Annotated in this window: 48 protein-coding genes and 1 tRNA gene (1 of these 49 running past the window's edge); 8 read left to right on the top strand and 41 right to left on the bottom strand. The window is 45.2% G+C overall.

Annotation, left to right across the window (positions count from 1 at the left end; genetic code table 11):
* The 6 genes from MKY66_RS08945 to MKY66_RS08920 form a co-directional block, all read right to left on the bottom strand.
* Nucleotides 1-552, bottom strand: a complete 552-nt coding sequence (locus MKY66_RS08945) for a hypothetical protein (RefSeq protein ID WP_076209197.1) — start codon at nt 550-552, stop codon at nt 1-3.
* A 177-nt stretch (nt 553-729) separates the two neighbouring features.
* Nucleotides 730-996, bottom strand: coding sequence for an aspartyl-phosphate phosphatase Spo0E family protein (locus MKY66_RS08940; RefSeq protein ID WP_017689627.1), 267 nt, complete (start codon nt 994-996; stop codon nt 730-732).
* A gap of 145 nt (nt 997-1,141) precedes the next feature.
* Nucleotides 1,142-2,350, bottom strand: a complete 1,209-nt coding sequence (locus MKY66_RS08935) for an aminotransferase class I/II-fold pyridoxal phosphate-dependent enzyme (RefSeq protein ID WP_076209198.1) — start codon at nt 2,348-2,350, stop codon at nt 1,142-1,144.
* Between the two features lie 13 nt (nt 2,351-2,363).
* A complete protein-coding gene (locus MKY66_RS08930; RefSeq protein ID WP_024628343.1) occupies nt 2,364-2,864 on the bottom strand; it encodes an Lrp/AsnC family transcriptional regulator in 501 nt (166 codons plus the stop codon).
* A 160-nt stretch (nt 2,865-3,024) separates the two neighbouring features.
* Nucleotides 3,025-3,420 (bottom strand): spore coat protein, encoded by a 396-nt coding sequence (locus MKY66_RS08925; RefSeq protein WP_076209199.1) that lies wholly within the window; start codon nt 3,418-3,420, stop codon nt 3,025-3,027.
* A gap of 45 nt (nt 3,421-3,465) precedes the next feature.
* Nucleotides 3,466-3,699, bottom strand: coding sequence for a hypothetical protein (locus tag MKY66_RS08920; RefSeq protein ID WP_047842262.1), 234 nt, complete (start codon nt 3,697-3,699; stop codon nt 3,466-3,468).
* 97 nt (nt 3,700-3,796) lie between these two features.
* Between MKY66_RS08920 and MKY66_RS08915 the strand changes: the two genes are divergently transcribed.
* On the top strand, nt 3,797-5,017 hold the full coding sequence (locus tag MKY66_RS08915; RefSeq protein ID WP_076209200.1) for an FAD-dependent oxidoreductase: 1,221 nt from the start codon (nt 3,797-3,799) through the stop codon (nt 5,015-5,017).
* 94 nt (nt 5,018-5,111) lie between these two features.
* Here MKY66_RS08915 and MKY66_RS08910 read toward each other — a convergent pair whose 3' ends face one another.
* The 4 genes from MKY66_RS08910 to MKY66_RS08895 form a co-directional block, all read right to left on the bottom strand.
* Complete coding sequence (locus MKY66_RS08910) at nt 5,112-6,326, bottom strand: MFS transporter (RefSeq protein ID WP_076209201.1); 1,215 nt, start codon at nt 6,324-6,326, stop codon at nt 5,112-5,114.
* A 130-nt stretch (nt 6,327-6,456) separates the two neighbouring features.
* Nucleotides 6,457-7,023, bottom strand: coding sequence for a hypothetical protein (locus MKY66_RS08905; protein ID WP_076209202.1), 567 nt, complete (start codon nt 7,021-7,023; stop codon nt 6,457-6,459).
* Between the two features lie 120 nt (nt 7,024-7,143).
* Complete coding sequence (locus tag MKY66_RS08900) at nt 7,144-7,584, bottom strand: DUF350 domain-containing protein (RefSeq protein ID WP_083656925.1); 441 nt, start codon at nt 7,582-7,584, stop codon at nt 7,144-7,146.
* A 50-nt stretch (nt 7,585-7,634) separates the two neighbouring features.
* Nucleotides 7,635-10,001 (bottom strand): endonuclease MutS2, encoded by a 2,367-nt coding sequence (locus MKY66_RS08895; protein WP_076209204.1) that lies wholly within the window; start codon nt 9,999-10,001, stop codon nt 7,635-7,637.
* 187 nt (nt 10,002-10,188) lie between these two features.
* Between MKY66_RS08895 and MKY66_RS08890 the strand changes: the two genes are divergently transcribed.
* Nucleotides 10,189-10,548: a phage holin family protein gene (locus MKY66_RS08890; protein ID WP_036610114.1), complete on the top strand. Its 360-nt coding sequence runs from the start codon at nt 10,189-10,191 to the stop codon at nt 10,546-10,548.
* 220 nt (nt 10,549-10,768) lie between these two features.
* On the top strand, nt 10,769-11,155 hold the full coding sequence (locus MKY66_RS08885) for a cytochrome C oxidase subunit II (protein WP_076209205.1): 387 nt from the start codon (nt 10,769-10,771) through the stop codon (nt 11,153-11,155).
* Nucleotides 11,156-11,259: 104 nt separating this feature from the next.
* Here the strand turns inward: MKY66_RS08885 and zapA are convergent, their stop codons facing one another.
* From zapA to leuB, 14 genes are all read right to left on the bottom strand, one after another.
* Nucleotides 11,260-13,968, bottom strand: a complete 2,709-nt coding sequence (gene zapA, locus MKY66_RS08880) for a cell division protein ZapA (protein WP_076209206.1) — start codon at nt 13,966-13,968, stop codon at nt 11,260-11,262.
* A gap of 138 nt (nt 13,969-14,106) precedes the next feature.
* Nucleotides 14,107-16,560: a phenylalanine--tRNA ligase subunit beta gene (pheT, locus tag MKY66_RS08875; RefSeq protein ID WP_076209207.1), complete on the bottom strand. Its 2,454-nt coding sequence runs from the start codon at nt 16,558-16,560 to the stop codon at nt 14,107-14,109.
* Between the two features lie 82 nt (nt 16,561-16,642).
* The gene (gene pheS / locus MKY66_RS08870) at nt 16,643-17,677 is read right to left on the bottom strand and encodes a phenylalanine--tRNA ligase subunit alpha (RefSeq protein ID WP_047842255.1); all 1,035 of its coding nucleotides are present in this window, start codon (nt 17,675-17,677) and stop codon (nt 16,643-16,645) included.
* A gap of 410 nt (nt 17,678-18,087) precedes the next feature.
* Nucleotides 18,088-19,980: an ABC-F type ribosomal protection protein gene (abc-f, locus tag MKY66_RS08865; protein ID WP_076209208.1), complete on the bottom strand. Its 1,893-nt coding sequence runs from the start codon at nt 19,978-19,980 to the stop codon at nt 18,088-18,090.
* A 518-nt stretch (nt 19,981-20,498) separates the two neighbouring features.
* A tRNA-Gly gene (locus tag MKY66_RS08860) sits at nt 20,499-20,569 on the bottom strand.
* 156 nt (nt 20,570-20,725) lie between these two features.
* The gene (locus tag MKY66_RS08855) at nt 20,726-22,852 is read right to left on the bottom strand and encodes an EAL domain-containing protein (RefSeq protein ID WP_076209209.1); all 2,127 of its coding nucleotides are present in this window, start codon (nt 22,850-22,852) and stop codon (nt 20,726-20,728) included.
* Nucleotides 22,853-23,139: 287 nt separating this feature from the next.
* Nucleotides 23,140-24,096, bottom strand: a complete 957-nt coding sequence (locus MKY66_RS08850) for an aldolase catalytic domain-containing protein (protein ID WP_047842252.1) — start codon at nt 24,094-24,096, stop codon at nt 23,140-23,142.
* A gap of 83 nt (nt 24,097-24,179) precedes the next feature.
* Entirely contained in the window at nt 24,180-25,493 is a 1,314-nt protein-coding gene (locus MKY66_RS08845) for a hypothetical protein (RefSeq protein ID WP_076209210.1), read from the bottom strand.
* Nucleotides 25,490-26,605 carry a DUF58 domain-containing protein gene (locus MKY66_RS08840; RefSeq protein WP_076209211.1) on the bottom strand — a complete coding sequence of 372 codons (1,116 nt, stop codon included), beginning with the start codon at nt 26,603-26,605 and terminating at the stop codon, nt 25,490-25,492. The genes MKY66_RS08845 and MKY66_RS08840 overlap by 4 nt, the downstream gene beginning before the upstream one ends.
* Nucleotides 26,606-26,609: 4 nt before the next feature.
* The gene (locus MKY66_RS08835; protein WP_253506974.1) at nt 26,610-27,551 is read right to left on the bottom strand and encodes a MoxR family ATPase; all 942 of its coding nucleotides are present in this window, start codon (nt 27,549-27,551) and stop codon (nt 26,610-26,612) included.
* Between the two features lie 145 nt (nt 27,552-27,696).
* Nucleotides 27,697-28,803, bottom strand: coding sequence for a PAS domain-containing sensor histidine kinase (locus MKY66_RS08830; RefSeq protein ID WP_076209212.1), 1,107 nt, complete (start codon nt 28,801-28,803; stop codon nt 27,697-27,699).
* 448 nt (nt 28,804-29,251) lie between these two features.
* Nucleotides 29,252-29,668, bottom strand: a complete 417-nt coding sequence (locus MKY66_RS08825) for a hypothetical protein (RefSeq protein ID WP_017689649.1) — start codon at nt 29,666-29,668, stop codon at nt 29,252-29,254.
* Nucleotides 29,669-30,023: 355 nt separating this feature from the next.
* The gene (locus tag MKY66_RS08820; RefSeq protein WP_036610146.1) at nt 30,024-30,563 is read right to left on the bottom strand and encodes a peroxiredoxin; all 540 of its coding nucleotides are present in this window, start codon (nt 30,561-30,563) and stop codon (nt 30,024-30,026) included.
* 277 nt (nt 30,564-30,840) lie between these two features.
* Nucleotides 30,841-31,926, bottom strand: coding sequence for a 3-isopropylmalate dehydrogenase (gene leuB / locus MKY66_RS08815; protein ID WP_076209213.1), 1,086 nt, complete (start codon nt 31,924-31,926; stop codon nt 30,841-30,843).
* A 233-nt stretch (nt 31,927-32,159) separates the two neighbouring features.
* On the opposite strand from leuB, the gene MKY66_RS08810 reads away from it, so the two are divergent.
* Nucleotides 32,160-33,140, top strand: a complete 981-nt coding sequence (locus MKY66_RS08810) for an aldo/keto reductase (protein WP_076209214.1) — start codon at nt 32,160-32,162, stop codon at nt 33,138-33,140.
* A gap of 260 nt (nt 33,141-33,400) precedes the next feature.
* On the opposite strand, the gene MKY66_RS08805 is transcribed toward MKY66_RS08810, so the two are convergent.
* The 4 genes from MKY66_RS08805 to ilvB all read right to left on the bottom strand — a co-directional run bounded on the left by MKY66_RS08805 (nt 33,401) and on the right by ilvB (nt 38,567).
* Nucleotides 33,401-34,942, bottom strand: coding sequence for a 2-isopropylmalate synthase (locus MKY66_RS08805; RefSeq protein WP_076209215.1), 1,542 nt, complete (start codon nt 34,940-34,942; stop codon nt 33,401-33,403).
* Nucleotides 34,943-35,082: 140 nt separating this feature from the next.
* Nucleotides 35,083-36,075: a ketol-acid reductoisomerase gene (gene ilvC / locus MKY66_RS08800; RefSeq protein ID WP_036669754.1), complete on the bottom strand. Its 993-nt coding sequence runs from the start codon at nt 36,073-36,075 to the stop codon at nt 35,083-35,085.
* 261 nt (nt 36,076-36,336) lie between these two features.
* Complete coding sequence (ilvN, locus tag MKY66_RS08795; protein WP_024628317.1) at nt 36,337-36,819, bottom strand: acetolactate synthase small subunit; 483 nt, start codon at nt 36,817-36,819, stop codon at nt 36,337-36,339.
* Complete coding sequence (gene ilvB / locus MKY66_RS08790) at nt 36,816-38,567, bottom strand: biosynthetic-type acetolactate synthase large subunit (RefSeq protein ID WP_036610160.1); 1,752 nt, start codon at nt 38,565-38,567, stop codon at nt 36,816-36,818. Before ilvB ends, ilvN begins: the two co-directional genes overlap by 4 nt.
* Nucleotides 38,568-39,168: 601 nt before the next feature.
* On the opposite strand from ilvB, the gene MKY66_RS08785 reads away from it, so the two are divergent.
* Nucleotides 39,169-39,615, top strand: a complete 447-nt coding sequence (locus MKY66_RS08785; protein WP_143760261.1) for a GNAT family N-acetyltransferase — start codon at nt 39,169-39,171, stop codon at nt 39,613-39,615.
* Between the two features lie 6 nt (nt 39,616-39,621).
* On the opposite strand, the gene MKY66_RS08780 is transcribed toward MKY66_RS08785, so the two are convergent.
* The 10 genes from MKY66_RS08780 to MKY66_RS08735 form a co-directional block, all read right to left on the bottom strand.
* Entirely contained in the window at nt 39,622-40,011 is a 390-nt protein-coding gene (locus MKY66_RS08780; RefSeq protein WP_047842246.1) for a hypothetical protein, read from the bottom strand.
* Between the two features lie 265 nt (nt 40,012-40,276).
* On the bottom strand, nt 40,277-40,948 hold the full coding sequence (locus MKY66_RS08775) for a hypothetical protein (protein WP_076209216.1): 672 nt from the start codon (nt 40,946-40,948) through the stop codon (nt 40,277-40,279).
* Between the two features lie 294 nt (nt 40,949-41,242).
* On the bottom strand, nt 41,243-42,205 hold the full coding sequence (locus MKY66_RS08770) for an ABC transporter permease (protein ID WP_076209217.1): 963 nt from the start codon (nt 42,203-42,205) through the stop codon (nt 41,243-41,245).
* Nucleotides 42,206-43,285 carry an ABC transporter permease gene (locus MKY66_RS08765; protein ID WP_076209218.1) on the bottom strand — a complete coding sequence of 360 codons (1,080 nt, stop codon included), beginning with the start codon at nt 43,283-43,285 and terminating at the stop codon, nt 42,206-42,208. It abuts the gene before it with no gap.
* Nucleotides 43,278-44,816: an ABC transporter ATP-binding protein gene (locus MKY66_RS08760; protein ID WP_076209219.1), complete on the bottom strand. Its 1,539-nt coding sequence runs from the start codon at nt 44,814-44,816 to the stop codon at nt 43,278-43,280. Before MKY66_RS08760 ends, MKY66_RS08765 begins: the two co-directional genes overlap by 8 nt.
* A 298-nt stretch (nt 44,817-45,114) precedes the next feature.
* Nucleotides 45,115-46,155: a BMP family ABC transporter substrate-binding protein gene (locus tag MKY66_RS08755; RefSeq protein WP_076209220.1), complete on the bottom strand. Its 1,041-nt coding sequence runs from the start codon at nt 46,153-46,155 to the stop codon at nt 45,115-45,117.
* A gap of 579 nt (nt 46,156-46,734) precedes the next feature.
* A complete protein-coding gene (gene rplT / locus MKY66_RS08750; protein ID WP_017689664.1) occupies nt 46,735-47,094 on the bottom strand; it encodes a 50S ribosomal protein L20 in 360 nt (119 codons plus the stop codon).
* Between the two features lie 88 nt (nt 47,095-47,182).
* Nucleotides 47,183-47,386, bottom strand: a complete 204-nt coding sequence (gene rpmI / locus MKY66_RS08745; protein ID WP_017689665.1) for a 50S ribosomal protein L35 — start codon at nt 47,384-47,386, stop codon at nt 47,183-47,185.
* Nucleotides 47,387-47,410: 24 nt separating this feature from the next.
* The gene (gene infC, locus MKY66_RS08740; protein WP_017689666.1) at nt 47,411-47,905 is read right to left on the bottom strand and encodes a translation initiation factor IF-3; all 495 of its coding nucleotides are present in this window, start codon (nt 47,903-47,905) and stop codon (nt 47,411-47,413) included.
* Nucleotides 47,906-48,240: 335 nt separating this feature from the next.
* Entirely contained in the window at nt 48,241-49,479 is a 1,239-nt protein-coding gene (locus tag MKY66_RS08735; protein WP_076209221.1) for a glycosyltransferase family 2 protein, read from the bottom strand.
* 710 nt (nt 49,480-50,189) lie between these two features.
* Between MKY66_RS08735 and MKY66_RS08730 the strand changes: the two genes are divergently transcribed.
* Both MKY66_RS08730 and MKY66_RS08725 read left to right on the top strand, forming a co-directional pair.
* Nucleotides 50,190-50,717 carry a phosphatase PAP2 family protein gene (locus tag MKY66_RS08730; protein ID WP_076209222.1) on the top strand — a complete coding sequence of 176 codons (528 nt, stop codon included), beginning with the start codon at nt 50,190-50,192 and terminating at the stop codon, nt 50,715-50,717.
* Nucleotides 50,718-50,767: 50 nt separating this feature from the next.
* On the top strand, nt 50,768-51,919 hold the full coding sequence (locus MKY66_RS08725) for a glycosyltransferase (RefSeq protein WP_076209223.1): 1,152 nt from the start codon (nt 50,768-50,770) through the stop codon (nt 51,917-51,919).
* Between the two features lie 140 nt (nt 51,920-52,059).
* On the opposite strand, the gene MKY66_RS08720 is transcribed toward MKY66_RS08725, so the two are convergent.
* From MKY66_RS08720 to MKY66_RS08710, 3 genes are all read right to left on the bottom strand, one after another.
* A complete protein-coding gene (locus MKY66_RS08720) occupies nt 52,060-53,607 on the bottom strand; it encodes an extracellular solute-binding protein (RefSeq protein WP_143760262.1) in 1,548 nt (515 codons plus the stop codon).
* 106 nt (nt 53,608-53,713) lie between these two features.
* Nucleotides 53,714-54,643, bottom strand: coding sequence for a carbohydrate ABC transporter permease (locus MKY66_RS08715; RefSeq protein WP_083656926.1), 930 nt, complete (start codon nt 54,641-54,643; stop codon nt 53,714-53,716).
* A 30-nt stretch (nt 54,644-54,673) separates the two neighbouring features.
* Nucleotides 54,674-55,579: an ABC transporter permease subunit gene (locus MKY66_RS08710; RefSeq protein ID WP_017689672.1), complete on the bottom strand. Its 906-nt coding sequence runs from the start codon at nt 55,577-55,579 to the stop codon at nt 54,674-54,676.
* A 408-nt stretch (nt 55,580-55,987) separates the two neighbouring features.
* Here MKY66_RS08710 and MKY66_RS08705 point away from each other — a divergent pair, with 408 nt between their 5' ends.
* Nucleotides 55,988-57,671, top strand: the 5' portion of a protein-coding gene (locus MKY66_RS08705) for a helix-turn-helix domain-containing protein (protein ID WP_076209225.1). 569 nt of this gene lie beyond the right edge of the window; only the first 1,684 of its 2,253 coding nucleotides appear in the window; its start codon is at nt 55,988-55,990; its stop codon lies beyond the right edge, outside the window.

The following is a 57,671-nucleotide window of genomic DNA, read 5'->3' as shown; positions in this document are numbered from 1 at the left end:
TTACTCTGTCAGCGCCTTCAGCACTTTTTTGGATTCTTCGACATTGGAAGATGACACTGGAATGGTGGCGAACAAATTGCTCGCAGCATATTCTACATCTTTAAACATTTTCATATCTTCAAGTGGAATGCCGTAAAGATGTGATTCTTGTTTGATATCTGAACCTTCATCTCCTTCACCCTTCTCTAACAATACTCCACCCTCAAATACACCCCGTTCAAACTTCTTGGGATCAAACGTATCATCCAGCGGAACATTGGAGCCATTACTTCCGTATTGTTTCATGTCGGACTCAGGCAAAATGAAGATATCATGTCCTCCAGCCGCATACTCTACCATAATTTTCTGAACATCATACATCGCACTGGTGATCACTTCTACCTTGGGTTCCTCGCCCAGTTTCTGTTGCAGATTGGCCTGTAACTGCTCTGAGATTACAGATGGATTTCCTTGGTTATCAATGATGAATATGGAAAAACCATCTTTACCTCCACAACCAGCAAGCAGAAAAACGATAGAAATGATTGCAGTAAGCCCCCAAAATCTCTTCATTCCAGTTCCCCCTTTAGTCTCCTATGTCCAATATATCACAATTGTTCCACGCAAAAAAATAACCTGGCTTATCGGAGGATCACCTTGCCTTTACACACAAAAAAAGAAGACCTTCTCAGGTCTCCCTTTCTTTACTTTCTAATTCGATTAATGAAACGTTTCAATCCAGCATAAACGTTATTTTGCTTTAATTGGGTTAGCCTTCATATATTCATTAATCTTTAAATCCAGCAAACTGCTGATTTCAATTACAATATCGGATGTGAATGATTTCTCTTCGAGGAAGATCTGTTCCATCTTGCGACGAAGCATATGAATTTCATCTTCCAAGGAAATGTCATGCAAAGATGCGTTATCGGGTTTCACCGACCATCGGTCGCCATGATCGCCTTCTGCCAGATAGTGCCCACGATTCGTCGGTAAATCATATTCAACACAAAACAAAGCTAACCCCTCCTTGGAAAAATGGTTTCCAAATATATGAAAACTTATTTCAAATTTGAATTATATCACATTATTTTGTAAAAGAAAGTTATTTTTTTTCCAAATGATAACAATGCCACATTTGTAAAAAGATTCTACTTTAGTATTAACCCTCTTTTTGAATTTTGTAAACAAAGTTTCCGATTCGTTCCAAAGCTTCATTTAATTGGGTTACAGAAGTAGCATAAGAACAACGCAAGAAGCCTTCACCCTGAGGTCCAAAAACATTGCCCGGAACAGCAGCCACTTTATTCTCAGTTAACAATCGTTCAGCAAACAGGTCGGAACTCATACCCGTCTTTTGAATGCTCGGGAATGCATAGAATGCTCCCTGAGGTTCATGACAATCAAGTCCAATATCCCTGAATCCCTGCACAATTAAACGTCTACGCTGATTATACGATTCTACCATCCGATCTTTCTCACCCAAACCATTCGTCAACGCTTCAAGTGCAGCAACCTGACCCATGGCCGGCGCACACATTACCGTATACTGATGGATTTTGAGCATGGCTGCAATAAGCTCAGGATGACCACACATGTACCCAATCCGCCAACCTGTCATTGCAAAAGCCTTTGAAAATCCGCTTACGAGAATGGTCCGCTCCTTCATGTCAGGGATAGCTGCAAAGCTAACATGTTTTTGCGTATACGTCAATTCAGCGTAAATTTCATCCGCGATCACAATCAGATCATGCTTTTTAATCACTTCAGCAATAGGCAGCCACTCTTCATAAGTCATGATAGCTCCAGTGGGATTACTCGGATAACACAGAATAACCACTTTCGACTTCGGTGTGATACCAGCTTCAAGTGCTTCGGCAGTTAACTTAAACTGATCTTTCGCGTAGGTTTCAACACCAACCGGTATACCGCCACCGATTGAAGCGATTGGTGAATAAGCCACGTACGAAGGTTCAGGAATGAGAATCTCGTCGCCTGGTACGATTAATGCTCGCAAAGCCAAGTCAATCGCTTCACTGCCACCCACGGTAACAATAATCTCATCCTTGGGATCGTATTTGGTATCAAACTGCGTATCCAGATATTCACTGATGGCTTCTCTCAACTTTGGCATACCTGCGTTTGATGTGTAGCTGGTCATGCCTCTTTCCAGCGAGTATACACAAGCTTCACGCATATGCCAAGGGGTAACAAAATCAGGCTCACCCACACCCAATGTGATAATATCCTTGTTGTCTCCAACCAGATCAAAAAATTTACGAATTCCGGATGGAGGTATCTGCTGCACGAGAGGTGCCAGATATGATGTCATTTTCTTGTTGTTCCCGGTTGTCTGTTCATTCACTATCATGACACATCTTCCTTTACGGCGAGATCATGAGACGGTTGTCTTCCTGATGGTCTTCAAAAATAATCCCGTCCTGCTTATATTTTTTAAGAATAAAATTCGTTTTGGTTGAAAGTACAGAGTCTATCGGAGACAGTTTCTCCGACACAAAATTAGCGACTTCACGCAGGTTGCCACCTTCCACTTCAACGAGCAGATCGTATGCACCGGACATGAGATATACGGACTTCACTTGCGGATAGAGATAAATGCGTTCGGCAATCCCTTCAAAACCACGACCACGCTCTGGCGTGATCTGCACCTCAATCAGGGCCGTTACTTTCTCATCATCTATTTTGCTCCAGTTGACGACGGTTGCGTATTTTACGATGACGTGGTCTTGTTCTAGCTGTGCCACGGCGTTTTTAATCTTGTCTTCCGACTCCCCCAGCAGCGTCGACAGCAGTGCGGGAGTCCTTCTCGCGTCTTCCTTCAACAGATCCAGAACTTTTAATTGCAGATCGTTCAAATCTTTCATGGTTTTCCCTCCAGCATCATCCAGGTTCCTGAAAATGAATTAATACTTATATTACATGAATTTGACGTTGATGCATAGACAAAAGACCGCCTGCCCTGAATTCAGGCAAGCGGTGGTATGGTCCTGTAACGTTAGGTGCTTCAAACCTCTTTTGCAAAGGTTACATGTAATAAGGGTTACCGTAATTCGGTTGATGCTGAGGCACATTAGGAGCTTGGCTGTATGAACTGTTCTGCGTGTTCTTTTCTTGAATGAATTGCTGACACTTCTGTTGGGTCTGGTGTGCAGACTGGATTTGTTTGTCCACATCCTGACGAAGTGCTTTCGATGAAGCGGAATACATGTTGTTTTGTTGCATCAGGTTGAACAGTTCACCTTGCAGTCTTAATGTGTCGTTCGTTAAATCATTGAACATTCTCCGGGTCGTGGGGCAAGCAGATTCAGTAGTTGCCGTTGTATATTCACGTGAAGTTCGTCTTAAATCTGCAAGAATCGACTTCAACAAATCTTGCTCTTGCATAAAATTCCCACCAGATGACAAAGATTGAGTGTACACGTATTTTCCTCCTATGCTTTGAAATAACTTGTCATGTTTTGAGCTTTACTGTGATTGCGCCGGTGCAAGAGATTGATGTTGCTGTAACGCATTGACAAGTGTGTTCAGATGCTGTTCATGTGAGCGAACATAATGATTCAGCGCCTGTTGAATTTGCGGATTATGTGTGATGGAGGCTGTAGCTGCACATTGTTTGATTAACATTTCCTCATTGGAAATTGAATCCGCAATATAGTTCAGTTCCTTGGGGCTCAGTGCTTGCATTTGTGAGTTTTGCATGTATGTCTGACCTCCTTAATCTAAAGTTATTGCGAATTTATTGTTACCTTAACCTGAAAAAGTATACTTCAACTACATTCAACAGAGGTGATCAATTATGGAACTTATTAACGGAAAAACATTCTGGCCAACTACCTTTGCTTCTCCTCCCCATTATCCTGTTTTGCAAGAAAACCTGTCCTGTGATTGTCTAATCATCGGTGGTGGAATGGGAGGCGCGTTGTCTGCCAAGCTTTTGACGGATCAGGGGATTGACACCGTTGTTATTGACAAAAGAGATATCGGTCATGGCAGCAGCATGGCAAATACGGGCCTGCTCCAATATACAAATGACAAAACGCTCACCTCTTGTATCCAGACATTTGGGGAAGAAACCGGTGTTCGATTCTACGAATTATGCCGGGATGCCATGCACCATCTTGAAAGAATTTCATCGAAGCTTGAGATTGATCCTTGGTTTGTGCCTCGCACAAGTCTGTATTGTGCAAGTCATGAGGAAGATGTAACGTTGATGGAGGAAGAATATCGTAACCTGAAACATTATGGATTTGATGTGGAGCTGTGGGATCAGGAAAAAATCAGTGCACTGTTCCCGTTCAGCAAACGTGCTGCACTATACACAAGCGGGGATGCTGAGGTTAATCCGTATCGTTTGGTTCACTCGCTATTCCACTCAGCCTCACGTCAAGGAGCAAGGGTCTATACTCATAGTGAATTCACCCATTGTGATTATGATGAAAATGGCGTCCTATGTTACACACCTCATGGCACTGTACGTGCCAAACATGTTATTTTCTCAACAGGCTATGAAACACAAGAAATTAAAAAGGACAGAGGCGCATACCTCCAAAGCACATATGCTATCGCTACCAAGCCACTACAGGATCTGAGCAGCTGGCATAAGCAATGCATGATATGGGAGACCGAACGACCTTATCTATATATGCGCACAACTCCAGACGGAAGAATTATTGCAGGTGGACTTGATGAGAACCGTCCTCGAGAAGAACAACGGGCAATCAAGGCCGTTCATAAAGGTGAGATTTTGCTTCATAAAATTGCCGAGTATTTCCCATTACCTGATCTCGAAGTTGATTACGCTTGGGAAGCTGTTTTTGGAAGCACCCATGATGGTCTTCCGCTAATCGGTCCACACCCAGACTATCCGAATTCGTACTTTGTTGAAGGGTATGGAGGCAACGGTACCGTATACAGCATGATTGCTGCTTCCTTAATTGTGGATGCTATTACTGGCAAACCAAACCCCGATATGGATCTGTTCTCACTCACACGTACAAGTAAACCATCTCCTGTATAACCACCAACTGAACCAATACAACGACAAACAAGGTACAGCACACGGAAAGTTCTCTTTTCCCGCCGCTGTACCCTGTTTGTATATTTGGAAGCTGCTAAGCCGAGGGCTCTTGCCCTTCCGTTCGGTTCAATAACTTGCGCATAAAGATCCATCCAATTAGCGGAAAAGCACCCAGAACGATAATAAGCCAGGTTAACATGCGCAGGGACGGACTATTCATGACCGTTATAATAAATATGATCAACCCAAAAAGTCGGCCAACCATCAGACATAATTCCCTCAATACGACAAGTTCAACCCTTTTCTCCACATTTTCGCCACTCGTGCCCATCATGTCGAATCCCGCTGATATCATAGGTAAAATATACAATGGCATCGCAACCGCACTTCCGATCCCCATGATTAACAGCGTAACATAGGTCACTTTCCACAGAAGAGGAATCAGCACAATCAGCAGAATCAGAGCTCCGATGAACATGCCTCTGGATCTATACTGTGGTTTGGACCATTTCCCTACTGCCCAATAACTTATTAATGCCACGGCCGAAGTGATGAGTGAGAACTGTCCCAACTTATACTCCTGTGCAGTGGCCACGTATACAAGCAGTGCAATCAGAAAGGCAAAGACCCCTTCACGCGCACCCTGAGCGAACAAACCCAAAGCCAAGGTCCTCCAGGGACTATCCGGTTTGGATATCTGTATCCAAGGCTCGGACCAGCGGTATGTTCCACTTACCTTTCTCTTTTTCAGAAAAAAACTAAAGACTACCGCGATAACATAAATGACGAGTGATACCGTGAAGATGAGCCGATATCCTGTGTTGTCTGTCATGCGAGTAATAATCAGACCGGAGAACCATGGACCTATAATTCCGGTCATCGAACCAAGTAACCCAACCCAGCCATTGAATAGATCCCTGTTTTCTCGATCTGTTATTTCAAAATACACAACATTAAATGCGATCCAGAACAGCCCCAGGGAACATCCGAGTAGTATACCCAGAGGCCATATCCAGTCTACAGCTTTGGAACCAGCCCAGAGGACTATCATATAAAATATGCCGGACAGCGCAGTACCTAATCGTAGTGCACTCATTTTATTGTGTTCCTTGACCCATTTGCCAGCAAGCCAGAATGTCAGTCCAATGGCCAGTTGCTGGCTGAGAGTGAACCACCCCAACATGGCATAATCCGGACGGCTTTTCCACAGAAACACATTCAAAAAAGTTCCGGACAACGCTCCGGCTAACGCAAACAATCCATTCACGCCCAAAAGCAGAATGGATTGTCGGCCTAAAGTAATCTTCATCTGCTCCTCCTTCATCCACCTGAAGTGAACTGTGTACAGGTAGGTCTTAGGGTTAACGTGCCCCAAGCAAGAGGAAAACATGATGAATCTTCAGGATTGCTATGAAATTTGGTTTGAATCTCCGAAATGTTTATTCCTGCGTACTCAGATTCTTAATCAGACGCAGACGATCTTCCTCAGACAGACTGTATTGAACTTGGAAACATCCCGAGCATACATAGGTCAATACCTTAAACGGTGGTGACAATAGTGCCCCTTCGCCTGAAGCTGCGTTAGCAACTGGAGTAAAGTTATCCTGCGTTGCAGCTTGAGTACCAGCAAGAATCATGAATTCCCGACAATTCGGGCACTCCGGTACTTCTTCCTGATGATCTAGTTGCTTCTGGACACCTTGTTCATATTGAATCAGGTCATTACCTTCATCCGCGTATTTGGTTAACGTTCGCAACTCCGGCAATTTGAGCTCAACTTCATCCCCCCACAGATCTGAAAGATCCGTAGTCTGTTTATCATCGTTTGCATGATCCACATCATAAATGTCGTCTTCAGCTTCATCTTGCTCTTCATCTCCGATGTCAATGTTGAGCGTACGATATCCCTTCAATTCATTGTGGCAATATGGACACTCTTCTTCAGGACCGAGTTCCTCATCCCATACAATCTCCGTGTGACACCAAGGGCATACTGTTGTCTCCATATTAAATCAACCTTTCTCTTTCAAATCATCATGTATTCATCACATAGATCACACCGATGGCAAAAAACACAATTGATGCCGCAAACAGAATCCGTATCAATATCTTCATGACCGGTCCCCCTAGATAATACTCGCGCCAATAACAAACGACAATGAAACGGAAATAACCATGGATATCAATCCAACAGCTCGGTTGTCCGCTGCGATCTCCTTATCAATGGAGAACACGGGTGTCAGGAATTCGAACAAAAAATAGGCAACGAGCAGAAGGAAGAACCCAACAAACGACCACGTCATGGCTTCATACACCGAAGATTTAGCCTGTATGCAAAAACGCAGTACGTTGCAGATCCCGAAGATCTTACCTCCTGTAGCCATCGCAACGGCCACATTGCCCTTCTTGATCTCCGTCCAGCATTTATACTTGGTCACCAGTTCGAAGCAAGCCAGAAATACAAGTAGCTCCATAATCGCTACCGAGAAAAAACCGAGTACCATCCCCAAGGGATGAGACAGCAATTGGTCAATGCTTTCTATCACGCACCGTTCCCCTCTCCCCATCTGCGACCTTCATGAATAAGGTCGCAGAATATCATTGATTCATGGACCGGCTATTCCAATTCTGCGACGGTCACACCGTTCCCGCCTTCTCCGTAATTGCCCAGCCGGTAGCTTTTAATATGTTTATGCTTACGCAGGTAATCCTGAATACCGGAACGTAAAATTCCTGTACCTTTACCGTGAATAATATAAACTTGGCCCAGGTTGGCAAGGAAAGCTTCATCAATGAACCGATCTGTCTCCATCAGAGCTTCTTCCAGGTTGGTACCACGCAGATCCAATTCACTTTTCACATTGTCATCACGTGTACGTTTCATACCCGTTACCGGTTTTTGTTTCGGTTTGGCTGCGGGAGCCGATTGCTGCAGTTCCAGATCATCCAGGGATACTTTCATTTTCATAATCCCCAGTTGTACCATAGCGTCTTTGCTGCCCGACATCTCTACAACATGGCCTTTCTGATTCAAACTGTAGACAAGCACTTCATCACCAGGACCGATGGCACGAGTCTTCGGCGCTGTTGCCGTCTTCTTAACCGTTTTTCTGCGTTTCTCCGGTTCTGCCTCGTCCAACTGTTTGCGGGCAGCAATGAGTTTGTGCTCCTTCACGGAAGCACCTTCTTCCATAGCCAACAGGCGAAGATCTGCTATAATCTTCTCCGCTTCCGCGCGAGCCTTGTCCACAATGCTGCGTGCATCTTCTTCTGCTTTTTCAATCCGGCGATCACGCTGCTGTTCCAGCTTCTCCAGTTCGGTCTGATGACGACTGCGTAATTTCTCCATATCCTGGCGCAAGCTCTCTGCCTTCTCACGCTCTTGTTCAGCTGTAAGACGGTTCTCTTCAAGAGAAGCAATCATGTGCTCAATCCGTTGATCCTCTTCCTTCACTTCGCCACGGGCGTAGTCGAGAATGTAACCCGGCAGTCCCAGTCGCTCTGCAATGGCAAATGCATTACTTCGTCCAGGTACACCCACCAGAAGGCGATAGGTTGGACTCAGTGTGTTGATGTCAAATTCCATGCTGGCATTAATGACACCTTTACGCTCATATGCGTATGCTTTCAGTTCACTGTAGTGAGTTGTTGCAACCATGCGACATCCCGTCCGGTGCATATGCTCCAGCATGGAGATCGCCAGTGCGGAACCTTCAGCCGGGTCTGTCCCTGCTCCAAGTTCATCGAGCAACACCAAACTTTTTGGCGTCATGTTTTTCAGAATGCGAATGATGTTGGTCATATGACTGGAGAAAGTACTCAGATTCTGCTCGATACTCTGCTCGTCCCCAATGTCTGCATAAATCGCATCAAATACACATAACTGACTGCCATCCTCAGCCGGAACAAATAAACCGGACATTGCCATTAGGCTGAGCAATCCAATCGTTTTGAGCGTTACCGTCTTACCACCCGTATTCGGACCTGTCACGATAATGGATGTGTAATCATTGCCCAACTCTATGTCGATTGGAACCACGTTTTCAATCGGAATCAGTGGATGACGGCCTTTCTTAAGCTTCAGGAACCCGCGGTCATTCATGCGAGGCAAAGTTGCTTTTAGTTCACGAGCGAGACGTGCTTTGGCAAAGATAAAATCAAGTGATCCCAGCAAGTCGACATCATACAACAGCCACTCTCCCTGCTCACTGACAAGTGCCGTCAATTTCTGCAAAATAATTTCTATTTCGCGTTCTTCCCGAATCCGGGTCTCACGTAATTTGTTGTTCATTGCAACAATGGATTCCGGCTCAATGAACAATGTCGCACCTGAACCGGATTGATCATGCACAATCCCGCCAAAGTACGAACGATATTCAGCTTTCACCGGAATTACAAAACGGTCTCCTCTGATGGTGATGAGCTGATCCTGAAGCATCTTGGATACGGTAGAGGATCGTATCATGGAATCCAGTTTTTCGCGAATCCGTGCTTCTCCGCCTCGCAGCTCACGACGAATCTGCGCCAACGTTACGCTTGCACTGTCGGCAACCTCTGCATTATCGTCAATACAGATTTTTATGGCATCCTCAAGCGTTTTTTGCTCTGACAGTTGATCACTGATATAGAACAATGATTCGATGGGCTCATCTTCATGCAAAGTACCAATCTGACGTTTCAATCGCCGCGCCGCAAAGGTTGTATTGGATATTCCCAAAAGTTCGTGAGGGTTAAGTGTGCCTCCAATTTCAGCACGTTTGATGGAAGCCGTAATATCTACAATTCCCCCAAAAGACGGTGAGCCTTTCAGGCGATCAAATGTGAAGGCTTCATCGGTTTGCTGCAGCAAACGCTTCACTTCTTCAAGTTCACTGCTTGGTTCAAGTTGCTCCGCTTTCTTTTTTCCCATGGTCGTCTGAGCAAAGCTAAGCAATGTATTTAAAATTTTGCGATATTCCAGTGTGTGTAAAATTTTCGTGTCCAAGTGTACAACTCCTTCCAAACTATATCTGTATTATAACGAAAGAAACTTTCTTACGCTATTTAACGAATCCTTCCACACATAACTTCAACCATAGCACCACAAACTACAGGTGTCAGGATTGTGCAACCTCTCCATCCCCCTGGAGTTGCCCTGCTCAGTTCAATCCGAATAAAAGGAGGTAAACACCATGAATTTCCTGGGACATGTCGTGCGATTTGTCATCGCTGCAATTGTATTAATGGTGGTCAGCTGGATCGTTCCCGGATTCGCCGTTGGTGGCTTCTGGAGCGCCCTGTTGCTTGCTCTCGTCATTGCCCTGCTCGGCTGGATCGTTGAAGGTATCTTCGGCAAAAGAGTCAACCCGTTTGGTCGCGGTATTGTCGGATTTATCGTTAGCGCACTGGTGATTTGGCTTGGTCAATATGTTGTAGATCATGTTGAAGTCAGCCTGCTCGGTGCCATTCTCGCTGCGCTGGTTATCGGGATTATCGATCTCTTCATCCCGGTATCCACCCCTTTTGATGCCGGACGAAGCTCCAAAAGTTAATCTCCACTTCACCTTAACGACCCCATGAATTCTCCTAAACCTCTGAAGGCCCTGGGCCGGAAGGGGTTTATTTCATTCGGGCAGTACGCATGCTCTGCCGTACACGTACAATTTTCAAAAAAACGACATACGCAGCGTGTACAGGCATCCACATATTGCGGTATGATGACTGGAGCAATCATTCAAATTTTATCCATATCACGCTTTAAGGAGGCACATAATGAAGAAAGGCATAACATGGCTCGCTGCCTGTATGTTAATTCTGGTCCTCACTGCATGTGGAGGAGCGAATCAGTCCGCAGACTCTGACAGCAACGGGTCGGATGCCGGCGTTACAGCCAGTGAAGAACTGGTCATCAAGGCAAGCAACTACAAATTTGATCAACCCGAGTACCATCTTAAAAAAGGTGTCCCGGTTAAGATTGTTTATGAAAATGTAAACGGAAACCACGGTATTCTCGTGCCCGAGTTGAATCTTACGCTCGACACCAGAAATAGCTCCAAAGTCATAACCCCGGACAAAGTTGGTGAGTTTGAAATGTCCTGTTCGGTCTTCTGTGGTTCAGGACACAGCAGCATGATCTCCAAAATTATCGTTGAAGAATAGTATTCAAGACAAGGAGCCCCCGCAGCGACGGGAGCTCCTTCTTTAGTATAACAAATTGTACCAGAGTACGTTGCCCACGAGCCAGTTCTGCTGCATTCATTCCGCTAGGTCTGGTCCTGTTCAATCAATTCAATCCATTCGTTATATTCCGTCTGCAATTTCGTATATTCATCATGCAACTGACGATATTCCGTGTTCAGCTGCTCAGCCTTCTCCTGCTCCATTTCACGTTCAACCTGTAACAAACGTAATTGGTTGGCCGCTAGTTCGTAACGCTCCCCCATCTCAAGCAGTTCAGTTTCCATGATCTCTTTCTCTTGGGTCGCTTCTGCACGTAACTTGTCCAGTTGCTGTCGTTCTTGCTCCAGTCCCTCCAGCAACTCACTACTTGCAGCACTTTCTCTCTTCCAAACCGTCAGTTCATTCTCAAGTGTAGCCCAGCGTTCCTGCCAGGATTGTTCCTGAGCCGCCCATTCATCTGCACGGCGTTGCCACACCTGGTCGTTCTGCTCTGCTTGTTCAACACTTGAGCGAAGTTCTTCTTCACGTCTTGTCAACTGCTCCAGACGGGATGCCAACTCGGTCTGTTTGGCTGACAGTTCTTCGTATTTGATCTGCCATTCCAACGTTTCTTCCTCAGTCTGGGCTAGCCGGCTCTCTTGCTCAGAGTAACGCTCGGAAAGTTTAGCCGAAGACTGTCTCGCTTCTTCAAGTGAGCTCACAATCTCTTGTTTCTCCTTGCTCAATTCATCCAGCTTGGAACTGTAATTCTCTTCCCGTTGTAATGCATCACTGTAATCATTACGGATTTGTTTATAGTTATCCTGAAGTCGGTTCAGCTCTTCCCGAACAACATTTAGCTCAACTTCAAGCTGATTGCGTTTCTCTTCCAAAAGCTCTGCATCCTTCTGGTATTGCACAGCCTCTTCATGGTTGAAACGAGACTCTTCCTTCACCACGGACAATTCATCATGAAGGGATTGCACACCAGACTCCAACGTTTCATTTTGTTCAGCAACTTCAAGAATCTGATTCTCCAGGTCTCCGATCTCAGCCAATCGCTGCTCAGCAAGGTTCTTCCAGGACTGCTCACGTTCCGTAAGCGTACCGATCTCATTCTGCAATGTACGCACCGCAGCATGAGCCTGTTCAAGCACTTTTTGCAGTCTGCGCTGTTCCTCTTCCGACTTCACTTCAGCCTCACGAAGCTTTTGAACTTCCTGTTCAAGCTGTGCATGTTGCTCCTGAAGTTTGCGCAGCTGTGCTGTGAGAGAGGTTTCTCTGTCCACAGTTTCATTATACTTCTGCTTCCATTGTTCCTGTGAATCACGGGATTGCTGGGCAGCCTGTTCCGTTTCACGCAGAAGCTCCTGCAACTGGGAACGATCCTCTTTCAACTGCTCCAGTTGTTGTTCCAGTTCCGTAATTCGGCGAGTCTGAACTTCCTGCTCCTGTTTACGGACCCCATGCTCATGACGTAACGATTCCAAGTGACCACGCTCGTGCTGAAGCTGCTGTTCTTGCTCTGCAACCATGTCCTGTGCACTGATAAGCTGGGTCATTACTTCTTCCAATTGTTCTTCGACATCTAATAGTCGAGTCTCCGCCTGTTTACGTTGTTCCTCAAGTTGATGCTTGAACTTGCCCTGTTCTTCTTGCAACAAGGCCTCTGCCGCCGCTTCGGCTTCTTTCGCCTGGGACGCTGCTGCTTCCTTGGCTTGCTGCAATTGTTCCTCAAGGGCTGCTTCTTTCTCCATCCATTCGAGTTCCAACTGCTCGGATAACGCCTTGAACTCCGCATTCAACTGATTTATCTCAGTCAGGCGCTGCTGCTCCGCTTGTTCCTGCAAGTCAGCCCGTTCCCGATTCGCTTGATCCGTGAGCTCTTGTGTCTGTTGCAACGCTTTTTCTTCAGCCTGTTGAAGACGAAGTTCCATCTGTTGCTGAAGTTCCTTATATTGCAGCGCTGCTTCTTCCTGAGCTTTCTTCAGATTGCTCTCTGCCTGCTCCAACTCGGACAAAATGGCCGACTCGGCTTCTTCCTTGGCTGTCTGAACCTGCTGCGCAGCTTTGGCTTCAATCTGCTGACGTTCTGCAACGGCACGGCTTTCGACTTCTTTTAATCGAGCTGCAGTCTTGTCCTGCAACTCTTTATATTGTGCCGCAGCTTTGGCCTGCGCCTGCTGCAATTCGGCTGCAGAACGGTTCTGAGCTTCTTTGAGCTGGGAAGCGGCCTGTGCCTGTGCAGTTTTAAGCTGATTAGCCGCTTTCTCTTCCATTTCCTTCAGCTGTTTCGTTCCCTTGGCTTCTGCTTCCTTCAGTTGTGCCGTCGCTTGGGCCTGCAATTTCTGCACTCGCTCCGTTGCTTGAGCGCGTTCTTGCTCCAGCAGCGTATTCAACTTGGCTATCTCTGAATTTTTGTCCGATTCGGACTTTTGCAACGCCTGCTCTGCTTCAATCTTCAGCTGTTGCAAATCAGCAAGAGCCTGGTCACGCCGTTCCAATTCTTGTTGATGTTCATTTTGTATGGCGTTTAACCGATTCAATTCGTTTCTCAGTTCTGTACGTTCTCCAGTGAGCATCTTCAGTTCATTACGGATTTCCTGAGTCTGAAGAGACTGTTCAGCCATATGTACAGCCGCCAGTACCGCAATACGCGGAGTATCCAGACGGGAATTTTGTTTGGAGATTGCGCCCATACGCTCATCTACCAGGTTAGCTACTTGTTTCATATAGTCGGCACTGCTGCCAACCAGTTTATAGGAAGTCCCGTAGATCTCTACGGTGACGCGTGTACGATCAGGTGTAGTCACAGTTGTGCCCTCCTTCAAGTCTGTATGTTGATTCTAAGCTGTAATCACAAAAAAGTCACATCGATCCTCTAATGCTAAGGATTCGATGTGACTTCAAACAATTCCTGCTAATCTTTGTTCAAAAAATCTTCTTTTGTCCTATTTACGCAATTCCGCTCCGAATTGCTCTTCCAGACGAGCCACTACACGGGCATGAACTTCAGTAACTTCCTCATCGGTGAGTGTACGTTCACGATTCCGGTATACCAGTGCCATCGCCACGCTTTTCTTGTTTTCACCCAGTTTACTGCCAGTAAACACATCGAATACCTGTACGTTTTGTAACAATTCACCCGCCGATTCACGAATGGCGCGCAGCATATCTCCAGCTTCAACATCCTCATTCACAACCACCGCGATATCACGTTCCATGGCCGGGAAACGCGGAAGCTCACGATAACGAATGTCAGCGTCTGCTTCGCTGTATATCGATTCAAGTGCAATCTCTGCGATGTATACATCATTCAGATCATACTGCTGTTGCAGTTCCGGGTGCAATTGACCCAATGTACCGATCAATGTGCCTTCCCCGCCATCCTTACCTTCCAGGTAAACCGATGCGGAACGTCCCGGATGGAATCCTTCAGGGCTGTTTGCTACCAAGCGAATGCGTTGTTCAAGCCCCACATAGGCGAACAGATGCTCAAGAGCACCTTTCAGGTCAAAGAAGTCCACTTTCTCCGCTCCAACATTCCATTGCTGGCTTGCACGATTTCCGGTGAGCAGCAAGCCCAGTACCGGAATCTCATGTGGTTGCTTGGTCAACTGATCTTCTTCGGTGAAGAACACATTGCCCACTTCAAATACAGCCAGTGAATCCTGTTTACGGTTCATGTTATACACCGCTGCATCCAGCATTTGCGGCAAAATACTCGTACGAAGCACACTGCGGTCCTCACTCATAGGCATCGCGAGTTTCACGGCTTTACTGCCTTGTGTCAATGCCGGGAACAATGTCGCTTTATCCGGGTGTACAAAGGAGTAACTGATCATTTCCTGCCAGCCACTTCCTGAAAGCAATCCACGAATGGTGCGCCGCATCGCTTGAGAGCGTGTATATGCCCCTGGAGTCGTCGGTCCTTCAATCCATGTGGTTGGAATGTTGTCGTATCCGTACAGGCGTGCAATCTCTTCAAACAAGTCTACATCAAGCGTAATATCCCCTCTGCGTGTTGGCACTTCCACATCCAGCAATCCTTGATCAGCATCACCACATGCAAAGTGCAAGCGAGCGAAGATCGTTTTTACCTCAAGCAAAGACAGATCGGTTCCCAGATAACGATTCAGTCTATCCAGCGACAATTGAATTACACGTTTCTCCGCAGCTTCTGCTCCAGCTTCCACGATTCCCTGGTGCACTTCACCTTCAGCATAACGCTGAATCAGTTCAGCCGCACGATCCAAAGCCGTAATCACCGCACCCGGGTCTACTTCCTTCTCAAAACGCATGCTTGCTTCGGAACGCAGCCCCAGTTGGCGCGACGTTTTCCGAACGGTTCCGCCGTCGAACTTGGCGGACTCCAGCAACAGATTCACCGTGCCTTCCGATACTTCGGAATTCTCGCCACCCATAACCCCAGCGATGGCTACAGGTTTCACGCCGTCCGTGATGAGCAACATGTGCGGCTCCAGCTTGCGCTCCTGTCCATCCAGTGTAACAATCGTTTCGCCTTCGTTGGCCATCCGCACTTCAATATGGCCCTTTTCCAGCTTATCCGCATCGAATGCATGTAGCGGTTGACCGTATTCGAGCATGACATAGTTCGTGATATCAACGATGTTATTGATTGGGCGAACACCTGCCGCCATGAGACGGTTTTGCATCCACAGCGGAGAAGCACCCAGTTTAATGCCAGTTACATAACGAGCTGCATAGTGACTGCATTGCTCCTGTGCCTTAATCTCTACTGTGATATGATTCGCGGCTGCATCACCAATTTCAACCAGTTGGTCTTTGGGACTTGGCAGCTTCACTTCACGACCCAGAATGGCACCCACTTCATAAGCCGCACCACGCATGCTGAGACAGTCGGAACGGTTCGGTGTCAGGTCCAGTTCAAGCACATGATCGTCAAGACCAAGAACCTGACTGATTGGCGTGCCAACCTCTGTTTGTTCTGGCAAAACGAGAATACCTTCCTGCTGATCTTTCGGCAGCAATTTGTCGTTCATGCCCATTTCTTTGGCGGAACAGATCATGCCAAGGGATACAACACCGCGCAGTTTGGCTTTTTTGATATCCAATCCACCAGGGAGCTTCGCTCCAACCAGGGCTACGACTACTTTTTGGCCTGCATCCACATTTTTCGCACCACATACGATCTGCAGATCTTCTTCCTGACCAGCATCAATAACACATACATTCAGTTTATCTGCATCCGGGTGTTTCTCCTTGCTCTTCACATAACCTACAACAACTTTATTCACGCCCTTGTTGCGGTTCTCCACTACATCAATTTCGACACCCGCACGGGTGATTTTCTCCGCCAATTCCTGTGGCGTCACACCTTCAAGGGAAATATAATCAGACAGCCAATCTGTCGATACTCTCATGGACGTTCACTTCCTTCATCTATAAATTGGTGTTCCCGGTTCATTCACTTGCTCTATATGGTTAATCTTTCTTGTCTTAATGTTACAGCCGTCCGAATTGCTTCAGGAAAGTCAGATCACTGTTGTAGAAGTGACGGATATCATCGACACCATATTTCAGCATCGCGATACGCTCTACGCCCATACCAAATGCAAAACCACTGTATTTCTCCGGATCATAACCACCCATTTCCAGTACTTTCGGGTGAACCATACCGCCGCCCAAAATTTCAAGCCAGCCTGTTTGCTTACATACCCGACAGCCGCTGCCGCCACATTGTACACAGGTTACATCCACTTCTGCACTTGGCTCTGTGAACGGGAAGAAGCTTGGACGCAGACGAATTTCTGTGTGGGAACCGAACATTTCGCGCACGAATTGCAACAGGGTTCCTTTCAGATCGCTCATACGAATGTTTTCGCTGATGACCAAACCTTCAACCTGGTTGAATTGGAAAGAGTGCGTCGCATCGTCGTCATCACGGCGGTATACTTTACCTGGGCAGATGACTTTGACAGGCACTTCGCCCTTCATGCTCTGCATGGTACGTACTTGAACCGGAGATGTATGGGTACGCATCAACAAGTCTTCGGTAACATAGAAGGAATCCTGCATATCGCGCGCCGGGTGATTCTTTGGCAGATTCAATGCTTCAAAGTTGTAATAATCCATTTCGACTTCAGGACCTTCCGCAACGCGGTATCCCATACCGATGAAAATATCTTCGATCTCCTGTACCACTTTGGTCAGTGGATGCAGTCCGCCTTGACGTCCACGACGTCCTGGCAGAGTCACATCAATTTTCTCGGATTGCAGACGCTTCGCCGTCTCTTCCTTCTGGAACTGATCCTGCTTGCTGTCGATGACTTCCTCAATGGCAGCCCGAACATCATTGGCTACTTGACCAATAACTGGACGTTCCTCCGCACTAAGTGCACCCATACCACGCAAAATTTCAGTTAATGCACCCTTTTTCCCCAAATACTTCACACGCAGATCACTGAGCGTCTGCGGATCATTCACACCAGACAACTGCTCCAGCGCTTCGATCTTCAATGCCTCTAAACGTTCTTTCATGTGTAATTGCCCCCTTTTTGTGGTGTTTTTGCAACAAAAAAAGGCCTTCTCTCCCCTGAAGGGACGAAAAGACCGTGGTACCACCCTTGTTAGACATCCATTGCTGCGTGGCCCTTCTGGGCTGCAACTGGTTCTGTCTCACTTTGTACGGAATAACGACCGTTAACCGTTTGCCCCTACTGTTGCCTCTGTGTCTGCACACAAACAGGTTCAGGGAACCGCTTCGGAGTGAATTTCGGCAGCCTTGTTCTACAGAAACGCTCTCAATCTACGGCGCTTCCTCCCTGTCCAGAGGCACTGCTTACTTGTCTCCATCATCACGTTTGCTTAGTTTACCTATATCGATGTAATCATCGATGATCGTTCATAATTATATGCAAAATAGATCGAAATAGCAAGCCGTCCATGTTCTAATTTATGCTTGCACCCTTATCTTTCAATTGTTTCAGGCGCTGCTGGATTTCACGAATCTCAACTGCCTCGACTGCTCGCTCATTCGAATGCTCGGGCTGTGTCAGACTGTCTTTTCCAGCAGTGCTCACAGGAGACAGCAACTCCGATAGGTGCATCTCCAATCGTAACCGCTCGTCATCGGATTCCCGGGTCTCCAGCGCCGCCTCCCGAAGTTTGGTGGACTGCTCCCAATCCGACACACCTCCTTCAAACAGAGTTGCTGTGCCACCAGCCTCCAGATCGCATAACCGATTCGCGAGTGACTTCGTCAGCATCCGGTCATGGGATACAAGCACCAAAGCACCTGAAGCCTGTTTTAATACATTTTCCATGACTTCCTGGGTATCAATGTCCAGATAATTCGTCGGTTCGTCCAGCACCAGCAGATTGGCTCCGCCAAAGTACAGTCTCAGAAATGCCACTCTGCACTTTTCCCCCATGCTCAAATCCCCAATGCGCTTGAATACATCATCTCTGGAAAATAGGAAACATCCCAGAATGGTACGTGCCGCACTTTGTGTCATGGATGGAAGGGTAAGCAAGCTGTCCAGCAGCGTCTGATTCTCAGGAAGCCCTTCCAGCTCCTGTGAAAAGTAACCGATTTTCAGCTGTGGATGCCGTGTGACCTTGCCTTGCGAAGGTTCCAGTTCACCAATCATCAACTTCAGCAGTGTTGTCTTGCCGGTTCCATTAGGACCTCGTACAGCAAGCCGATCTCCGCGTTCCACAGTAATTCGAAGATTGCGCAGCAATGGTTTGTCTCCCGTATATGAAAAACTCACCTCTTCCAGCGCAAGCAGCTGGCGTGCAGCCAGTGGATTCATCTGTAATTCCATGTTCAACTTTGCGGCTTCACGAGGTTTATCCACCCGTTCCCGCTCCAAACGCTCCAGCTGTTTTTGTTTCGCATGGTAACGTGAAATATTTTTGTTAGCTTTGGCTTTGTAAAAGCTCTGGGTGATCTTCACCTCCACATCAGTCGCCGAATTATGCGCTTTATGGAACCATTCCTGATAATTTCGAATCGTTTCTTCCAGCGCCTTACGTTCCAATTCCTGCCTGCGGTAGATCGTTTCCTGTTCGCGTAATTCACGCTCTTTGTGGATCTTGTAGTCGGAGTATCCGCCCTTGTATTTGGTCAGGGCATCTGGACTGAACTCAATGACTCCTGTTGCTACCTGATCAATAAACGTACGATCATGTGATACAAATAATAGCGTACCTTCATATGAGGATAACCACTCTTCCAGCCAGCGCATGCTTCCCTCATCCAGATGATTTGTCGGTTCATCCAGGATCAGGAATTTGGGTTTGCTGACAAGCAGCCCCGCCAAACGAGCCTTTGTTTTTTGTCCACCGCTCAAGGAATGATAGGGTCTATTCCAATGCTCCGCGGATAATCCAAGGCGAGTCAGTACTTTCTCTACCTCAGTCTCCCACATATAACCGTTCAACTGTTCATATTGCTCCATCACTTGTGTATAGGCTGCAAGCAACTCTTCATCCGCTTCAGTGCTCATGCTCAAACGTTGTTCCAGTTCTTCCAAGTTCCGTTTCACTTCATAGATCTGACCGCTCTCACGGCGGACCGCATCCAGTACATTCATCCCGGTCCCAATCTCCGAGCGCTGGCGCATGAACCCCCATTCCTGCTGAGGGATATGACGTTCAATTCGTCCACCACCATGCTCCTCACCCAAAATGATGCGTAACAACGTTGTCTTGCCGCATCCGTTGCGACCCAAAATGGCGAGTCGTTCGCCCTCATTAATCTCCAAATTCAATCCTGTAAACAATTCAATACCGTTCCATTCTTTTGATACTTCATGTAAGCGTACCAATGTCATCATGAGGCCTCATCCTTCCTGCATCCTTTTTGCTGAACAAAAAAAACCGCTGGCATCAGCCGGCGGTTTGGCAATTCAGGGTTGGATCAAGCATTCAAAGACAGATCTAAGGTAAGCTACGGCATGAACAAAGAAACCCCAAACACAGGGTACACGTAAACCTACAAGGCTTACTTGTTCCATACCTTTCCCATAGCTGAATTTGGACACACGAATCCCCTTATTGCTCAGCCGCTCTGGCTGACTGCGTCATAAAACCGTCTGCAGTTAACTGGGGTTCAATTCATGTGTTTTACTTCATGGGACGTATGGTTACCTCTCATTCATGTGTAGTATCAATTTCTCCGTTATTGTACCAGATCATTGTAAAAAAGCAAAGGGTATATAAATTAAACTAAAGCATACTTACTTACTCGCTACTCCGAAGACAGAACAATCTTCTGTTCGCTGTTACCACGGGATTTCTTTTAGGGGAATAGAAAAAGCCCCTGCATCGCAAGGGCTCCGGTACTGCTTCGTTAAGCGGGTGATGGGAATCGAACCCACGCTATTAGCTTGGAAGGCTAAAGTTCTACCATTGAACTACACCCGCATGATTGAAGATTTATTGTTAAGTTCCTTAGGAATTTAACAGTGTTATTACAAATAATATACCATGATCCTCTATAGCATGCAAGTTCCATTTCCCATTTTTTTCATTACACAACCATCAAAAAAAAGCAGGAGCACCCTCGCGCCCCCGCTGTTTCTATCCTGTAGGCTTATCCACATCTCTCAAAAACTGCTTTTCAAATTCAGCGGCTTTAATCGGTTTGCTGAAGAAATAACCCTGAGCCTCGTGACAATGTTGATTGCGAAGAAAGACCATCTGATCTTCGTTCTCCACGCCCTCAGCTGTGACTTTCAGTTGTAAATGATGCGCCATTGAAGTGATGGTGGATACAATCGCGGCGTTATTGCTGTCCTCCATGACTTCATTGACGAATGAACGGTCAATCTTGAGCCGATCAATCGGCAGATCCTTCAAATAGTGCAACGAGCTGTATCCCGTTCCAAAATCATCAATACTGATATGCACACCAATTTCTTTGATTTTGCGCAACTGTTCGAATGACCGGTCTTTATCAAATGTCATGCTCTCTGTAATCTCCAGTTCAAGCCATACAGGCTCTAGTCCCGTCTCTTTGAGAATGCCATTGATATTGTCCAACAAATGGGAGTGCCTGAATTGTCTCATCGACAGATTCACCGAAACACACAGTTTACGATAACCGGCTTCCTGCCACTGTTTGTTCTGTGCACACGCCTCACGAAGCACCCATTCGCCAAGTGGCACAATGAGCCCACTCTCTTCTGCCAGAGGAATAAATTCCGCCGGAGATACCGAGCCTCGCTGCGGATGCTGCCAACGCACCAGGGCTTCCATGCCAACGATTAGTCCACTTTGCAGATTAACCTGCGGCTGGTAGACCAGGTAGAACTGACCCCGATCCAACGCTTTGCGCAGATCATTCTCAAGCTGCAAACGCTCCTGTGCCTTCATCTGCATCGCATGGGCAAAACGATTCAGTTCCATTCCTTGTTCCTTTGCACTGTGCAAAGCCGTATCTGCATTCTGAATAATCTCCAGTGGTGACTCCCCATCATGTGGGAAAATGGCCATCCCGATTCCAAGTGTAAGATGATACTCATTGCCATCAACCAAGACGGGCTTCTCAAAAAGCTGCAAAATGGATCTTGTCCGACGTAACGCTGTATCGGTTGAACTAAAATCTGTCATCGTTAATGCAAACTCATCTCTTCCCAATCCAAAGACTTCTTCTCCTGGAAGTGACGAATGCTTCAGTCGTTGACCTACCTGACGCAAAACCCGGTTAGCTGCTTGCTGTCCGAGCGAATCATTAATGGTTTTGAAACGATTAATATTCAGGACCAGTACACCAACAAGCTGTTCCTGCACCACGGCATCATCCATCATTTTTTTTAACCGCTGTGAAAGGCGACGACGGTTTGGAAGTCCTGTTACATCATCATGATGAGCAATATAGTTCATCTTGGCTTCCGCCACCTGCTGTTGCAGGAAAGGCGTGTCCACTACGGACGTATACAGCCCTTTTTGAATGAAAAAATATGCCATACAATTACTCAGCAATCCTAATAACAGATTGAGATCGTTCACCCCAGTTGCTGAAACAAAATAACATTCACCAAAAAAGAAACACAGAATGCCACATAGAATGGTTGGTAGATCAGCATCTTTGGTTTTTTTCCATTGCACAAACATAAGAACCGCAATAATGCCATAGAGCAATCCGACCATGAGATGAACTCGGGTGAAGATACCACCCAGCACTTCCCCGTCAAGCATACTCGGCAACATGCTCCATTCCTGAATAGCCAGTATGTACAAAATAACAAAGGTACCCAATGTCCCACTGAACAGTAAGAATTTGCGTGGTAATGCAATTTCTTTCTCATTTAAGGTATACACGAGCAGTAAACCTACTGAACATACCAAAGATCCCATGGTTGACATCATTAAGGAGAACTCCGATTCCATCATGGCTCCATTTGGGATCTCTTCTGCAAATGAAACAATATGAACCAGTTCAAACAGACCAATCAATAAAAAGAGTGTTGTCAATAATGCCCTCCGAAGAGTTAGCTTCTGTGTCCGAAACAACCAGCTTTGATTGTAAATGCCGATACAAGCCGCTACCGCAGCAAATCCACCCAAGAGTGTCAAAACCGGGTAACCCGATATGATCAGATCAGAGCTTGAAGAAGAACGAAACCATTGACTTGCGAGGAAACACAATAAGCCGCACACAGCGACCCAACTTATGTTTCTCTGATCTTGCAGATTAACCTTCATGCCGTGTTTTCCTTCCCGGGATCACCTATCCTGAATTACATTAACCAAACTTAAAACTTACTACACGATTCGACAAAATCATATTAACCAACGTTCAATTCACATGCATACACATGCTATCTGGTACATAATAACATTTAATTTTGTATACGTGAACTAAAAAATAGTTACTCCTAGGAATATTTATTCATAAATATAGAGAAAAACAAGGCATTAAGAACTAAAAAAACATGGATCTCCAGTTAGAGTCCATGTTTTCCTATTTTGCAACTGTATTTCAGACTATATTACTTATCAAAATTCACTTCTGGTGTTGTTAATTTATCATAGAAATCAACAACCTTATCCTTGTCTTCCGATGAACGAATTGCCATCGCTGAACGTGGATGCTCGTCCAACGCACCTGTAATCATGTAAGGCAGAATGTAACCCCATTCTTCTTTTTCTCTCAGTGGAACCATCAACTGTTCCAATACACCAAGTACTGGACGCAGATTGTATTTCGTTCCTTTCAGATGAGCTACGAGCAATTCGGTTGGACAGTTTCCTGCCGCACGTCCCATACCATACACAGAAGCATCAAGCAGTTCAACGCCAAGTTCTGCCGCAACCAATGTGTTAGAAAACGCAAGCTGCATATTATTATGTGTGTGAACACCAAGACGCTTGTTAGGCAAGTGAGTCTTGAACTTCTCTACCAGATATTTTACATCATTATGGTCCAAGCTACCGTAGGAGTCTACAATGTAAACAACATCCACAGCGCTTTCTTTGATCAATTCAAATGCTTCCAGCAATTCATTCTCCATAACATTGGAGAGTGCCATAATATTCAGTGTAGTTTCATATCCACGATCATGGAATGTTTGAACCAGTGCAAGTGCCTTGTCTACATCTTTGCTGTAGCAGGCAACCCGGATCAGATCCAGCATGCTCTCACTGCGAGGCAAGATATCATTTTCGTCCACACGACCTACGTCAACAAGTGCAGACAGTTTGGTATTGCCTTTTTGAGGAATAACTTTACGCAGGAAATCATCGTTCAGGAAACGCCATGGTCCTGCTTCCTCGGCGCCTTTAAGCAACTTCGGAGAGTTCTTATATCCAATTTCCATATAATCAACGCCAGCTTCATTCAATCCAGCATATAGCTGTTGAACAAAGTCCACGCTAAAGTCCCAATTATTCACCAATCCGCCATCACGGATCGTACAATCTACAATTTTGCAATGATTTGTCTTCATTAATGTCTGCTCCTTTTCTGACCAACTTGTGTATTCCTCTCATGATACTTGAACGTGACAAGAAAAGTAAAGGGATTCCGGACTTATTTACTTCGATAAGATCTCCATATTCGGTCAATCTCAACCATTTCGGAATGATTGGGAGCTTTCTCTCCATAACGAACGGCATTATACGTATCTGGCAGTCTCGCAGACAGCTCATCTTCTTCTACCTTCACACCATTCTGAATAATGGTCTGTGCGGCTTCCAGCGGAGTGTGCGTCCCCTGTATTACCACGCCTCGATGAGCAGCTCTTTCAATCCAAGTCCGATAGTAATACCGAACACGTTCAGCATCCTGTGCAGGTGGCGCTTCTTTTTTTCGAAACCAATTCTTTCGGACTTTTGCTGGCGCATCAAGCGTCTCACTGACATCGATATACTCCGTCCGTGGTTCTGCCTTCTTTTCACCTGGTTGTAACATCCCCTTGAATCGATCCATAAGTCTGTTTATCGTTTTTTGTCCCAACCTCAGAAGCAGCCACAGAATTGCTCCTGCTACAGCACACATCACTACCCATCCGAGGATGTTCCAGAAGACTGAGGGCTCGGATGGCGGCTCTCTCCAGTCATTCGGTATATTTAGCGGCTGATTGGGGTTGTCCATTGGTAATCGTGGCTCCTCGCCGGAAATCGGACCAAACCATCCCCTGATCCATGCGAGCAAGCGATCACGTAGCGGTCCCAGCCAGGCAGCCAGACTTGGGAAAGCACCAATCGCGACGATAACAATAAACATCCACATGAACCGCTGATGATTCGCACGTGCAAAATCTCTTAATACCAATCTTCTCTTGCCGTCATTGAGTATTGCCTGATCCAGTTGCAGCATATATCGTCCAACCAGCCAAAAGGCAAAGCTGATCACTCCGGCAATATAAATCCATAGGGTATAGGTTCGTATCGGCTGCATGAATTCCAACGAATTCGAAGCAATCATAAGCACGATCGCACTGATTACACCCATAATCTGCAAGCGCCATAACAACACAGAATGAAAGACTGGCTGGAAGGTCAGACCTGCATAAGCCGAGATGACTCCACACAGTACCAATGTGATGATATCCGGCAACGGGAGAATGAGGCTCATCCCAACAACGAGTGCGAAGAGAAATCCTATGACGAGTGCCGTTACTCCACGAATGAATGTATTCTTCTCGCTAAAACCTGGAATTTTATGCTGAATGAACTGTCCCAACCAACCTACAAGAACAACCAGGATGAATAATGTGAACGGCAAATGTTCCATTGCGTAGAATGAAGCAAGCGTAAATATCGGAAAAAGGTATATGCCCACCATCAAGACGGCAAGCATCGCTATGAGTCCTTTGGTCGTCGCTACCGGTCTGTTCCTCATGCACTCACCGCCTTCGTATTACCCTTCATGTCCTCCACCGGGAGAATCGTCACACGATGTCCTTGTTCGTGCAGACGTGCAATCTCGTGCTCCATAGCGGCAGATACATAGGATGTAATCAGCAGATAGCTGCGGATTTGCTGTGCTTCTTCATTCAGACGTACTTCATCATTAAGGAATTGCTCCATGGGCACCATGCATTTCAACTCTGTCTCAGCCATAGCTTCCAGTAACCGTTCCAGATGAGGCGTGCCATAATCTGGCTCAATCCGAAGTGTATCGCGCCCTCCACCCACATGATAACCATTATGAGCGAAGCCTGCTGGCAACCCTCTACCGATGGCATCCACTGCAGCCGTGGCAGCGTAACGGAGTGCCCGTTCAATCTTTTCCGGTCGAGTGACAACACTCCACATATCTGCAGATTCCTGAATGTTGACTACAATCCAGGATTGCGGATCAGCCGTCCATCCCTGCTTGTAGACTTGTAATTCACCTGTACGTGCACTCGCTTTCCAGTGAATACGATTCATGGGGTCGCCTGCACCATAAGGCCGAACACCCAGGATCAAGAAAGGATCTTCAACGATCCATCGTGATACTTCCACTTCTCCCTGCCATACCTGATAAATTGCAGGAAGATCCTCTGCATTCATTAATGAAGGATACACGATCATAGACATTTGCAGAGGAATCGGTTTGGTGGAACGCCACACGCCAAAGAGATCCCCACCTGTCATCGTTGCTGTATTTAATGGATAAATCCCACGCTGAGTACATGTAAAAGGATGCTTGCGCGTAATACGAGTAAACGGTTTTAACGTAAAAATACTCTTATGGTTCTGATAGATCTCGCCTTGACTAATATCCATACCTGAGCCGGAACGAAATACAAACGACACTGGCATCATCGATTCAAGTCTGAGCCACGGTACGGAGACTCGTTTCTCATTCGATATCGTCTCCACCATCTCAAGTTCATCTCCAGCGTAACAACGCAGCTTGCTGAATTGTCTGCTGTACTTGAGCTTTCGCAGTGCAGGTCGTCCAAACCACACACCATGTATAACAACGACAATGCCTCCAACAAGGACAAGCCATAATAATGCCATAAGATTAACGCCCGCTTGTAGCGAGATTCTCCGTAGGCACTTCTGTCTGATTCAGAAGTTCCTGGATGATACGCTCAGCCAAGCCCTCTTGTTGTCTGATGCGGTTACGGAATACCAGTCGGTGGGCCAGCACAGGTTCCGCCAGTACTTTAATATCATCAGGCAAAACAAAATCTCTGCCATGCAGTGCAGCCCATGCCTGACTTGCCTTGAGTAATGCCTGAGCCCCTCGTGGACTTACGCCAAGCGAGAGCTCGGGATGTTGCCTTGTCGCTTCGGTTAACTGAATGATATATCGTAGCAAATCTTCGTTAATTTGCACTGTTTTATACGTATCCTGTGCCTTCAAAAGTTCTTCACGACTGATCACTGCCGAGAGATCATCAACAGAACGACTGGCTACCGTACGTCTCAAAATTTCTACACTCTCTTCACTGCTTGGATAACCCATACGAATTTTCATCATAAAACGATCCATCTGCGCTTCAGGTAGCGGAAAAGTTCCCTGGTTATCTACAGGATTCTGGGTGGCGATAACGATGAATGGCCGTTCCAGCTGTCTCGTTGAACCATCGATACTGATCTGGCGCTCTTCCATACACTCCAGCAAGCTTGATTGTGTACGCGGTGTAGCACGGTTAATCTCATCAGCTAGTACAAGATTGGCAAATAAGGGGCCGGGTCGGAATTCAAAATCACCTTCTTTTTGATTAAAAAAATGAATCCCTGTTAAGTCAGAGGGCAGCAAGTCCGGTGTAAACTGTATCCGTTGGAATGTGCAGTCCAATGAAGAGGCTACCGATTTGGCGAGCATCGTTTTCCCAGTACCCGGTACATCCTCCAGCAGCACATGTCCTGACGCTATGATCGCTGTCATCACCAGCTCTATGGTATGCTCTTTTCCCACAATCACTTTTCCCACATGATCCATCAGTTGTTGATTCATTCGTTCCATTCCTTGGATTTCCATCTGCATCTCATCCTTCCGTTATGGAGCTTATGTATTCGCATTCATTACTAACTATAACCCTTATTGGCAACATAAAACAAAGGAGTTGGCAAATGGCCAACTCCTTAACTCCCCGCTTTTTTCAATATACCAAGGGTAACATAATCATAAACCGCGTGCCTTCGCCCTTTTTGCTATCCACAGAGATGGTGCCTCCATGGTTCTTGATGATCCGGTAACTCACCGAAAGTCCAAGCCCCGTTCCGCTCTCCTTGGTCGTGAAGAATGGATCAAACAGACGTACAAGCGTGTTATGGTCCATCCCATGACCGTTATCCGCAATGGAGATCTGCACGAACTTGTTTTCCGTGGCGGTAGATATTCGAATTAGACCCGTGTGTTCTTCGCCGACTTCCTCAATGGCATCCATTGCGTTTTTCACCATATTCAAAATAACCTGCTTAATCTGTTTGACATCAATGGATACATTCAGCGGGGCATCCCCTTCATCCAGTACGATCTCGCATCCCTTCATCAACCCTTCGCTTTCGGTCAGCAAGACCACCTCTTTGAGCAAAGAGTCGACGGACATCACGGTCTTCTGTGGAGCTGACGGTTTGGAAGAATTCAAAAATTCGTAGATGATGTCATTCGCCCGATCAATCTCCGTCAGTATGATTCGAGCGTACTCGTCTTTGCCGAGCTGCAGCAAATGGGGCCTGAGCAGTTGGATGAACCCACGGATTGCAGTCAACGGATTACGAATTTCATGAGCAATAGATGCTGAAATTCGCCCCAGCATCGCAAGTTTGTCATTTTGATAAGCGGTCTGTTCAATTTGTTTATAATCAGATACATCTTTGACGCTGAACAAGAAGTCGCCATCCATCTGATCACCGTACGTCACAGTAACCAGCCAATGCCTTCCGTATTCATCAATCAATTCATGATAGCGCTTACGGTGAAAAATAGTTTCCCGATAGATTCGTAAAATTTTCTTTTTCTTGAATCGGCTCATCTGTGGATGATGCAGCATTTGCATCAGGGTGCAGCCGCTCAACAGACTTCTTGGAAGTTCCAACAACTTTGCCATCTGAACGTTAATAAACGTCAATACACCGTGACTGTCAAACAACATAATACCGCTATCCAGATGTTCCAGTACATTCTCGTACTTGTTGTTATCCAGATGCACAGGCGGGAATCCATCCGTTGGTTGAGGCACTGTATCCTGAAATTCACTAATCATGTCAGGTTCCTCCTTTTCACGTAAATGATAAACTTGCCATTCGGACATCATATCATCACAGAAACAGGAAGGGCCGATTTTATTTTTCATTACCGGTGCCCTTTCGTTGGGGGGCTGAGCCGAAAATATGGATGGCATGGCCGGAACTCATGCTGGTCTATTCCCGGTAACCAACAGTTGATCCGGAAAATCATATACGTTTGTCCCATTCTGACCTTCTCCTATTCCCAAACACGAACATTTTTTGCTCCGCCTCTTTTGCAAGTCTGTTTTTATCATAGACAAGTTTATAGAAGAGAGTCAATCGGAGAAAGTGTCGAATGGAAATTATTTTAAAAAAAACCTCGAATTAGTTCCAGAATACAGCACAAAAACGAAGCCGTTTCACCCCAATAGGCAAATCAGCTTCGTTTTTAATATCTTTAATTTGTGATATATCCAAGTTCATCTATAGTCCGGTCTTATTATGCTGAATTTTCAGTCTGCGCTGACTCATCACAGCTAATCGACGTTTAAGTTCGCTTTCCCACTTCTCGTCTTTGGTTTCCTTCGCGAGCCTTAGCAAATCCAGAGCCATATCAATCTGGCGTTGCACAATGACCATGGCATCCTCGCTCTCACGGTTTACACAGTTTTCAAAAATCGCATCCTCATCTTCTGTAACATAATCTTGAAAGTCAATCTCGGATGCACCGTCTCCATGCGCATATTCAGCCAGAATTTCGTATTCGTTTTCCACTTTATAATGCACCTCAACCCGGTGACACACCGGGCAAAACAGCAGGGGAACATTATGAACCTGGGTGCGGTAATGCTTCAGCGTGCCCTTCGTTCCAACCATACTTGCCCCACAACAGTAACTCATTTTTGTTCACCCTCCTTATTCGTGCCGGGACTTTTTTGTTAAAATGCCATCCCGTACACTTCCAGCACTTCCGAAAAGGAATAGTTCCATCAGTGTATCACATTCATGTACAGATTATAAATGCAGAGCACCGGAATATTTACCGGGTTTCCATACCCTATTCGCCTTAAAGGCCATCAATTCCTCTTTCAACAGATAAAAAGAAGACTTTCTTCTAATATATTATTAACACGCTTAGCTGCTTGTTCAAACACTTTTGATTAACTTCGTGATAACTTCCGTCAAAAGGGTGCAAAAAGCCCTCAATCCCTAACGGGATGAGGGCTTGAACAAAAACCGTTCAAGTTAATCTGGCTTACAGGTTAGTGTCGCCTGGTTTCCAGTTCATTGCACACAATCCGCCGGATTGCAGTGCTTGCAGTACGCGAAGTGTTTCTTCAACACTACGGCCTACATCGTTGTGGTTAACTACTTGATATTTCAATTCGCCTTCTGGATCGATGATGAACAGACCGCGCAATGCTACGCCTTCTTCTTCGATCAGAACGCCGTAATCTTTAGCCACTTGCTTCGTGATATCGGAAGCCAGTGGGAAGTTCAATTGACCCAGACCATTGCTGTCTACAGGTGTATTGATCCATGCTTTGTGGCTGTGTACGGAGTCTACACTCACGCCAAGGATTTCTGTATCCAAAGCTTTGAATTGCTCGGAAGCAACGCTCAAAGCTGTAATTTCAGTTGGGCACACAAATGTGAAGTCCAAAGGATAAAAGAAGAATACAAGCCATTTGCCACGATAATCGGACAGTTTAACGGAACCAAAGTCTTGTCCGTCTCCCGATACTGTTTCCATTGCGAAATCCGGTGCTGGTCTACCTACCAAACGTTCTGCCATAACTAAAAATTCCTCCTTTGGGATTATGTAAGCATCCTTGCGGATTGCTCATCATCAAGAAAAACGCGTACGCTTTTCCTGTAATTAAAATGATTTGATACTTGATAACAAGTACAAGTAAAATGTTATCATCCGGACTTCCCAAAGTCAAGATTATAAACATTATTTTTTTATAATCATTATAAATAAGGATTTTTCGTGGCAAAAATGATAAAGGAACAGCCCTCTGTACATTCCATAACTGGAAACAAAGGGCTGCCTGTAGTTGGTAATATAATTACGCCTGTTTCTGAATAGCCGCCACGATCAAATCGCCCATTTCGGTCGTGCTGATCGCTGTGCTCTTGTCTACAGCAATATCACTTGTGCGGTGTCCTGCGTTCAATACATCCGATACAGCCGCTTCAATGGCATCCGCACCTTCTGTATAACCAAAGGTTGTACGGAACATCAATGCCAAAGAGAGAATGGTTGCAATCGGATTAGCGAGGCCTTGACCTGCGATATCCGGTGCAGAACCGTGTACCGGCTCATAGAGTCCGAAGCTACCCTCTCCCAGTGATGCAGATGCGAGCATACCGATGGAACCTGTCAACATCGCTGCTTCATCACTCAAAATATCTCCAAACATGTTTTCCGTTACGATGACATCGAAGCTGGACGGACGACGCAGCAATTGCATCGCGCAGTTGTCTACCAGCACATGCTCCAGTTCAACATCCGGATAATCCGGTGCTACCCGGTTCACGACTTCACGCCAGAGGCGAGAAGTTTCCAATACATTGGCTTTGTCTACAGAAGCCAGCTTTTTGCGACGTCCTTGCGCAATTTCGAAAGCCTGACGAACGATCCGCTCCACTTCTGTTACATTATATGCACATGTATCCACAGCCTCTTCGCCCTGTGCACTTTCACGTCTGAACTTCTCTCCGAAGTAGATCCCACCTGTCAACTCACGTACCACCATCAGATCTGTACCTTCCAGTACTTCAGGCTTCAGCGTTGAAGCATCCTTCAAGCAATCAAATACGACAGCCGGACGCAGGTTGGAGAACAATCCAAGTGCTTTGCGAATACCCAGCAGGCCTGTTTCCGGGCGAAGCTCTTTGCTGTTGTTATCCCATTTTGGACCACCAACCGCTCCAAGCAGGACTGCATCTGCACTTTTACATACGCTCAGTGTTTCTTCAGGAAGAGGTGTACCCTTCTCATCAATCGCGATTCCGCCAAACAGTGCATGTTCTGTCTCAAAACGATAACCGAATACTTTCTCCGTACGTTTAAGAACTTTCTCAGCCTCAGCTACGACTTCTGGGCCAATTCCGTCACCTGCAATAACTGCAATTTTTTTTACGTCTGCCATTGGGTTGTCCACTCCTTATATTTCATTCATTAATTATTCATAAAGTAACGTCTCATATTAACTCTCTCTTTTGTATCATATTCCAAGGTCATTTGACCAAGATATACAATCTATGACTTTAATAGATTTTACCTATAAGCTAATAGAGATTAGCCGGCACAAGTTGTTCCTGACCTCCCGGTGGGGTAAAATATAGCTGAATTCAAATCAGGTACGCAGGAGGGATAAGCAACATGCAATATTCGTATTTGGGTAAATCAGGCCTCAAGGTCAGCCGAATCTGTCTCGGTACCATGAATTTTGGGCCTGCTACAGATGAAAAAGAAGCTTTTCGCATTATGGACGCAGCACTTGACGCAGGCGTGAACTTTTTTGATACCGCTAACATCTACGGCTGGGGAGAGAATTCCGGTCTTACCGAAGAAATTATCGGACGCTGGTTCAACCAGGGTGGTGGCAGGCGTGAGAAAGTGGTTCTGGCCACCAAAGTCTATGGCTCCATGCATGATGATACAGACGGCCCCAACAACGAAGCTGGCCTCTCCGCCTACAAAATCAGACGGCATCTGGAGGGTTCCCTCCGCCGCTTACAGACCGATCATATCGAGCTATACCAGATGCATCATGTAGACCCAGCCGTATCATGGAATGAACTGTGGGGTGCATTTGAGAATGCCGTTCATCAGGGTAAAATCGGTTATGTAGGATCGAGTAACTTTGCTGCATGGCAGATTGCAATTGCTCAAAGCGAAGCCAAGAATCGTCATTTCCTCGGCCTGGTTTCGGAGCAACATAAATATAGTCTCAACTGTCGTTTGCCTGAGTTGGAAGTACTGCCCGCTGCCAAAGAGCTGGGCCTCGGCGTCATTCCATGGAGTCCACTGGATGGTGGATTACTGGGACGTAACGCTCTGCAGAAGCTGGAAGGAACACGCAGCGGGAGCATCGCTGGACGGATCGAGCAGCAGCAAACTCAGCTTGAAGACTTTGCTGCACTCTGTCGTGATCTCGGTGAACCACAGGATACGGTGGCTTTGGCATGGGTTGCAGCCAATCCGGCAGTGACCGCCCCGATTATCGGACCGCGTACACTGGAGCAGTTTGAGACCGCACTCAAATGTCTGGACGTGACTTTGGATGAAGCTGTGCTCAAACGTCTGGATGAGATTTTCCCGGGTCCAGGTGGACATGCACCTAATGCATACGCGTGGTAATAGCTTAATAGTGTAAGCCAATGCAATAGGTAAGCGTTGAATAGGTTCTGTGTTTTACTGCCATAATCATATAAATATAAGCAAAAGAGTCTGACCCTCCACAGGAGAGTCAGACTTTTTACGTACCTCATTGAACGTAACAAAGTAAGCCGAACGATCTACTAAATTAATTAAATTAAAGATTAATCATTCTAGCAGCATACATGTGTCTCGGCTTATAGTTAAGTTCAAAGAAGGCTGCGTGCTCCTTACATCGGAGCCTACAGGTTAACGTTTACACGGTTCGTATAAGTCTTGCGCTTCTCAATCAATTGATTCAGGCCGTCTACATAGGCACGTGCACTTGCACCCAATATATCTGTGCTTACGCCACGTCCTTGTACCGAAACCTGATTCTGAGTCAGCACAACATGTACTTCACCCAATGCATCCTTACCATGTGTTACCGATTTGATGGAATAGTCAGACAGCGTTACGTCTTCCCCGCTTACTTGGTCAATCGCATTGTAGATTGCATCTACCGATCCGTTACCCTCTGCTTGCTTCTCAATTGTATCCCCGTCAAGCGTCGCAATGCGGACTTTGGCTGTTGGTATCGATTCATCTCCGTAAGTTACGAAGATGGATTCCAGTTTATACACCTCAGGTGCATCCTGCAATTTCTCTTCAATTACGGCAAGCAGATCTTCGTCAGTCACTTCTTTTTTCTTATCAGCCAGATCTTTGAACTGGGCGAAAGCACGATTCAATGCTTCTTCTTCCAGCTCATATCCCAGATCAATCAACCGTTCACGGAAAGCATGTCGACCAGAATGTTTACCCAGTACAAGTTTGCTTTCCTTCAGACCGATGGACTCTGGAGTCATAATCTCATACGTTGTTTTTTCCTTCAACATGCCATCCTGGTGAATGCCGGATTCATGTGCGAAGGCATTTGCCCCAACAATGGCTTTGTTTCCAGGTACAACCATACCTGTCAAACGGCTAACCAAACGACTGGTCCGTGCAATCTCAGACAACTGCAGCGAAGTTTTCGCCTGGAAAAATTCCTGACGTGTCTCCAGTGCCATAGCAATTTCCTCGATCGCCGTGTTCCCGGCACGTTCACCAATGCCATTGATCGTGCCTTCGATCTGATCGGCTCCATTGAGAATGGCTGCAAGTGTATTGGCCGTCGCCATACCCAAGTCATTATGACAGTGGGCACTCAGCTGTACCTTTTCAATACCGTGTACATTCTCCTTGAGGTGTTTGAAAATGTTGCCGTATTCATATGGGCTCAGGTAACCAACCGTATCCGGAATATTCACGACGGCTGCACCTTCTTCAACAGCCATATTCACCATTTCCACGAGGAAATCATACTCGGTACGACCTGCATCCTCAAGTGAGAATTCAATCTTCGAGAATGTTTTCTTGGCATAACGAATCGCGGAACGAGCTGTATCCAGTACCTGCGCTTTGTCCATGCGCAATTTATGCTGGCGGTGAATGGGTGAAGTTGCCAGGAAAACGTGAATGCATGGGTCCTGTGCACCTTTAAGTGCTTCCTTAACCGCATCAATGTCTTGTTCTCTGGAACGGGACAAGCCAATTACAGTCACATTTTTGACTGCATTTGCTACTGCATTGACAGCTGCCAGGTCACCTGGAGATGCCGCGGGGAAACCCGCTTCCATCCGGTCAATGCCAAGCCGCTCGAGCTGATGGGCAATTTCCACCTTTTCACGAGTGTTCAGATTGACTCCCGGGGATTGCTCTCCATCACGCAGCGTTGTGTCAAATACATAGATTTTACGCACGCTTCGCACCTCCTGTACTTGTTATTATATGTTTCTCTGAAACCAGCAATAGCGGCTCACGCATAAGCACGGCCGCTATTCCCAGTTAAAGCTCTAAGTTTACTTGAATACCTTTAAGTGCATGTTCTAGAAGTTAATGCTTACTTCTTGATCCAGTGCATCATCTCACGCAATTGTCCGCCAACCACTTCGATTGGGTGTTCAGCTTCGTTACGACGAGTTGCTGTCAAGAATGCACGTCCGGATTGGTTTTCCAGAATGAAGTCACGTGCGAATTTACCTTGTTGGATATCCGTCAGTACTTCTTTCATTGCTTTCTTCGTATCTTCAGTTACAACGCGAGGTCCAGTTACATAGTCACCGTACTCAGCTGTGTTACTGATGGAATCACGCATGCTTGAAAGTCCGCCTTCATACATCATGTCAACGATCAGCTTCAGTTCGTGCAGACATTCGAAGTATGCCATTTCAGGAGCGTAACCCGCTTCTGTCAATGTTTCGAATCCAGCTTTTACCAATGCACTCACACCACCACACAGAACAGCTTGCTCACCGAACAGATCTGTTTCTGTTTCTTCACGGAAGGAAGTTTCGATAACCCCTGCGCGTGTACAACCGATACCTTTAGCATAAGCCAAACCGATTTCTTTTGCTTTACCCGTTGCATCTTGCTCAATCGCGATCAGGCCTGGTACACCAAAACCTTCCACATAAGTACGACGTACCATGTGACCAGGGGACTTAGGAGCTACCAGCAATACATCGCTGTTTTTTGGAGCAACGATTTGACCGAAATGAACGTTGAAACCGTGTGAGAAGAGCAATGCAGCGCCTTCTTTCAGGTTTGGTTCGATTTCGTTTTTGTATACAGAAGCTTGAGTTTCGTCTGGCAGCAAGATTTGAACTACATCTGCGCGGCTTGTTGCTTCAGCCGGGGACAGAACTTCAAATCCGTCATTTTTTGCAGTGTCGAAGGATTTACCTTCACGAAGTCCGATGACTACGTTCAATCCACTATCACGAAGGTTTTGAGCTTGGGCGTGGCCCTGGCTACCATAACCGATTACCGCGATCGTTTTTCCTTTCAATACGTTAAGCTCTGCATCTTGTTCATAATAAGTAGTTACTGGCATGTTTATAAGTCCTCCTTTGTATTGTAAAGAACCCTTCATTAATGAGCGGGTGTCTCAAGGGACCGCCTCGCTTGGAGTGTCAAAAGCATCTCTGGTCTGATCCGATCCGTTCAGACACCCGCCCATTAATGCGGGAATGTAGCTATATTTTCAAGCGTTACATCACTAAAATGTTAAATTACAACTGTTAAGGGACTGACACTCACATAAGATCAACTGTATATGTTAGCTAACCGTCGTCCCTCTTCATTCATTATAGCTTTATACGTTGCCGCGTACCAATGCAGTGATGCCTGTACGGGACAATTCGCGAATGCCATATGGCTTGAGCAATTCAATCATAGCATCAATTTTGTCCGTATCTCCAACTACTTGCACAATCAGGCTGCCTGGACCAACATCTACAACGGATGCGCGGAATGTTTCTACCACACCCAGAATTTCAGGTCGCTCGGAAGGCTCTGCTTTCACTTTGATCAGGGCGAGTTCACGGGCTACCATCGGTTTCAGGCTGAAATCTACCACTTTAATAACATCGATGATTTTGTACAATTGTTTCTCAATCTGTTCTAGTGTTTTATCGTCACCAATGGTAACAATAACCATCCGGGAGAGTCCAGGTTCTTCCGATTGACCTACTGTAATACTCTCAATGTTAAATCCGCGTCGACCGAACAACCCTGATACCCGCTGAAGGACGCCTGGCTGATCGTTTACCAATATTGAAATCGTATGTCTAATCATTCGTCAGCATCCCCCATCAGCATTTGATCAATTGTTGCTCCCTGCGGAACCATTGGATACACATTTTCATCCTTGCGTACTACGAATTCTACAACGACTGGTCCTGGTGTATCCAAAGCTTCCTGCCAAGCACGCGCTGCTTCTTCTTTATTCGTTGCACGCAATCCTTTCACGCCATATGCTTCAGCCAGTTTTACAAAGTCCGGACTTCCTGCCAGATCAATGTGGCTGTAACGGTTCTCATAGATGAGTTCCTGCCATTGGCGAACCATTCCAAGTACCTGATTGTTAATGATCACAATTTTTACCGGTATATTGTTAATTGCACAGATTGCGAGTTCTTGGGAACACATCTGCATTCCGCCGTCACCGTTAATGGAGATAACAAGTCTGTCCGGATTGGCCATCTGAGCACCAATTGCAGAAGGGAATCCAAAGCCCATCGTTCCGAGACCACCCGAAGTTACCCATGAACGTGGTTGATTAAACTTGTAATACTGTGCTGCCCACATCTGATGTTGTCCCACATCCGTAGTTACAATTGCTTCACCTTTGGTTGTATCATTCAACATTTCAACAACCCACTGCGGTTTCAGCACTTCGTCTGAATCCGTATAGCTGTAAGGCTTCTCTTGTTTCCACTGTTTGATCTGGTCTCTCCATGCATCTGCACGCTCTGCACGTCCAACTTCTTTGTTGGCTATTTCAAGTACGGTCTTCACATCACCAACGATTGGAATATCGGTTGCAATGTTTTTACCAATCTCAGCCGGATCAATATCGATATGGACGATTTTGGCATGTGGAGCGAATCCGTCCAGCTTACCTGTTACCCGATCATCGAATCGAGCGCCGATATTAATCAGCAGATCCGACTGTTGGATGGCCAGGTTGGATGTGTATGTTCCGTGCATTCCTGGCATCCCTGTCCATAGTTCATGCCCACTTGGGAATGCACCAAGCCCCAGAAGGGTTGTCGTAATCGGAATGCCTGTCTTCTCAACAAACTCGAACAGTTCTTCATGTCCTCCCGAGTATACCACACCGCCACCGGCCAGAATCATTGGACGTTCTGCTTCCTGAATGGCCTGAGCCAAACGGTCAACCTGCAGTTTGTTTGGTACTGTCCGTGGATTGTACCCTCTTAATGTAACAGGTTCAGTACTCGGTTCAAATAAGGTTTTGTTGGCTGAGACATCTTTTGGAATGTCGATCAGTACAGGACCTTTACGGCCGGTGTTGGCAATATGGAATGCCTCATGAATGATACTCGACAAATCCTTAACATCTTTTACCAGATAGCTGTGTTTGGTGATCGGCATTGTAATCCCGGTAATATCCGCTTCCTGGAAAGCATCCGAGCCGATCAGGCTGGAATTAACATTTCCCGTAATGACAACCAGCGGCACAGAATCCATATATGCCGTGGCTATTCCAGTAACCAGATTGGTTGCTCCCGGCCCGGAGGTAGCGATACAAACACCAACTTTGCCGCTTGCACGTGCATATCCGTCAGCTGCATGAATTGCACCTTGTTCGTGACGGGTTAAGACGTGTTTGAAATCCTCGAAACCATACATTGCATCGTAAATGTACAACACTGCGCCACCCGGGTAACCAAATACGCAATCCACACCTTCAAGCAACAAACTTCTCAGCAGAATCTCGGAACCGCTAATGACCTCCGGCTTCATCCATTTTTCACGTAATTCATCTGTCGATCGTACTTCTGGAATTTGAGCTCCCATTAGTCATCCTCCTCTCGGAATTTACACCATTCTGACATTTAAAGTTACAAAAAAAACCTTCCATCCCCTGCAAACAAGTTCATGCTTGCGAGGGACGAAAGGTTATCGCTTCCGTGGTACCACCCAACTTTGTCCGAAATTTCGCAATAACGGACCTTACCAGGTACAACAAAACGAATAGCTCAAACGAACATAGTCGTTTCCCATACCTGTTGTCTGTAACGCAGACATACGATTTTCCCTAATACGCGAAAGGAGTGACATCCAGTGCTTTTCAGGAAAACAGCTCCGAGGTGAGCTCGTATATAAGGGATAATGGTGGTGGTTTCAGCAATTCCAGCCACTCTCTGAGCAAAAGAGCCCTTAAAACTTCGTCCTCTTCATAGCCGATGAAATATTCTCGTTAAATGTTAGGAACATTATATGATTCCTCCAACCGATAAGTCAATACCTGTTTTGCATAAAAATTCAGAGAACCTTCCTTCCCCCCTCTTCAGCCTATAAGGTTGCCCTAATCCCAGCGCTTCATTCAGTCACCTTTTATCTTGCTTCGGGCATAGGATATACGAGCAGCACGACTGGTCCTGAAAGGAGGCTCCGCATGGTGATTCGGCAACGCACATCCAGGCTGGATGATGGCGCCATCATGAAGCTGATTGACACTCAACTTGTTCCTTTATCCCATATGAGCGAAAAGGAAATCAATAAAATCCGCAAAGAAATACCCCTGCGAATGAACAGGGGCATGACCTTTGTTGTCTCGCCGGAGCCAGACAAAGCTGCTGTGGCATTCATCCATTTTCTCATGCATGGGGAATTGCTCTATGTCGATATGATGGCCGTTAGTCCGAAAGAACAACGCAAACGTTATGGGCAAACTTTGTTGCTCAAAGCAGAGAGCTTTGCGGCATCCCGGGGTTGTCGAAGGTCTAAAGTTATGGTAGATGAAGGCAATACCAAAGGGCTTCAGTTTTATCAAAAAAATGGATACAGCGCGATTCGATACATCATGATAAGCCGCTGCTACGAATTGGAAAAAACATTATAGAATGTCCTAGAAAAATCCTGGTGGACGTGGACCTGGACCATAAGGGCCGAATCCAGGACCAGGTCCATATCCGCCACCAGGTCCTCCAGGTCCATATCCCGGTCCGTAGCCTGGACCATATCCAGGGCCTGGTTTTGGTCCAGGTCCATATCCGGGACCGAAGCCGGGACCACCTCCATAAGCATAAGGAAGTGTGGCAATAGCAAGCAGATCAAACAATACCAGTGGCAGTATCGCTTTTGTACGTACTTTTTTGCCATTCAGACGCTTCAGTACCAGTTTGTTGCCCGATACTTTCAACAGCTTTCCCGTAACCCGAGTGCCGTCTTTTTTGATTGCAACAATATTTTTGCCTATTAATTTCATCGCTTCATCACGCGTAACTTGTTGTTTCATACTTTCCCCTCCTCCTCGGATCGTTCAAAACAGTGTATTCGTCCATCACTGAATTCGCCTGTTTCTTTGTCCCTATTTAAATAATGAATTTCCTATTAATACATATTTAAAAAACACATTAATTTTGAGTAAAATAAATTAAACTTCATTAAAAAAATGAAAACGAGCCACGATTATCACTCCGTGGCTCGTACTATTTAAGTAAATTTAATAGACGTAGTATTATCAAAAAAACTAAACTCTATTGCAAAGATTATCAGTATGATTAAAAGATAACATCATCCGCAGCATAAATAAGATCATACTTTTTCCCAGTATTGCCGCTAACCTTAGCATTTAAAGTAGCATATTTTCCAATACCAATCTCAGCGCCTACCTCCCAAGAAACACTTCCATCTTTATAAAAATCACCGTTCACAATAAAATGAATTTTATTCGCGTGTTCAAGATGAGTATATATATAACCTTCAAAAATGTAAGCTCGGTGGTTATCTGCTCTATTCATTGATACTTCTAAGATCTTTTCAATTCCTCTAAAGCTTCCACTCTCATTAGTTTGGCAATAAAAGTTAATTGTAGGTTTATAAATTCCATAACGATTAGTAGTTACCTGTTTCTTGAATGTTCTAAACTTAGCAGCTTGAATTGTAACAGAGGAAGGAGTTATGGATCTATGATTTTCTTTACTATAGTTGTTTAAAATTTTTTCCTTTGTCTCTTCTACTGACTTACCAGTATCTTCAGCAATTACTGAGACTAATTCATCAAATGTTAACACTTCGCTCATTTCCATATCATTAGATTCATTTAAATCTAAGCTTTGAGAATTCATAGCTTGAGACTCAACTAAGCTATTTTCTGAGGCATATGCAGGAATACTAACACCAGCTAGAAGTGTTGCAGTTAAGCTACTCACAAATATTTTTTTAAGTTTCAAATTAATTTCATCTCTCTTTCTTTTATGGTATAAAAATATATTAACATAACTTTTATTGATTATAAAGAAAAATATACCAAAAAAAAAAAAAAAGCGAATACCTTCTTAACTACAATAAAACAGCTATACGTGCAGATTACAAATAAACTGGCGCCGGTAGAGTACCGGCGCCAGTTTATAAATTAGATTTTTGTATCCCGACTAAGTTAGGCTTAGATTAAATAATACGCTTTACGAATGACTACCTCAATAATATGAATAATGTGAGGCTTTTGGTTAATTCAAAAAAATTAACTACCTTTTACCTGGATCATAAGCTTCGCCAAGTGCAGACGGGGCCGAAGAACGTCCTACAGCTGCTACAAGAACGATAAGTGTTAACATATAGGGCAGCATATAGATAATTTCCTGGGGAATACTTTGGGTCCATTCAAACATCTGTACATAGTTTCTAATCGCTTGTGAGAAACCGAAAAATACAGCTGCACCGAATGCACCGATTGGATTCCATTTACCAAAAATCATTGCTGCAATGGCAATATAACCTTGGCCGGAAACCGTATTGTGTGAAAATGTACCCGTGGTTGTCAATGTAATCGCAGCTCCACCAATGGCCGCAAGCGCACCACTGATCATAACTCCAATATAACGATAACGAAGGACTTTGACGCCAACTGTATCTGCTGCACTTGGGTGTTCACCCACTGAACGAAGACGAAGACCAAATGGTGTTTTGAACAAAATAAAATATGTCAGAAACACAAAAAGGATCGCAAGATATGTTGTTGGATATACATTTTTGAAGAAGGCCTCCCCTAATAAAGGTATATTCTCCAAGAACGGTACATTAAACTTATTAAATCCTTGTACCAAAGGAGAATCTCCTGCCCCTTCAAACAGTAACTTAACTAAGTAAAGCGTACTTCCCGCTGCCAAAAAGTTAATCACGATACCACTTATAATCTGATCTGCTTTAAATGTAATTGACGCAACAGCATGGATGAGTGATACCAGTACGCCCAATATAATCGCTAGCACAACACCCATCCAAGCTGATGTTGTTCCACCCATGCCCGCTTCTTGCGCATAATGCGCTCCTATTCCAGCAGCAAAGGCTCCAAAGACCATGAACCCTTCAAGTCCAAGATTTGTCACACCTGATTTTTCCGAAAAAATTCCGCCGAGTGATGCAAAAATCAATGCCGTAGCAAAGACAAGCGTCGTATTGATAATTTGCCCAATTGTCAACAAGTCCATCTACAACACCTTCTCTTTCTTACGCTTCGAATAGAACGGTTTGAGTATCCAGCGCACGATGCCTTGTGCCGCAATGAAGAAGATAATCGAACCGATCACAATCCGAATAATCTCAGGCGGAACATCCGCAGCAAAACTCATTCCTGCAGATCCATACGTGAGGGTACCAAACAAAACTGCTCCTAAAAGAACGCCGAATGGATGATTTAGACCGATGAGAGCTACGGCAATACCATCAAACCCGGTTCCTGGTGAACCTGTCATCAATGTTTGATACTGGAATACCCCCAATACCTGAAAGGCTCCACCAAGTCCTGCAAGCATACCACTAATAAACATAGCTTTTACAATATTACGATTCACATGCATACCCGCATATTCAGCCGCGTTAGGATTAAGACCGACAGCTCGAATTTCGTATCCTTGTTTTGTCTTCCACATGTAAATGTAAAAGAGCACCGCTATAACTAAAGCGATTAATGTCCCAAGATGTACACGTGAGTTCCCCATTAACTCAGAAAGCCAAGTCAAGCTTATAGAAGCTGTCTCACTAATGTCTGCCGAACGATTCTCACCTGGAAGTAAGAGAAATTGACGAACGATCAGATTTGCCAAGTACAGACCAATCCAATTCAACATGATACTACTGATAACTTCATTGACCCCACGTGCCGCCTTTAGATAACCAGCAATAGCGGCCCACAGACCACCAAACAATGCACCCGCAATCAAAGCCAGTGGCGCATGAAGGTAGATCGGCAAACCTGCAAATTTAACACCAACAAATGTTGCAGCGGTCATACCGACGAGAAATTGACCTTCTCCCCCGATGTTAAACAACCCTGCACGTGATGCAAATGCAAATGCAAGTCCAGTCATAATTAATGGTGTCATTTCCCGTACTGCTTCACCAAAGTTGTACATGTCGCCAAATACCTTGGTGAACAATGCACCATAGGCTTCAATTGGATTGTAGCCACCAATCAGCATGACAACTCCACCGAGAATAAGACCCATAATAATAGCTACTACAGGCAATATAAATGAATCTCGGGTAAACCATTTCAATACGTTATTCATGCGCAGTACCTCTCTTTTGGGTGCTGCCCGCCATCATCAAGCCGAGCTCCCTATCATTGGTTTCTTCCGGCAGCACCTCGCCAACGATCTGTCCTTCATAAATAACTGCAATTCGGTCAGATACATTGATAATCTCATCAAGCTCAAATGAAATCAGCAGAACAGCCTTTCCTTGATCGCGCTGTGCAATCAGTTGCTTTTGAACGAACTCAATAGCCCCTACATCCAAACCACGCGTTGGTTGCGCAGCGATAAGCAGTTCAGGGTTTTTATCTACCTCACGGGCGATAATGGCCTTTTGCTGGTTTCCTCCGGACAAGGACCGAGCTTTGGTCTCAATGCTTGGTGTACGCACGTCAAATGCCTCAACAAGCCGCTTCGCCTGCTGTTTGATGGCATCGAAGTTAAGGAACCCTTTACGGGTGTATGGTGCTTTATAATACGATTCCAGAACGATATTTTCACTCACTGAAAAATCAAGTACAAGGCCGTGTTTATGTCGATCTTCCGGAATGTGTGCTACACCCGATTCCGAGATATGGCGCGGAGAATGATTGGACAGCTCCTTGCCCTCCAAAAGAATCGAACCGCTCTCTACTTTACGAAGTCCGGTAAGAGCTTCGATCAGTTCACTTTGACCATTACCATCCACGCCTGCGATTCCGACAATCTCTCCTGCACGTACGTTCAGGTTAAGTTGGTTCAGAACCGAAATACCTTCTTTATTCTTGGCCGTTAATTTACTGACTTCGAGCACATTGGCTCCAGGTGTAGCCGTTTTTTTGTCCACTTTGAATGTGACATTCCGCCCCACCATTTTCTCTGCCAGCTCATTCGGATTCGTTTCCGAAGTTTTGACCGAATCAATCACTTTACCCCGACGGATAATCGTTACCGTATCGGAGATTTCCATGATTTCTTTCAGTTTGTGTGTGATCAAAATAATGGACTTTCCTTCAGCTACAAGCTTCTTCATGATGATCATCAGTTCTTTGATCTCTTGAGGAGTCAATACGGCTGTAGGCTCGTCAAAAATCAGAATGTCTGCACCGCGATACAACGTTTTAACAATCTCTACACGTTGCTGCATTCCGACAGATATATCATGAATTTTGGCATGAGGATTCACCTTCAGTCCATACTGTTCGGAAAGACGCTGAACTTCAGCGGCTGCTTTTTTATAGTTAATATTGAGACCCTTCGTTGGTTCAGATCCCAAAATAATGTTCTCTGTTACCGTGAATGGCTGTACAAGTTTAAAATGCTGATGCACCATGCCTATGCCAAGATCGATCGCTCGGTTAGGGCTGTCGATGATGACAGGCTTACCATTCACTTCAATGGAACCTTCATCTGGCTGATAGAGACCAAATACAATATTCATCAACGTTGACTTACCAGCGCCGTTTTCACCCAGTAGCGCATGGATCTCGCCTTTACGAAGCTGAAGGCTGATGGCGTCGTTGGCAACAATGCCTGGGAAACGCTTCGTAATTTGTTTTAACTCAACGACGGGGGTTGTTGCACCCATGTAATCACCCTTATAACTGATATAGTGTGGTTCCGCAAACGTAAAAAAAACGTCTATCGACGTACTTTCAAAGAAGACAGACCGCGCTTAGCTGAAGTTTTTCTTGCGATAATCGAATGGTTCAGCTCATTAAGAACATATCAATTCCATTATCTTAAGAAAAGCTCCTACCGGAGCGTTGGTGCACAGTGACCTTGTACAATTGTTATGATGACTTGATCAAATGTTCCTGTTCCTGCAATCATAAGGCCGGTCAAGACCGGCCCCAATGATTATTCATTTGCGACTAAGATCAAAATTACTCCGTAGGAACTTTGATTTCGCCGTTGATGATTTTTTCTTTGTACTCTTCTACTTTAGCGAGTGTCTCAGCAGATACATTAGCTTTAGAAGTATCGGCAATACCCACACCGTTGTCCTTCAAGGTCAAAGTCTCAGATCCACCTTTGAATGTTCCATCGATTACTTCTTTGTTAACGCGTTTAACCGCTTCGTCAACTTTTTTGATCATGGAAGTCAATGTTACTTCATCACCAAACTCAAGAGATTGGTCTTTGTCCACACCGATAACCCATACTTCTTGACCTTGTTTCTTACGAGCGATTGCTTCGTTGAATACACCGTTACCTGTAGCACCGGAAGCGTGGAAGATAATGTCTACACCTTGGTTGTACATTGTAGCAGCTGCTGCTTTACCCAGGTCAGGCTTATCAAAAGCACCTGTGTAGTTTGGAATAAATTGAGCATTCGGATTAACTGCCTTAACGCCTTCTCTGAAACCTACTTCAAATTTCTTGATGAGAGTACTTTCAGCTCCACCTACAAAACCAATTTTGTTCGTTTTTGTAGTCAATCCTGCAACTACACCTACGAGGAAGGAACCCTCTTCTTCAGCAAAAGTTACGGACTTAACATTTGGAGCATCAACTACACTGTCAATAATCGCAAGCTTAGAGTCTGGATTCTGATCAGCTACTGCTTTGATAGCTTTCTCCAATTGATAACCGATACCCCAAGTCAGATCATATCCGCCTTTAACGAATTCGTTCAGGTTAGGAATGTACTCTTCATCGGATTTACTTTGCAGATATTTAACAGCAGTACCTGTTTCTGTTTCAGTCGCTTGCAGAGCTTCCCAAGCGGATTGGTTAAAGGATTTGTCATTAACTCCACCTACGTCAGTAACCATACCGATTTTGAGGTCGGATTTCGCTTCAGTGGATGTGCCACCTGTATCTCCTCCGGCATTTGTTTCTTCTTTCGGTTTGCTACCGCAACCTGCGAGCATAACCGATACCGCCAGCAACATTACCAAAGACAAGCTGAGCATCTTTTTCATTTCTCTTTTTCCCCCTTAATGATATATCCCTCATTCCAATCCAGCCTACAATTGAACGGTTAACAGATCGCAGGAATGACTTTTATGCAGAATGTATGGTTTCTTCGACATTAAAAGCGCATTCTCACCCTTGTAGCATCCTATCATCTGTCGAAAAACCGAACATTATGACATGGAGAGAAAAATCTAGGACTAGCCTACTAGAGGTGATTATACAATCAACCAGTGTTAAAATCCAGATGTTTCATCACCAAATATCACATATTTTTGTTCTTTTTTTATTGAAAACGCTTAATAATTTAGCGTTTTAACACACTAACGTTACAACGATGTGATGTTATATAACAAAAACATATCGTGAACTTTAGCGATGAGTGGGATTTACCTGTTTTTATTTGTATTATTTCACCGTTCGTATTTTATGTATTCTCATGGACCGTTATTCATCAGTTATCTGGTTTCATTGTTCCCTTCCAGACTACAGCCTATTCGCTCTACTCATTCAGAGATTCATCTCCGAATTTCTTCCAAGCCGTAAAAAAAGCCGCCATATAGGTACGGCGGCTTGTATCATACAATTTAAGCGTTGATTTTGCCTTTAGCTACAGTAGCCAAAGAGTTGAACGCATTGATGTCGTTAACGGCCAGATCAGCCAACATTTTGCGGTTCATGTCTACTCCAGCAAGTTTCAAACCATGGATCAGTTTGTTGTAAGACAAACCATTCATACGTGCTGCAGCATTGATACGAACGATCCACAGTCTGCGGAAGTTACGTTTCGTGTTGCGACGGTCACGGTATGCGTATACCAGGGATTTCATTACTTGCTCGTTAGCTGTTTTAAAAATACGGTGTTTGGAACCGAAATAACCTCTTGCCAGTTTCAAAACCTTTTTATGACGACGACGTACTACAAAACCGCCTTTTACTCTTGCCATATTAAAGAACCTCCCAAATAAATATAAATGTATCCGTGGTATGTGTACGGCCGTAGCCGATCCCCCATACGGAATCTACTAATTAGAATTAGCCTTTCAAGTTAGCCAAGCCTTGTTTCAAACGTCTAACATCCCCGGCAGCCATAACTGGGTTACCGTTCAGAACGCGCTTAGCACGTTTGGATTTGTGGGAAAGCAAGTGGTTTTTGTGAGCTTTGTAACGAAGGACCTTACCGGAACCGGTAATTTTGAAGCGTCCTTTCAAACTGCTGTGTGTTTTCATTTTAGGCATTTTGTGTTTCCTCCTCCAATGTTATCAGGCTTTAGGAGCCAAGATCATGATCATACTGCGGCCTTCCAATTTCGGTTGACGTTCAACAGTACAAAGTTCTGCAACTTCTACCTTAACGCGCTCCAAAATCCGTTGACCAATCGCGGCATGTGCAATTTCACGTCCGCGATAACGAACAGAACATTTCACTTTGTCGCCTTCGTTCAAAAACTTAACTACATTACGAAGCTTCGTTTGATAATCGTGCTCCTCAATATTGGAACGGAACCATACTTCTTTAATATCAACAATTTTCTGGTTCTTACGGGCTTCTTTATCTTTCTTTTGTTGCTCATAGCGGAATTTGCCATAGTCCATAATACGACACACCGGCGGTTTAGCCTGTGGTGCCACATTGACCAGATCCAAATTCAGGTCAATCGCCATTTGCAGTGCTTCGCGAATGGGCGTAATCCCAATTTGTTCTCCTTCAGCTCCGACAAGGCGTACTTCCTTCGCCCGAATCTCATCATTAATCATGTGATCTTTACTAATAATCGTCCACCTCCAGGTCATTTTGAATATCCAGTTACACAAAAATAAAAGGGATGCCGGTCAAGCTACCGACATCCCTGTAATCAACACAATTCTTCATGAGTATACACTTCATAAATTATTGGGATCGTTGACCAGCCAACATGTTTGTTGATCAGGTGAGAAGTCGGACTTCTGCTTGTGATTCCATTGCTATTCGCTTTAAGGCACTTGAATACTATATCACCCATGAAATACATTGTCAACATTCTTCACAACTTTTTTTCGTGAATTACACATTTGTGATATCAGATGTCAACAAAGTATCGCGTGCATGTTCCTTACCCTTGTTTGCTTTGCACCTCATCCAACCGTACAACACGTGTATGTTGAGTGTGGCTCCACTGTTTGTTGTTCTGCGTAAAGAAAGCGTAGAACGTAATCGGGTACCAAGACAGCAGGTAAATCGGGAACAAAATCAGATATAGATAAACTTTGGCAAAGGTAACTTTCTCCAGCGCCATGGACAACAGGAACGTCAGAATGTTCAAACCAATAGCCACGAACCCAACCCATAACGGGAAGTATCCATAAATATTAGCAATGTGCGGACCACTGAATATAGCCATGTCTACCCACATCACAGCCGTCATCAGGAACGTAAGCAACACCACATAGACATTGGCTCCATAGATAGCAAGGTCAAATTTCACCAGGCTTCTTTCCTTAATGGACTGCCAGAGCAGCGGGAAGAAGTATCTACGCGCAACTGTAAAGTGACCTTGCATCCAGCGCAGACGTTGTCTCGCTGAAGCTTTGAATGTTAATGGCTTCTCATCAAATACTTTGGCGTCATAGTTGAAAACAGGATACACATTACGTTGCACACTGCGCATCGTAAACTCCAGATCCTCAACCAGACTTGTTGCACCCCAGCCAATTTCCTTCAACAGGTTGGTCTCAAAGCACATTCCGGTTCCTCCGAGGAAATTCGCCATATTCAAGTTATGACGAGACAACTGCCACAGACGGTTGATGTACCAGTAAGATACTCCGTAAGCTGCAGTAATCCAGGAATCCTCCGGATTTTTTGTATCAATGTATCCTTGGATAACACGTGAACCATTGTTCAAGTCATCATTCATCTCAAGCAAGAAGTTACGGTCAACCAGGTTATCCGCGTCAAACATAACAACTGCGTCATACTGACGTGGCAATTTCCACAGGTACTTAAGCATCCATTCGATGGCATACCCTTTACCTCTCAGATCGGCGTTGGTACGTACACATGCGTTTAATCCATGCTCTCTGACAATTTGAGCCGTTCCATCCGTACAGTTGTCACAGATGACAAACACATCGTACAGATCTTTCGGATAATCAAGTTGTTTCAAGTTCTCCATCAAGGCACCAATGACTTGTTCCTCATTGTGTGCTGCGACGAGTACAGCGAATGATTTTGTCGCCGGATAATGTTTCTTTTTCTTTTTCTTAATCAGACCGAACAGCGAAAACGTGAATTGGTACACGGCTAGCAGTGCCAGAATGACCTGCATCGTGACGAATATAGCGTCCAACATCGTTCTCTGTTACCCCCTTTTTTTCAAAACCCAGTTTACTCAAGCATTTCTCTTCCTGATTCTGCAATTTATTTTTTTTTGATCTGCAGAATATGACCCTGTTCTTTTGTGTACTACGTGATTATATCAGGCAATGTTTCAAAGCTTGGTTGCTATCAGTTGGCTGCTTTATCGATTCTGTATCCTTTTCAGTCATTTGTCAAAACCCCAATTCCACTTTCTGAAGCAGAAATGTGATCTTTAAACGCTGAATAGACACTTCGTGATACCACAACCTCGCATTCATGCCTGTTATATCTTATTTTCAGCCGTTTACTTGATTTTTATTTCTAAAGTCCCTGCTTTTTTCATCAGCATGTTATTCTTCGTCAGAGGCTCTATAACAAATAACGCAAACAGACCTCAAAAAGTTTGAAACAGAACCCACATTTTTTTACCTCATTTCAGCCATGTTGAATCATTGTATCTTTTTTAGCTGACCCAAGTCAAAAAGTTAAGATGGGTATATATCCACTCTTTAACATGAATTTCACTTTCTTTACATGGGTTCTTCTTGAAAAGGACAACATTTAAAAATATGATAAACATATACCTGAAATAACCTCAAGTTCATGAAAAACGGTTATATACTAATCAGGACGAAACCGGATGCAGAAAATCACCGGAAATAATGCCGCCATTACGGGCGGCCTGACTGGCAGGAGGCCAATATGAGCCGTTTATTCTTAAAGTTTCAAGATTATGATCGAAATGTTTTTATGTGGATCAACGGCCGACTTCATAATCGTTTTATGAATTTTTGGCTGTATTATTTCACCCATCTGGGTGGAGCAACTTCTTCTATTGCAATATCGTTGTTAATCTGGCTGCTTGCTCCAGCTCCATGGAGCACAACAGGACTCCAGGCTTGTATCGCTCTTGCGGTCAGCCACATTCCTGTAGCCATCGCGAAAAAATTGTATCCCCGCATTCGACCTTATCTGGCCTTGCCGGATACAATTACGTTCCGTAATCCCCTGACGGATCACTCGTTTCCTTCAGGGCACACAACTGCCATTTTTTCGGTCACAGTTCCCTTTATGACCACTGATCCGATCTTATTGCTAATATTGTTGCCTGTGGCCCTTGTTGTCGGATTCTCTCGAATTTATCTGGGGTTACACTATCCTTCCGATGTTCTGGCGGGTGCCACAATAGGTACTTTAGTCGCACTTGCAACAGTTGCATTCTGGTCTTAAAGCCGATATGTTAGACTCAGAAAAACCTAGCAGGAACAGGTGAAGCAAGCGTGGAGAAAAAAAGAGTATTACTATTATCTGAAGGCTTTGGTACGGGTCATACTCAAGCCGCCTATGCACTGTCCAGCAATTTGCGAAAGCTCTCGCCAGACGTGCAGACAAAAGTGCTTGAACTGGGAAGTTTCTTAAATCCAAAGGTTGCACCTCTGATTATAACAGCATACAAAAAAACGGTTACCAACCAACCCAAACTTTTCGGATACGTATACAGGCACCAATATAAAAAATCATTGAACAGGCTGACCACACTGGCGTTGCATAAACTGTTCTATACACATACACGCAGCGTTGTGCGCCAGTTACGTCCCGATGCGATCGTCTGTACACATCCGATTCCAAGTGCTGTCATATCCAGACTGAAACGTCTGGGTGTACAGGTTCCCCTTTGCACAGTCATTACCGACTATGATGCACATGGGACGTGGATTAACCGTGAAGTAGACCTTTATCTGGTTTCTTCAGATGAGGTTAAGTCCAAACTAATGCTACGAGGCGTACCTACAGAAAACATTCGAGTCACGGGCATTCCGGTGCATCCAAATTTCTGGGAGCATCCCGGGCGAGAAGAGATCCGAAACAGATTTAACCTCAAGAACATGCCTACTGTACTGGTGATGGGTGGCGGTTGGGGAATGCTCAGCGACAAGCTGGTCCATCCGCTGCTGACACGCTGGCATGAAGATATTCAGATCATTTTTTGTCTGGGTCGCAATGATAAAGCACGGATCAGCATGGAACAGAACCCCATGTATCGCAAAGAAAACATTCATATTATGGGGTACACCAACGAAGTAGACAAATTGATGGAAGTATCCGACCTGCTGATCACCAAACCTGGGGGAATGACATGCAGTGAAGGCTTGGCGAAAGGAATTCCCATGTTGTTCCACAACCCTATACCTGGTCAGGAAGAAGAAAACGTCCATTATTTTACGACAAGAGGGTTGGGAGAACCCATAACTTCGCCCGACGTAGTGGTTAAATGGATGAACAAGCTGTTGCATCACTACCCGGATGTTGTACGTAAACGCAAACGTCATCTGGCGGAAATCGCCAAGGTTCATCCGATGCAGAGTGCTCAAAGTATTATCGATCTGCTGGAGGACGTTCGTCCTTCATCCGCAGAAGAGGCCCGTTTATGAATTTATCCCATTAGGATGTCGCTTCCCGCATTCTTCGTCCAATCATGCCTCTAACCAACGGCTTCAAACAAGCCTGCAACCACATTGAAAAGGTGCCTTCGAATCCGAAGGCACCTTTTCTTTATGAAGGAAAGTACAAACTATTGAATTCCTGTTGACTTCAAGTACTCCTGCCACTGCTTGGTGTATTCTGCCTGAATTTTTTCCAATCCTGCTTGTTTAGCCTTCTCCATAAATGTGTTCAATCCAGCCTCTACGTCTGCCACCAAACCTACATTAAGCGGATATAAATATTGTTTTTCCACTTGCTCCAATGCAGCCTTCTCGGCTTGGTACGGAGTCCAGTCTTCAGCAAATCCGGTATAGATATCCGGCTTTTTGATTTTGTCGAGATCTTCAAACATGGTCAGGACATCATCAAAGGTTTTATCATAGAGCATGAATTCCGGATTACGCCAAGCCCAGCCATTCATGCCCTCACGTGGGAAGCCATTTGTTTGTGCATCTCCGACCATTTTGTAGTATCCATTATCTACCTCGAAGTTTTTGCCTTCAACGCCGTATTCAGTCAACCAGTTATAACGTTTGTCTGTCACCAGTTTCTCATAAAATGCCAATGCTTTTTCCGGGTTTTTACTGCTACGCGGAATCGCAAATCCGTTATGGATCGGGTGAACCGGTTGTGCAAACCCTTTTGCATTCGGGTAAGGGAAATAAGCCAGTTTCCAATCCGGATGCGTAGACTGCACCTTGATTACATCTGCATTAAATTTGTTAGGGTTTTCCCCGGACAAAACAACAGCCGCTTTTCCATTTTGCAACAACGAGTTGGATGTATCTTTTACATTCAGTACGTTTTTCGGGAAGAATCCTTTGTCCATCCAACGTTTGTATGTTTTCAGGTCTTCCAGGTGTTGCGCGGACCCCCAATAGGACGTCACGGTTGATGGTGTGTCATACATAATATCCAGTCCATATGGAAGTTGACCTGCTGTATTAACCAGCTTGGATGTCAATTGACGAATACCATAGGTGTGGTTGGCATTGCTATCCGCAATCGGAATCATATTGGGTTCGTTGGCTTTGATGCCCTCCAGATACGCTTCAAGCGTCTCCAAGGATTCCGGTTTCGGAAGATTGTACTTCTCGCGTAAGTCCTCACGGTACGCAATTCCCTCGGTTACATACTCAATCCAAGTTGATGGAACAGTATAGATTTTGTCATTGATTTTGACAGCATTCCACATGTCATCAGGTACATGAGCTTTCAGTGCTGGCGCTGCTGTAGGCAACATTTCATCCAGTGGCAGGAACGCGCCCTTCTTGGCATAGGACTGGTAGAATGTCCAATCCGCTGTGAAGATCAGATCGATCGGCTGTCCGGAAGACAGCAGCAGTTTATATTTTTGATCCCAGTCGGTCCATGAGGTGTAGTTGAATTTCACATTGACGTTCAGATCAGCCTCCGCCAGCTTATTGATCTCGGATTCAATAACAGGCAGATCTTTGGGAGCATCCCCAAGCATGTAAAATTGAAGTGTGACTTTCTCGCCTTTGTTCCCGGATGTTCCTCCTTGTTCACTTCCTTGCGTCGATCCCCCCGAACCGTTGTTACATGCGGCAAGTACCCCGGCGAACAACATCAGGGCAAGTACCAGAGACAGGTGCCGAATTGTTTTGTTACGCATACGCATCCTCCCTTTTTGTGGTGAACCTTTATATGTTAGCGCAGACTCGTCATGTTTCAGACCGAAAATAATGTTAATGGTCTGACATCCACAGCGTGTTCACGTTCTAACCTTTCACTGCACCAATGGTGAGTCCTTTGACAAAATAACGTTGTACAAACGGATACAGGAACAAAATCGGTCCCGTTACAACGATAGCCATTGCCATCTTGGTTGATTCGGTAGGCACATCCTGACTGAGTGTGATCCCCGTGCCAATCGCCATCTGGTCAATGAATGTAATCGTGTTCATCGTGTTGTAGAGATAAAATTGCAGTTGGTACATATCCGGGTTGTTAATGAAGAGGGATGAGGTAAACCAGTCATTCCAGTAACCCAGTGCCAGGAACAGACCTACGGTGGCGATACCAGGCATCGCCAGTTTCAACACAATGCTGAAATAGATGCGGAAGTCATTTGCTCCATCAATTTTGGCGGACTCAATCAATTCATCCGGCACTGCCGAGCGAATGAAGTTTTTCATCAGGATAATGAGAAATGGCGTCATCAACCCCGGGAAAATCAGTACGGTGTACGTATCTGTGAGATTGAAGTAGTTCGCCAGCATAATGTACCAAGGCACAAGTCCCCCACCAAACAGGGTTGTGAAGTAGATAAAAAACGAGAACGTGTTCCGATATTTAAAATCCTTACGCTGGAGCACAAATCCGGCCATCGTGATGAGGAACAGCCCTAGCGTAGTCCCCACCACCGTTGTAAAGACCGTTACCCCATAAGCCTTGAGTACCTGAGTCGGGAATTTGAACACCATTTTGTAACCTTCCAGGGAAAAGTCCGTTGGAAAGAGGTGATAACCATCCCTCACAATCGACTCGTTGCTGCTGAATGAACCGGATAGAATCAGCAGAAACGGTAGCAGACACATGATCGATAAAATGATGATGAAGCTGTAGGAAATCAGTTGAAACATGAAAGTGAATTCCGAATCTCTGAGACGAGTATTCGTACGAGTGTGAGTACTCATTGGCGTGTTCATGATCGTTCTCCCTCCTGCCCTGCGGGCGTTCTAGAACAAGGCGTAGTCCTCATTTACTTTGCGAATAATATAGTTGACGGTCATGATCAAAATGAATCCAAACAAGGACTGATACAGACCCGCAGCCGTTGCCATCCCGATATCAAACGTTACTTTCAGTGAACGATACACATACGTATCAATAATATCTGTAGCGTTGTACAGTACCCCGTTATTACCGATCAGTTGATAGAACAGGTCAAACTGCCCCTTCATAATGCTGCCAAGCGAGAACAACAACAGGATGACAAAGGTTGGCTTCAGCATCGGTACCGTAATGTACCAGATCCGCTGAAAAATATTGGCCCCGTCGATTCGGGCAGCTTCATAATACTCGTCACTGATACCCGTTATGGCAGCCAGATAGATGACCATGCTGTATCCAAGATTTTTCCATAGGTAAAAGATGATGATCAGGAACACCCAGATCCAGGGTGTGTTATAGATGTCGACCGGGCCGGCCTCAAAACGTTTGAGCACCGTGTTCACAAAACCCGACTCGTAGTTAAACATGTTGTAAGCGATTACACTTAATAGTACAAATGAGATGAAATACGGCAAAAACATGACGGATTGCGTAATTTTTTTGAATAACCTGCCCCGGATCTCGCTAAGCATAATCGCACAGAAGATCGCCAGACCGTTTCCTAATATAATGAAGGCGAGATTGTAACCCACGGTGTTGGTTGTGAGCTTCAGCAGCATTCCGGATTGCCATAGGAACTTAAAGTTCTCCAGACCGACAAATGGACTGCCAAATAATCCGCCTTCAAAATCATACCGGGTGAACGCATAATAGATGCCGACCATCGGAAAATACGAGTTAATCAGAAAAAAGATCAGCGTGGGCAACAGCATCAGAAACATGATTTTGTTTTTGTTCAATTCTTTGAGCATGGCTCGATCCCTCCCGAATTTCTTGCGGTGCTGCGTGGTGGAGCTATCTTTTTATTGTAGATGCTCTATTCACTCACGGATACTGAAGCTTCCCTTCAGAAAATGAACGATTCTGCGAAATAAACTGTGAACAAAATGAACGAACCATGAAATGAACAGACATCCACGCACATCCGTTCACAAATGTTGATATCGTGTATAGGCTACACCTAGTGAACAATCCAGCGAAAGTTGAACTTTATGTAGAGAAAACAGGCAAAATGGCCTGTCCAGCATTGATGTAAACGCATACATAATATATAATTCAAGTTACTCTTGCTCTTCTGCTCATCCAACTATGAAGCCTCACTTATGTATATGAAATTCTATGTGGTTCACCCAAAATAGGAGGTTCGAGGGGGAAACAGAATGCGTAAACGTTCAGAGGACAGTCAGAAGGTCTTCACACGGATTCTGATCGGCATTATTATCAGTACCGTCGCTACCTTACTTGTGGCTTCTACTATTTTGTACGTCAACTATAATCGAATTGCTCTTCGCCAGGTGTATCGTACAGATATGAACAGTCTTACTCAAACCAGCCGTGAAGTGGCCAAAATGACCGAGACTGCGAAATCATTGTCATATCAGATTTATCAGGACTACACCATCTCTTCATTACTGCTCTATTCCAAACCAAATATCTATGAGATTACATCGGCGATGGAGCAGCTAGACAACTACCGTATGTCCCTTCCCTTTATCGAATCCATCTATGTATATAACTCCAAAAGTAAAGAATTCTTTATCAGTTCCAACATGCGCAATGGGCAGCAGTCCATCTCGGAGATCGATGATCAGGGGATTACAAGCATCCTCCAACGCTTCCATGACTATAAACCTTTTGTGCCTATCCCGCGTACATATCAGGTCGGCTCTACCGAAGCAACAGAGGTTAACAGCTACACCTATCTCTGTTATGACACGATTAATGATAACGCGAAGCTAAACTATGCTGTCATCGTTAATATCAAGGATGATTGGCTCAGTCCAAATATGAATGCTGTGGATCAACCAGGCAAGACCTTTATCGTGAATGAGAAGGGAGACCTTTTATCTGACTTTGGCGACCGTGCATTGATGAAAAATCTCTCCAGCGAAGCTTTTATGAAGCCAATTATGCAGGATATGGGGCAATCAGCTTACTTTACCGAGAAAGTCGACGGAGAAAAATCTCTCATCACCTATACCGCTCCCGATGACCTGGGTTGGCGTTATGTAAGAATAACACCTTATGATCTGATTACCTCAGATATACGGAGTATGCGCACACATACCATTTTGTTTTGTGTTGGACTTCTCTTCGCAGGCTTGCTGCTCTCTTACCTTGTGTCCCGAAAACTATATCACCCTATTGATAAGGTGCTTGTTCGTTTACGTGTGATGGAAGCAGAGCGACGTGGTAGTCTTCATTTGTTACGGCAGGATTTTCTACGAGGGGCCCTGCAGGGCCGCGAAACAGTAACTGGAGGTATGCTGGAAGAACGGATGAAGTTCTATGGTTCCTCCATTGATGTTCGGCGTGCATCCAGATTGGTATTGCTGCGTATTGACCATTTTACCGAATTCTGTGAAACGTACCGTGATGAGACCCAGCTTGTAAAATACGCCATGATGAACATCTGCACCGAGACAGCCGATCTCCACTACAATGCAGAAGCTGTGGACATGGGCGGTGATCTGATCACACTCATCTTCAATGAAAAAGCCGAAAGCCATGAACTTGGGCAACCTGCTCATAACCGGATCGAAGAGCTGCTACGTATGATGCAGGCAGCTGTAATGACCCATTTGAAATGCTCCATCTCCTGTACGATCGGCACGGAAGAAGATTCATTGGAAGACAGTATTGCATCCTATACCAGATCAGCCGAAGCCTCACTGCATCGTTTGTTCATGGGACCAGGCTGTCTGATCTATACCTCTGACATCATGGCGTATCACGCCAAGGAGTACGCATTCCCAGCAGGTAAGGAAAGACAACTTGTCGATCATCTAATGACAGGTAAGACGCGAGAAGCAAAACAAGTCTATACAGACATCGTCGGCGAGA

Source organism: Paenibacillus sp. FSL R5-0766 (assembly GCF_037971845.1).
Lineage (GTDB): Bacteria > Bacillota > Bacilli > Paenibacillales > Paenibacillaceae > Paenibacillus.
Note: the sequence above shows the minus strand (reverse complement) of the source record. Positions and strands in the feature narration are given on the sequence as shown.

Coding starts and splice junctions, on each gene's coding strand:
- ilvN (WP_024628317.1), bottom strand. CDS start 36,819: ATGATTAGACATACGATTTCAATATTGGTAAACGATCAGCCAGGCGTC.
- MKY66_RS08720 (WP_143760262.1), bottom strand. CDS start 53,607: ATGCGTAACAAAACAATTCGGCACCTGTCTCTGGTACTTGCCCTGATG.
- MKY66_RS08770 (WP_076209217.1), bottom strand. CDS start 42,205: ATGGACTTGTTGACAATTGGGCAAATTATCAATACGACGCTTGTCTTT.
- MKY66_RS08715 (WP_083656926.1), bottom strand. CDS start 54,643: ATGAACACGCCAATGAGTACTCACACTCGTACGAATACTCGTCTCAGA.
- MKY66_RS08845 (WP_076209210.1), bottom strand. CDS start 25,493: ATGAGGAACAGACCGGTAGCGACGACCAAAGGACTCATAGCGATGCTT.
- MKY66_RS08735 (WP_076209221.1), bottom strand. CDS start 49,479: ATGTTGGACGCTATATTCGTCACGATGCAGGTCATTCTGGCACTGCTA.
- pheT (WP_076209207.1), bottom strand. CDS start 16,560: ATGAGAGTATCGACAGATTGGCTGTCTGATTATATTTCCCTTGAAGGT.
- ilvB (WP_036610160.1), bottom strand. CDS start 38,567: ATGGGAGCTCAAATTCCAGAAGTACGATCGACAGATGAATTACGTGAA.
- MKY66_RS08760 (WP_076209219.1), bottom strand. CDS start 44,816: ATGGGTGCAACAACCCCCGTCGTTGAGTTAAAACAAATTACGAAGCGT.
- MKY66_RS08785 (WP_143760261.1), top strand. CDS start 39,169: ATGGTGATTCGGCAACGCACATCCAGGCTGGATGATGGCGCCATCATG.
- rpmI (WP_017689665.1), bottom strand. CDS start 47,386: ATGCCTAAAATGAAAACACACAGCAGTTTGAAAGGACGCTTCAAAATT.
- infC (WP_017689666.1), bottom strand. CDS start 47,905: ATGATTAATGATGAGATTCGGGCGAAGGAAGTACGCCTTGTCGGAGCT.
- MKY66_RS08730 (WP_076209222.1), top strand. CDS start 50,190: ATGAGCCGTTTATTCTTAAAGTTTCAAGATTATGATCGAAATGTTTTT.
- MKY66_RS08935 (WP_076209198.1), bottom strand. CDS start 2,350: ATGATAGTGAATGAACAGACAACCGGGAACAACAAGAAAATGACATCA.
- MKY66_RS08920 (WP_047842262.1), bottom strand. CDS start 3,699: ATGCAAAACTCACAAATGCAAGCACTGAGCCCCAAGGAACTGAACTAT.
- leuB (WP_076209213.1), bottom strand. CDS start 31,926: ATGGCAGACGTAAAAAAAATTGCAGTTATTGCAGGTGACGGAATTGGC.
- MKY66_RS08900 (WP_083656925.1), bottom strand. CDS start 7,584: ATGGGGAGAGGGGAACGGTGCGTGATAGAAAGCATTGACCAATTGCTG.
- MKY66_RS08930 (WP_024628343.1), bottom strand. CDS start 2,864: ATGAAAGATTTGAACGATCTGCAATTAAAAGTTCTGGATCTGTTGAAG.
- MKY66_RS08810 (WP_076209214.1), top strand. CDS start 32,160: ATGCAATATTCGTATTTGGGTAAATCAGGCCTCAAGGTCAGCCGAATC.
- MKY66_RS08910 (WP_076209201.1), bottom strand. CDS start 6,326: ATGAAGATTACTTTAGGCCGACAATCCATTCTGCTTTTGGGCGTGAAT.
- MKY66_RS08945 (WP_076209197.1), bottom strand. CDS start 552: ATGAAGAGATTTTGGGGGCTTACTGCAATCATTTCTATCGTTTTTCTG.
- MKY66_RS08890 (WP_036610114.1), top strand. CDS start 10,189: ATGAATTTCCTGGGACATGTCGTGCGATTTGTCATCGCTGCAATTGTA.
- MKY66_RS08850 (WP_047842252.1), bottom strand. CDS start 24,096: ATGAAGACAAATCATTGCAAAATTGTAGATTGTACGATCCGTGATGGC.
- rplT (WP_017689664.1), bottom strand. CDS start 47,094: ATGGCAAGAGTAAAAGGCGGTTTTGTAGTACGTCGTCGTCATAAAAAG.
- MKY66_RS08820 (WP_036610146.1), bottom strand. CDS start 30,563: ATGGCAGAACGTTTGGTAGGTAGACCAGCACCGGATTTCGCAATGGAA.
- MKY66_RS08840 (WP_076209211.1), bottom strand. CDS start 26,605: ATGGCATTATTATGGCTTGTCCTTGTTGGAGGCATTGTCGTTGTTATA.
- MKY66_RS08915 (WP_076209200.1), top strand. CDS start 3,797: ATGGAACTTATTAACGGAAAAACATTCTGGCCAACTACCTTTGCTTCT.
- MKY66_RS08835 (WP_253506974.1), bottom strand. CDS start 27,551: ATGAATCAACAACTGATGGATCATGTGGGAAAAGTGATTGTGGGAAAA.
- MKY66_RS08780 (WP_047842246.1), bottom strand. CDS start 40,011: ATGAAACAACAAGTTACGCGTGATGAAGCGATGAAATTAATAGGCAAA.
- MKY66_RS08765 (WP_076209218.1), bottom strand. CDS start 43,285: ATGAATAACGTATTGAAATGGTTTACCCGAGATTCATTTATATTGCCT.
- MKY66_RS08855 (WP_076209209.1), bottom strand. CDS start 22,852: ATGAAGGTTAATCTGCAAGATCAGAGAAACATAAGTTGGGTCGCTGTG.
- ilvC (WP_036669754.1), bottom strand. CDS start 36,075: ATGCCAGTAACTACTTATTATGAACAAGATGCAGAGCTTAACGTATTG.
- MKY66_RS08710 (WP_017689672.1), bottom strand. CDS start 55,579: ATGCTCAAAGAATTGAACAAAAACAAAATCATGTTTCTGATGCTGTTG.
- MKY66_RS08830 (WP_076209212.1), bottom strand. CDS start 28,803: ATGATTAGTGAATTTCAGGATACAGTGCCTCAACCAACGGATGGATTC.
- MKY66_RS08755 (WP_076209220.1), bottom strand. CDS start 46,155: ATGAAAAAGATGCTCAGCTTGTCTTTGGTAATGTTGCTGGCGGTATCG.
- MKY66_RS08885 (WP_076209205.1), top strand. CDS start 10,769: ATGAAGAAAGGCATAACATGGCTCGCTGCCTGTATGTTAATTCTGGTC.
- abc-f (WP_076209208.1), bottom strand. CDS start 19,980: ATGATGACATTGGTACGCTTACATGAAGTATCAAAAGAATGGAACGGT.
- MKY66_RS08905 (WP_076209202.1), bottom strand. CDS start 7,023: ATGGAGACAACAGTATGCCCTTGGTGTCACACGGAGATTGTATGGGAT.
- pheS (WP_047842255.1), bottom strand. CDS start 17,677: ATGAAAGAACGTTTAGAGGCATTGAAGATCGAAGCGCTGGAGCAGTTG.
- MKY66_RS08825 (WP_017689649.1), bottom strand. CDS start 29,668: ATGAGTTACTGTTGTGGGGCAAGTATGGTTGGAACGAAGGGCACGCTG.